The organism is Pseudomonas alloputida (genome assembly GCF_021283545.2).
GTDB lineage: Bacteria > Pseudomonadota > Gammaproteobacteria > Pseudomonadales > Pseudomonadaceae > Aquipseudomonas > Aquipseudomonas alloputida.
The window spans coordinates 4314151-4370392 of the sequence record NZ_CP128540.1 but is presented as its reverse complement, the minus strand read 5'-3'; the positions used below and the strand labels follow the sequence as shown (position 1 = coordinate 4370392).

The 56242-nt window shown below is 62.4% G+C and carries 53 protein-coding genes and 3 pseudogenes (2 of these 56 running past the window's edge); 35 read left to right on the top strand and 21 right to left on the bottom strand.

Annotated elements, in window-relative coordinates:
• The 6 genes from fadB to LU682_RS20245 form a co-directional block, all read left to right on the top strand.
• Positions 1-656, top strand: partial view of a fatty acid oxidation complex subunit alpha FadB gene (fadB, locus tag LU682_RS20270; protein WP_010953127.1) — the 3' end only. The gene continues 1492 nt to the left of window position 1, outside the view; only the last 656 of its 2148 coding nucleotides appear in the window; the start codon falls outside the window, past its left edge; it ends in the stop codon at positions 654-656.
• Between the two features lie 31 nt (positions 657-687).
• Positions 688-1863: an acetyl-CoA C-acyltransferase FadA gene (gene fadA, locus LU682_RS20265; protein WP_010953128.1), complete on the top strand. Its 1176-nt coding sequence runs from the start codon at positions 688-690 to the stop codon at positions 1861-1863.
• A gap of 75 nt (positions 1864-1938) precedes the next feature.
• The gene (locus tag LU682_RS20260; RefSeq protein WP_003248769.1) at positions 1939-2190 is read left to right on the top strand and encodes a DUF1653 domain-containing protein; all 252 of its coding nucleotides are present in this window, start codon (positions 1939-1941) and stop codon (positions 2188-2190) included.
• A 100-nt stretch (positions 2191-2290) separates the two neighbouring features.
• The gene (gene topA, locus LU682_RS20255) at positions 2291-4900 is read left to right on the top strand and encodes a type I DNA topoisomerase (protein ID WP_003248770.1); all 2610 of its coding nucleotides are present in this window, start codon (positions 2291-2293) and stop codon (positions 4898-4900) included.
• 90 nt (positions 4901-4990) lie between these two features.
• Positions 4991-5506, top strand: a complete 516-nt coding sequence (locus LU682_RS20250) for a DUF6586 family protein (RefSeq protein ID WP_003248773.1) — start codon at positions 4991-4993, stop codon at positions 5504-5506.
• A gap of 50 nt (positions 5507-5556) precedes the next feature.
• A complete protein-coding gene (locus tag LU682_RS20245; RefSeq protein WP_003248777.1) occupies positions 5557-5790 on the top strand; it encodes a hypothetical protein in 234 nt (77 codons plus the stop codon).
• A gap of 50 nt (positions 5791-5840) precedes the next feature.
• Here LU682_RS20245 and sulA read toward each other — a convergent pair whose 3' ends face one another.
• A complete protein-coding gene (sulA, locus tag LU682_RS20240) occupies positions 5841-6317 on the bottom strand; it encodes an SOS-induced cell division inhibitor SulA (protein WP_010953130.1) in 477 nt (158 codons plus the stop codon).
• A 13-nt stretch (positions 6318-6330) separates the two neighbouring features.
• Positions 6331-6939, bottom strand: a complete 609-nt coding sequence (gene lexA, locus LU682_RS20235; protein WP_010953131.1) for a transcriptional repressor LexA — start codon at positions 6937-6939, stop codon at positions 6331-6333.
• 215 nt (positions 6940-7154) lie between these two features.
• Here lexA and LU682_RS20230 point away from each other — a divergent pair, with 215 nt between their 5' ends.
• Positions 7155-7862: a TetR/AcrR family transcriptional regulator gene (locus LU682_RS20230; RefSeq protein WP_010953132.1), complete on the top strand. Its 708-nt coding sequence runs from the start codon at positions 7155-7157 to the stop codon at positions 7860-7862.
• A gap of 189 nt (positions 7863-8051) precedes the next feature.
• Entirely contained in the window at positions 8052-9050 is a 999-nt protein-coding gene (nagZ, locus tag LU682_RS20225; RefSeq protein WP_172835038.1) for a beta-N-acetylhexosaminidase, read from the top strand.
• A 142-nt stretch (positions 9051-9192) separates the two neighbouring features.
• On the opposite strand, the gene LU682_RS20220 is transcribed toward nagZ, so the two are convergent.
• From LU682_RS20220 to mfd, 3 genes are read right to left on the bottom strand one after another with little or no spacing between them, the layout of a single operon-like run.
• The gene (locus tag LU682_RS20220) at positions 9193-12510 is read right to left on the bottom strand and encodes a DEAD/DEAH box helicase (RefSeq protein WP_061405610.1); all 3318 of its coding nucleotides are present in this window, start codon (positions 12508-12510) and stop codon (positions 9193-9195) included.
• A 4-nt stretch (positions 12511-12514) separates the two neighbouring features.
• The gene (locus tag LU682_RS20215; RefSeq protein WP_010953135.1) at positions 12515-13087 is read right to left on the bottom strand and encodes a peptidoglycan binding protein CsiV; all 573 of its coding nucleotides are present in this window, start codon (positions 13085-13087) and stop codon (positions 12515-12517) included.
• 9 nt (positions 13088-13096) lie between these two features.
• Positions 13097-16546, bottom strand: a complete 3450-nt coding sequence (mfd, locus tag LU682_RS20210) for a transcription-repair coupling factor (RefSeq protein WP_010953136.1) — start codon at positions 16544-16546, stop codon at positions 13097-13099.
• Positions 16547-16713: 167 nt separating this feature from the next.
• Between mfd and LU682_RS20205 the strand changes: the two genes are divergently transcribed.
• The 3 genes from LU682_RS20205 to sthA all read left to right on the top strand — a co-directional run bounded on the left by LU682_RS20205 (position 16714) and on the right by sthA (position 20955).
• The gene (locus tag LU682_RS20205; RefSeq protein WP_010953137.1) at positions 16714-18177 is read left to right on the top strand and encodes a glyceraldehyde-3-phosphate dehydrogenase; all 1464 of its coding nucleotides are present in this window, start codon (positions 16714-16716) and stop codon (positions 18175-18177) included.
• A 180-nt stretch (positions 18178-18357) separates the two neighbouring features.
• Positions 18358-19356 carry an FAD:protein FMN transferase gene (locus LU682_RS20200; protein WP_010953138.1) on the top strand — a complete coding sequence of 333 codons (999 nt, stop codon included), beginning with the start codon at positions 18358-18360 and terminating at the stop codon, positions 19354-19356.
• A 204-nt stretch (positions 19357-19560) separates the two neighbouring features.
• Positions 19561-20955: a Si-specific NAD(P)(+) transhydrogenase gene (gene sthA, locus LU682_RS20195; RefSeq protein WP_010953139.1), complete on the top strand. Its 1395-nt coding sequence runs from the start codon at positions 19561-19563 to the stop codon at positions 20953-20955.
• A 48-nt stretch (positions 20956-21003) separates the two neighbouring features.
• On the opposite strand, the gene LU682_RS20190 is transcribed toward sthA, so the two are convergent.
• Both LU682_RS20190 and LU682_RS20185 read right to left on the bottom strand, forming a co-directional pair.
• Positions 21004-21720 (bottom strand): glycerophosphodiester phosphodiesterase, encoded by a 717-nt coding sequence (locus tag LU682_RS20190; protein WP_003248799.1) that lies wholly within the window; start codon positions 21718-21720, stop codon positions 21004-21006.
• A 31-nt stretch (positions 21721-21751) separates the two neighbouring features.
• Positions 21752-22336, bottom strand: coding sequence for a PilZ domain-containing protein (locus LU682_RS20185; RefSeq protein WP_010953140.1), 585 nt, complete (start codon positions 22334-22336; stop codon positions 21752-21754).
• 93 nt (positions 22337-22429) lie between these two features.
• On the opposite strand from LU682_RS20185, the gene LU682_RS20180 reads away from it, so the two are divergent.
• The 3 genes from LU682_RS20180 to LU682_RS20170 are packed head-to-tail and all read left to right on the top strand — an operon-like array spanning position 22430 to position 25673.
• Positions 22430-23680, top strand: a complete 1251-nt coding sequence (locus LU682_RS20180) for a lipoprotein-releasing ABC transporter permease subunit (protein WP_010953141.1) — start codon at positions 22430-22432, stop codon at positions 23678-23680.
• 7 nt (positions 23681-23687) lie between these two features.
• Positions 23688-24371: a lipoprotein-releasing ABC transporter ATP-binding protein LolD gene (gene lolD, locus LU682_RS20175; RefSeq protein WP_172830932.1), complete on the top strand. Its 684-nt coding sequence runs from the start codon at positions 23688-23690 to the stop codon at positions 24369-24371.
• 60 nt (positions 24372-24431) lie between these two features.
• Positions 24432-25673 (top strand): lipoprotein-releasing ABC transporter permease subunit, encoded by a 1242-nt coding sequence (locus LU682_RS20170; protein WP_010953143.1) that lies wholly within the window; start codon positions 24432-24434, stop codon positions 25671-25673.
• A 39-nt stretch (positions 25674-25712) separates the two neighbouring features.
• Here LU682_RS20170 and cinS read toward each other — a convergent pair whose 3' ends face one another.
• Positions 25713-27065 (bottom strand): two-component system sensor histidine kinase CinS, encoded by a 1353-nt coding sequence (gene cinS, locus LU682_RS20165; RefSeq protein ID WP_010953144.1) that lies wholly within the window; start codon positions 27063-27065, stop codon positions 25713-25715.
• The gene (gene cinR / locus LU682_RS20160) at positions 27062-27742 is read right to left on the bottom strand and encodes a two-component system response regulator CinR (RefSeq protein WP_010953145.1); all 681 of its coding nucleotides are present in this window, start codon (positions 27740-27742) and stop codon (positions 27062-27064) included. The genes cinS and cinR overlap by 4 nt, the downstream gene beginning before the upstream one ends.
• 200 nt (positions 27743-27942) lie before the next feature.
• Between cinR and LU682_RS20155 the strand changes: the two genes are divergently transcribed.
• Together LU682_RS20155 and queF are read left to right on the top strand one after the other, a co-directional pair.
• Entirely contained in the window at positions 27943-28470 is a 528-nt protein-coding gene (locus tag LU682_RS20155; RefSeq protein ID WP_232914909.1) for a cupredoxin domain-containing protein, read from the top strand.
• Between the two features lie 68 nt (positions 28471-28538).
• Entirely contained in the window at positions 28539-29369 is an 831-nt protein-coding gene (gene queF, locus LU682_RS20150) for an NADPH-dependent 7-cyano-7-deazaguanine reductase QueF (protein ID WP_010953147.1), read from the top strand.
• Positions 29370-29400: 31 nt separating this feature from the next.
• Here the strand turns inward: queF and LU682_RS20145 are convergent, their stop codons facing one another.
• Both LU682_RS20145 and pcrP read right to left on the bottom strand, forming a co-directional pair.
• The gene (locus LU682_RS20145) at positions 29401-29664 is read right to left on the bottom strand and encodes a DUF4404 family protein (protein WP_003248815.1); all 264 of its coding nucleotides are present in this window, start codon (positions 29662-29664) and stop codon (positions 29401-29403) included.
• A gap of 122 nt (positions 29665-29786) precedes the next feature.
• Positions 29787-30350: an HAD superfamily inactivated hydrolase PcrP gene (gene pcrP / locus LU682_RS20140; protein WP_010953148.1), complete on the bottom strand. Its 564-nt coding sequence runs from the start codon at positions 30348-30350 to the stop codon at positions 29787-29789.
• Positions 30351-30551: 201 nt separating this feature from the next.
• Between pcrP and LU682_RS20135 the strand changes: the two genes are divergently transcribed.
• Positions 30552-31259 (top strand): MlaA family lipoprotein, encoded by a 708-nt coding sequence (locus LU682_RS20135; protein WP_010953149.1) that lies wholly within the window; start codon positions 30552-30554, stop codon positions 31257-31259.
• Positions 31260-31293: 34 nt separating this feature from the next.
• On the opposite strand, the gene LU682_RS20130 is transcribed toward LU682_RS20135, so the two are convergent.
• Positions 31294-31593 (bottom strand): PilZ domain-containing protein, encoded by a 300-nt coding sequence (locus LU682_RS20130; RefSeq protein WP_010953150.1) that lies wholly within the window; start codon positions 31591-31593, stop codon positions 31294-31296.
• A 270-nt stretch (positions 31594-31863) separates the two neighbouring features.
• Between LU682_RS20130 and rssB the strand changes: the two genes are divergently transcribed.
• Both rssB and rssC read left to right on the top strand, forming a co-directional pair.
• Positions 31864-33045 carry a two-component system response regulator RssB gene (gene rssB, locus LU682_RS20125; RefSeq protein ID WP_010953151.1) on the top strand — a complete coding sequence of 394 codons (1182 nt, stop codon included), beginning with the start codon at positions 31864-31866 and terminating at the stop codon, positions 33043-33045.
• Positions 33042-33524, top strand: coding sequence for an anti-sigma factor antagonist RssC (gene rssC, locus LU682_RS20120; protein ID WP_010953152.1), 483 nt, complete (start codon positions 33042-33044; stop codon positions 33522-33524). The genes rssB and rssC overlap by 4 nt, the downstream gene beginning before the upstream one ends.
• 148 nt (positions 33525-33672) lie before the next feature.
• On the opposite strand, the gene LU682_RS20115 is transcribed toward rssC, so the two are convergent.
• The 3 genes from LU682_RS20115 to dusA all read right to left on the bottom strand — a co-directional run bounded on the left by LU682_RS20115 (position 33673) and on the right by dusA (position 37796).
• Positions 33673-35523 carry an alkaline phosphatase D family protein gene (locus tag LU682_RS20115; protein ID WP_010953153.1) on the bottom strand — a complete coding sequence of 617 codons (1851 nt, stop codon included), beginning with the start codon at positions 35521-35523 and terminating at the stop codon, positions 33673-33675.
• Positions 35524-35702: 179 nt separating this feature from the next.
• Entirely contained in the window at positions 35703-36629 is a 927-nt protein-coding gene (tal, locus tag LU682_RS20110) for a transaldolase (RefSeq protein ID WP_010953154.1), read from the bottom strand.
• 156 nt (positions 36630-36785) lie between these two features.
• Entirely contained in the window at positions 36786-37796 is a 1011-nt protein-coding gene (dusA, locus tag LU682_RS20105) for a tRNA dihydrouridine(20/20a) synthase DusA (protein WP_010953155.1), read from the bottom strand.
• A 97-nt stretch (positions 37797-37893) separates the two neighbouring features.
• Between dusA and LU682_RS20100 the strand changes: the two are divergent.
• The 3 genes and pseudogenes from LU682_RS20100 to LU682_RS20095 all read left to right on the top strand — a co-directional run.
• Positions 37894-38031 (top strand): annotated as a pseudogene (locus LU682_RS20100) (site-specific integrase); the annotation flags it as partial.
• A 13-nt stretch (positions 38032-38044) separates the two neighbouring features.
• A pseudogene (locus tag LU682_RS30050) lies at positions 38045-38172 on the top strand (site-specific integrase); the annotation flags it as partial.
• Between the two features lie 111 nt (positions 38173-38283).
• The gene (locus LU682_RS20095; RefSeq protein WP_049587501.1) at positions 38284-38592 is read left to right on the top strand and encodes a chorismate mutase; all 309 of its coding nucleotides are present in this window, start codon (positions 38284-38286) and stop codon (positions 38590-38592) included.
• A gap of 45 nt (positions 38593-38637) precedes the next feature.
• Here LU682_RS20095 and LU682_RS20090 read toward each other — a convergent pair whose 3' ends face one another.
• Complete coding sequence (locus LU682_RS20090) at positions 38638-39255, bottom strand: LysE family translocator (RefSeq protein WP_079732512.1); 618 nt, start codon at positions 39253-39255, stop codon at positions 38638-38640.
• Between the two features lie 174 nt (positions 39256-39429).
• On the opposite strand from LU682_RS20090, the pseudogene LU682_RS20085 reads away from it, so the two are divergent.
• Together LU682_RS20085 and LU682_RS20080 are read left to right on the top strand one after the other, a co-directional pair.
• Positions 39430-39546, top strand: a pseudogene (locus LU682_RS20085) (IS5/IS1182 family transposase); the annotation flags it as partial.
• 185 nt (positions 39547-39731) lie between these two features.
• The gene (locus LU682_RS20080) at positions 39732-40172 is read left to right on the top strand and encodes a hypothetical protein (protein WP_082412249.1); all 441 of its coding nucleotides are present in this window, start codon (positions 39732-39734) and stop codon (positions 40170-40172) included.
• 444 nt (positions 40173-40616) lie between these two features.
• On the opposite strand, the gene LU682_RS20075 is transcribed toward LU682_RS20080, so the two are convergent.
• The 4 genes from LU682_RS20075 to LU682_RS20060 form a co-directional block, all read right to left on the bottom strand.
• Positions 40617-41456 (bottom strand): AraC family transcriptional regulator, encoded by an 840-nt coding sequence (locus LU682_RS20075; protein ID WP_049587503.1) that lies wholly within the window; start codon positions 41454-41456, stop codon positions 40617-40619.
• 136 nt (positions 41457-41592) lie between these two features.
• Complete coding sequence (locus LU682_RS20070) at positions 41593-41985, bottom strand: GFA family protein (protein ID WP_010953160.1); 393 nt, start codon at positions 41983-41985, stop codon at positions 41593-41595.
• Positions 41986-42066: 81 nt separating this feature from the next.
• Complete coding sequence (locus LU682_RS20065; protein WP_010953161.1) at positions 42067-42771, bottom strand: SDR family oxidoreductase; 705 nt, start codon at positions 42769-42771, stop codon at positions 42067-42069.
• Positions 42772-42870: 99 nt separating this feature from the next.
• Positions 42871-43764, bottom strand: a complete 894-nt coding sequence (locus LU682_RS20060; protein ID WP_049587514.1) for a LysR substrate-binding domain-containing protein — start codon at positions 43762-43764, stop codon at positions 42871-42873.
• 213 nt (positions 43765-43977) lie between these two features.
• Between LU682_RS20060 and LU682_RS20055 the strand changes: the two genes are divergently transcribed.
• From LU682_RS20055 to LU682_RS20010, 10 genes are all read left to right on the top strand, one after another.
• Positions 43978-44532, top strand: a complete 555-nt coding sequence (locus tag LU682_RS20055; RefSeq protein ID WP_010953163.1) for a helix-turn-helix domain-containing protein — start codon at positions 43978-43980, stop codon at positions 44530-44532.
• A 27-nt stretch (positions 44533-44559) separates the two neighbouring features.
• Positions 44560-45906: a glutamine synthetase family protein gene (locus LU682_RS20050; protein WP_010953164.1), complete on the top strand. Its 1347-nt coding sequence runs from the start codon at positions 44560-44562 to the stop codon at positions 45904-45906.
• Between the two features lie 84 nt (positions 45907-45990).
• Positions 45991-46764, top strand: coding sequence for a gamma-glutamyl-gamma-aminobutyrate hydrolase family protein (locus tag LU682_RS20045; RefSeq protein WP_010953165.1), 774 nt, complete (start codon positions 45991-45993; stop codon positions 46762-46764).
• 69 nt (positions 46765-46833) lie between these two features.
• Positions 46834-48192, top strand: coding sequence for an aspartate aminotransferase family protein (locus tag LU682_RS20040; RefSeq protein WP_010953166.1), 1359 nt, complete (start codon positions 46834-46836; stop codon positions 48190-48192).
• Positions 48193-48375: 183 nt separating this feature from the next.
• Positions 48376-48930, top strand: coding sequence for a helix-turn-helix domain-containing protein (locus LU682_RS20035; RefSeq protein WP_010953167.1), 555 nt, complete (start codon positions 48376-48378; stop codon positions 48928-48930).
• Positions 48931-49053: 123 nt separating this feature from the next.
• Complete coding sequence (locus LU682_RS20030) at positions 49054-49569, top strand: ProQ/FinO family protein (protein WP_003248857.1); 516 nt, start codon at positions 49054-49056, stop codon at positions 49567-49569.
• Between the two features lie 401 nt (positions 49570-49970).
• The gene (locus tag LU682_RS20025) at positions 49971-50453 is read left to right on the top strand and encodes a formate dehydrogenase subunit gamma (protein ID WP_010953168.1); all 483 of its coding nucleotides are present in this window, start codon (positions 49971-49973) and stop codon (positions 50451-50453) included.
• Entirely contained in the window at positions 50447-52006 is a 1560-nt protein-coding gene (locus tag LU682_RS20020) for a formate dehydrogenase beta subunit (protein WP_232857315.1), read from the top strand. Before LU682_RS20025 ends, LU682_RS20020 begins: the two co-directional genes overlap by 7 nt.
• On the top strand, positions 52003-54885 hold the full coding sequence (gene fdhF, locus LU682_RS20015) for a formate dehydrogenase subunit alpha (protein WP_010953170.1): 2883 nt from the start codon (positions 52003-52005) through the stop codon (positions 54883-54885). Before LU682_RS20020 ends, fdhF begins: the two co-directional genes overlap by 4 nt.
• Positions 54882-55085 carry a formate dehydrogenase subunit delta gene (locus LU682_RS20010; protein WP_010953171.1) on the top strand — a complete coding sequence of 68 codons (204 nt, stop codon included), beginning with the start codon at positions 54882-54884 and terminating at the stop codon, positions 55083-55085. The genes fdhF and LU682_RS20010 overlap by 4 nt, the downstream gene beginning before the upstream one ends.
• A gap of 113 nt (positions 55086-55198) precedes the next feature.
• Here the strand turns inward: LU682_RS20010 and LU682_RS20005 are convergent, their stop codons facing one another.
• The gene (locus LU682_RS20005) at positions 55199-56062 is read right to left on the bottom strand and encodes a universal stress protein (protein WP_010953172.1); all 864 of its coding nucleotides are present in this window, start codon (positions 56060-56062) and stop codon (positions 55199-55201) included.
• A gap of 154 nt (positions 56063-56216) precedes the next feature.
• On the opposite strand from LU682_RS20005, the gene LU682_RS20000 reads away from it, so the two are divergent.
• On the top strand, positions 56217-56242 hold the start of the coding sequence (locus LU682_RS20000) for a MiaE family protein (RefSeq protein ID WP_010953173.1). It continues 592 nt past the right edge of the window; the window shows 26 of its 618 coding nt (coding positions 1-26); it begins with the start codon at positions 56217-56219; the stop codon falls past the right edge of the window.

Genomic DNA, 56242 nt, shown 5'->3' with positions numbered 1-56242 from the left:
TTTTGGTCAACCGCGTGCTGTTCCCGTACTTTGGCGGTTTTGCCAAGCTGGTCAGCGCCGGTGTCGACTTCGTGCGCATCGACAAGGTCATGGAGAAGTTCGGCTGGCCGATGGGCCCAGCCTACTTGATGGACGTGGTCGGCATCGACACCGGCCACCACGGCCGTGACGTCATGGCCGAAGGCTTCCCGGATCGCATGAAGGACGAGCGCCGCTCGGCAGTCGACGCGTTGTACGAGGCCAACCGCCTGGGCCAGAAGAACGGTAAGGGCTTCTACGCCTACGAAACCGACAAGCGCGGCAAGCCGAAGAAGGTCTTCGATGCCACCGTGCTCGACGTGCTCAAACCGATCGTGTTCGAGCAGCGTGAAGTCACTGACGAAGACATCATCAACTGGATGATGGTCCCGCTGTGCCTTGAGACCGTGCGTTGCCTGGAAGACGGCATCGTCGAAACCGCTGCCGAAGCCGACATGGGCCTGGTCTACGGCATTGGTTTCCCTCCCTTCCGCGGTGGTGCGCTGCGTTACATCGACTCGATCGGTGTGGCCGAATTCGTCGCCCTGGCCGATCAGTATGCCGACCTGGGGCCGCTGTACCACCCGACCGCCAAGCTGCGTGAAATGGCCAAGAACGGCCAGCGCTTCTTCAACTGAGCGGTCAACGAGCTAGAGCGAGAGATTTGATATGAGCCTGAATCCAAGAGACGTGGTGATTGTCGACTTCGGTCGCACGCCAATGGGCCGCTCCAAGGGTGGCATGCACCGCAACACCCGCGCCGAAGACATGTCGGCGCACCTGATCAGCAAGCTGCTGGAACGCAACGGCAAGGTCGACCCGAAAGAAGTCGAGGACGTGATCTGGGGCTGCGTCAACCAGACCCTGGAGCAGGGCTGGAACATCGCCCGCATGGCTTCGCTGATGACCCCGATCCCGCACACCTCTGCGGCGCAGACCGTCAGCCGCCTGTGCGGCTCGTCCATGAGCGCGCTGCACACGGCCGCCCAGGCGATCATGACCGGTAACGGTGATGTGTTCGTGGTCGGTGGCGTGGAGCACATGGGCCACGTCAGCATGATGCATGGCGTAGACCCCAACCCGCACCTGTCCTTGCATGCCGCCAAGGCTTCCGGGATGATGGGCCTGACTGCAGAAATGCTCGGCAAGATGCACGGCATCACCCGTGAGCAGCAGGACCTGTTCGGCTTGCGTTCGCACCAGCTGGCCCACAAGGCCACGGTCGAAGGCAAGTTCAAGGACGAGATCATCCCGATGCAGGGCTACGACGAGAACGGCTTCCTGAAGGTGTTCGATTTCGACGAAACCATTCGCCCGGAAACCACCCTCGAAGGCCTGGCATCGCTCAAGCCTGCGTTCAACCCGAAAGGCGGTACGGTCACGGCCGGTACCTCGTCGCAGATCACCGACGGCGCCTCGTGCATGATCGTCATGTCCGGTCAGCGTGCCATGGACCTCGGTATCCAGCCATTGGCGGTGATCCGTTCGATGGCAGTGGCCGGTGTCGACCCGGCAATCATGGGCTACGGCCCGGTGCCATCGACCCAGAAAGCCCTCAAGCGTGCGGGCTTGACCATGGCCGATATCGACTTCATCGAGCTCAACGAAGCCTTCGCTGCGCAGGCCCTGCCCGTGCTGAAAGACTTGAAAGTGCTCGACAAGATGGATGAGAAGGTTAACCTGCACGGCGGCGCCATTGCTTTGGGCCACCCGTTCGGTTGCTCCGGGGCGCGGATTTCCGGCACCCTGCTCAACGTCATGAAGCAAAATGGCGGTACGCTGGGTGTTGCGACCATGTGCGTCGGCCTGGGCCAAGGTATCACCACTGTCTTCGAACGCGTCTGATCGCGTAGCGGGACAGCAGCCGGGGCCTAGTGCCCCGGTTTTGTTTTTTCAGGTTTTTTTCAGGAGGTGTGCAACATGCAGATACAACCAGGCGTATACCGGCATTACAAAGGGCCTGAGTACCGTGTCTTCAGTGTTGCGCGGCACTCCGAAACCGAAGAGTGGATGGTGTTCTACCAATGCCTGTATGGTGATTACAGCTTCTGGGTGCGTCCCCTTTCGATGTTCCAGGAGTCCGTCGAATTTGACGGCGAGCAGGTGCCACGCTTTGCTTTGGTCAAGGCCGAAGAGGGGCTGCCCGGGTTGCTGGGCAAGTCGCACGCGTGATCGTCCGAGCTTGACCTCACACTTTTGCCACTATATATAGCGGTGCCGCGTCTGGCACTTGGCGCGTTTTTTATCTTCAGATTCAGGAATACTCCGATCCATGGGCAAATCGCTGGTCATTGTGGAATCCCCGGCCAAGGCCAAGACCATCAACAAGTACCTGGGCAACCAGTACGTGGTGAAGTCGAGTATCGGCCATATCCGAGACCTCCCCACCAGCGGTTCGGCCAGCGCGAGCAAAGAGCCGGCCGCCAAGCGTGGCAAGGCTGCGGGTGAGGCGCCGGCGCTTTCGCCGAAAGAGAAGGCCCGCCGCCAGCTGGTGGCACGCATGGGCGTCGACCCCGACCATGGCTGGAAGGCCAAGTACGAGATCCTGCCTGGCAAGGAAAAGGTGATCGAAGAGCTGCGCCGCCTGGCCAAGGATGCCGACACCATCTACCTCGCAACCGACTTGGACCGCGAAGGGGAAGCCATTGCCTGGCACCTGCGCGAGGCCATCGGGGGTGACGACACCCGCTACAAGCGCGTGGTGTTCAACGAAATTACCAAGAAGGCCATTCAGGAAGCCTTCTCGCAGCCAGGCGAGCTGGACATCGACCGGGTCAATGCCCAGCAGGCGCGGCGTTTCCTCGACCGCGTGGTCGGTTACATGGTTTCGCCACTGCTGTGGGCCAAGATTGCCCGTGGTCTGTCCGCTGGCCGTGTACAGTCGGTGGCGGTGAAGCTGGTGGTTGAGCGTGAGCGTGAGATCCGCGCCTTCATCCCGGAAGAGTACTGGGAGATCCACGCCGACCTCGGCACCGCCAAGAACGCCAAGGTGCGTTTCGAGGTGGCGCGCGAGAAGGGCGAGGCCTTCAAGCCGCTGAACGAAGCTCAGGCCATGGCTGCACTGGAAAAGCTCAAGGCTTCCAGTTACAGCGTGGTCAAGCGCGAAGACCGTCCGACCAGCAGCAAGCCATCGGCACCGTTCATTACGTCCACCTTGCAGCAAGCGGCCAGTAACCGCCTGGGCTTCGGTGTGAAGAAAACCATGATGATGGCCCAGCGCTTGTACGAAGCCGGTTACATCACCTACATGCGTACCGACTCGACCAACCTGTCGGCTGACGCCCTGGATATGGCACGCAGCTACATCGAACGGGAGTTCGGCAAGCAGTACCTGCCGGAGGCGCCACTGGTTTACGGCAGCAAGGAGGGCGCCCAGGAGGCGCACGAAGCGATTCGGCCTTCTGACGTGAATACCCACCCGACCAAGCTCAGCGGCATGGAGCGTGACGCCGAGCGCCTGTACGAGCTGATCTGGCGCCAGTTCCTGGCGTGCCAGATGCCGCCAGCGCAGTACCTGTCCACCAGCGTTACCGTCGCTGCCGGCGATTTCGAGCTGCGCGCCAAGGGCCGCATCCTCAAGTTCGACGGTTACACCCGTGTGCTGCCGCAGCAGAGCAAGCCGGGCGAAGACGACGTGCTGCCAGAGATGGTGCAGGGTGAAGCACTCAAGCTGATCCAGATCGACCCGAGCCAGCACTTTACCAAGCCACCTGCACGCTTTACCGAAGCCAGCCTGGTCAAGGAAATGGAAAAGCGCGGTATTGGCCGCCCATCGACCTACGCGGCGATCATTTCCACCATCCAGGACCGTGGCTATGTGACGCTGCACAACCGTCGCTTCTACTCCGAGAAGATGGGCGACATCGTCACCGAGCGTTTGTCGGAGAGCTTCTCCAACCTGATGGACTACGGCTTTACCGCCGACATGGAAGAGAACCTCGACGACGTCGCCCAGGGCGAGCGTGACTGGAAGAACGTGCTCGACGAGTTCTACGGCGATTTCAGCAAAAAGCTGCAGACTGCCGAGTCCAGCGAAGACGGCATGCGTGCCAACCAGCCGACCATGACCAACATTCCGTGCAAGGAATGTGGTCGGCCGATGATGATTCGCACCGCTTCTACGGGTGTGTTCCTGGGTTGCTCTGGCTACAGCCTGCCGCCGAAAGAGCGCTGCAAGGCTACCGTCAACCTGGTGCCGGGCGACGAGATTGCCGCTGACGACGAGGGCGAGTCGGAATCGCGCGTGTTGCTGGGCAAGCACCGTTGCCCGATCTGCGCCACGGCGATGGACGCCTACCTGCTGGACGAGAAACACAAGCTGCACATCTGCGGTAACAACCCGGATTGTGTCGGTTACGAGATCGAAGAAGGCAACTACCGCATCAAGGGTTACGAAGGGCCGAGCCTGGAGTGCGACAAGTGCGGTAGCGAGATGCAATTGAAGACCGGCCGTTTCGGCAAGTTCTTCGGCTGCACCAACCCGGCGTGCAAGAACACCCGCAAGCTGCTCAAGAGCGGCGAGGCGGCGCCACCGAAGATGGACAAGGTGGACATGCCGGAGCTCAAGTGCGAGAAGGTCGACGATACCTACGTGCTGCGCGACGGTGCTTCCGGGTTGTTCCTGGCTGCCAGCCAGTTCCCCAAGAACCGCGAAACCCGTGCGCCGCTGGTGCTGGAGATTGTGCCGCACAAGCATGAGATCGACCCGAAGTACCACTTCCTGTGCGATGCGCCGCAGAAAGACCCGGATGGCCGCCCGGCGGTGATCCGCTACAGCCGCAAGACCAAGGAGCAGTATGTGCAGTCCGAGGTCGATGGCAAGCCGACCGGCTGGAAGGCGTTCTACGACGGCAATGCCTGGAAGGTTGAAGATAAGCGCTGATCCATTGGTGCTGTGATTTGGGGCCGCTTTGCGGCCCCAATCATTTATGATGCAGATATCCGCCTTGTAGCCTTATGGGAGGGCACTGAAATGGCCCAGGAACTCTACACCCGTACCAACCAGAAACTGTTCTTCGCCGGCCTCGCCCTCGAGTCCATGGCCAAGGCTGAACAAAGTCAGGCCATGAATGCCCAAGGTTTGGTCCAGGCTGAGCGCGAGTCGGCGCTGTTCCACCTGTATGGCGCTCTGTTGGGCCTGTGCCATGAAATCGGGGGCTTCTACCGCCTGCCGGTCGTCGCAACGGTGGAGCAAGCACTGGCCGACGATGCCCTGAACGGTATCGCCATCCCGGAAGTGGCCGAGTTGCTGGAGCTGGCCCGCCAGCGGGAAACCTGGCTGGCGCAAATGCTCGGTGCTTATGCCGATTTGTTCCGACCACCGGTCGCCAGAAAAGCGCCGAAAACCGACGTTACCCAGCCCCTGATTCAAGCTGTCAATCTTGATGAGCCTGAGCATCCAGCGCTGTCGCGTGCCGAGCTGGAAAGCTGGCGCAATGACCTTAAAAGTTTGGTGAGACGTTTCCGTGACGCGTTGAGTGAGTGCTGATAGCCGCAACGGCTGGTACAATAATCGCCTTTCGCGGAGAACTGCCATTTATGTCTACGTCTTTTCTGGAAATTGTCGAGTTGCCTGACGGCCGCATCGAACTTCGTCGCGCCGAGGATGAGGGCTCTCTGGTAACCCTGGATTTCTCGGAAGACGCCAAGGTGTTCCTGCAGGGTCAGCATGTGGAAGTGGCCAAGGCCATGCTCAGTGTGGGCGTGCAGATGGCCGGTCGCCTGATGGATGGCGAGCTCGAGCGTGATGAAGGGCCGCGTGTGCTGCACTGAGTGTGCAGCAGCGTATCAGGCTATTTGAAGTGACAGGCAAAGCCTGAACATCAGCCGAGGCGGATGTTCAGGCTTTGTGCATTTCCGGCACTGGCTGCACGTAGCAGTTGTTGGCGTGCAGCGGCATTGACGTTGCCCAGCCAGCTCACCACGGTGTGGCTGAGGCCCAGGTGCAAAGCCTCACAGGCCAGTTGCAGCGCGCTTTGATTGCTGCGGGGTTGCAGCAGCAGAATACGTTCACGGTTGAGCCCGGCATCGCGCAGCCAGGCCTGGGTCAGGCTTGGCGGTGGGGCGATCAGGGTCAGCCAGCGGGCCTCGTCCTCTTCGCTCAGTTCGCGCAGCACGGGGGCCAGCAGGCTTTGGCAGTGGCCAGGGGCGCCGCGCAGCGACAGTTCGCTGAACAGCTCGGGCTGGCTGCTCTTGCGCGCCGGTTCCCTGGCTTTCAGGCCTGGCAGCACGGGCTGGGCGAGGAATGCTTCGAACAGGGGCAACTGGGCTTGCTCGGGTGCGTGAATGAACTGCTGCATGACGCCTCCTGGATCAGCGGCGAATGACGCCGACGCTCAAGCCCTCGATCACCAGCTCCTGTTCTTTCAGGTCGACTTCGATGGGGGCGAATTCGGGGTTTTCGGCAAGCAGCCAGACTTTGCTGCCTTCGCGCTTGAAGCGCTTGACGGTGACTTCGTCACCGATGCGCGCCACAACGATCTGGCCGTTGCGGGCTTCACGGCAGGTGTGCACCGCCAGCAGGTCGCCGTCGAAGATGCCGACGTCCTTCATGCTCATGCCGTGTACGCGCAGCAAATAGTCGGCTTGGGGGTGGAAGAAGGCAGGGTTGATGTTGCAGGATTGCTCGATGTGCTGTTCGGCAAGAATCGGCGCACCGGCAGCGACCCGGCCGATGATGGGCAGGCCGGCTTCTTCAGCCTTGGCTTCCAGGCCAGGGATGCGGATGCCGCGGGAAGCGCCCGGCGTCATTTCGATCGCGCCCTTGCGGGCAAGGGCCTTGAGGTGCTCCTCGGCGGCATTGGGCGACTTGAAGCCCAGCTCCTGAGCAATCTCGGCGCGGGTAGGCGGGAAGCCGTTGTCTTCCAGGCAGCGCTTGATGAACGCGAGAATTTCGGCTTGGCGTGGCGTCAGTTTCAACATGGTAAGCGCTCTGTCTTTTTGTACAGTGACTGGAATTATATACAGTACTGGGTGCGCTGCAAGCCAAAAGGCGCAATAAACAGAAGAGGTGGCGCTTGCAGTGGGCCGGCTGGCGCTTTTAAATGGCGACCGCCCAGTCACCGAGCCTTGACAGAAGCAGGGCTGAAACGTATGTTTCAAACACCTGTTTGTCTGACGGAGTAGTCGGAGTAGTCATGGCCCAATCGGAAACCGTTGAACGCATTCTCGACGCTGCCGAGCAGCTGTTCGCGGAAAGGGGGTTCGCCGAAACCTCGTTGCGGCTGATTACCAGCAAGGCCGGGGTCAACCTGGCGGCAGTCAACTATCATTTCGGCTCCAAGAAGGCGCTGATCCAGGCCGTTTTCTCGCGTTTCCTTGGCCCATTCTGCGCCAGTCTGGAGCGTGAGCTGGAGCGCCGCCAGGCCAAGCCGGAGCACAAGCCCAGCCTCGAAGAACTGCTGGAAATGCTCGTAGAGCAGGCGCTGGCCGTGCAGCCGCGCAGCAACAACGACCTGTCGATCTTCATGCGCCTGCTGGGCCTGGCGTTCAGCCAGAGCCAGGGTCACCTGCGGCGCTATCTGGAAGACATGTACGGCAAGGTGTTCCGCCGCTACATGCTGCTGGTGAACGAGGCTGCGCCACGCATTCCGCCACTGGAACTGTTCTGGCGTGTGCACTTCATGCTGGGTGCCGCGGCCTTCAGCATGTCCGGTATCAAGGCCCTGCGGGCGATTGCCGAGACCGACTTCGGCATCAACACCTCGATCGAGCAGGTGATGCGCCTGATGGTGCCGTTCCTGGCGGCAGGCATGCGCGCTGACAGCGGTGTGACCGACGAGGCGATGGCCACTGCGCAGCTGCGCCCGCGCACAAAGACCGGTTCGGCTACCGCCAAGGCCTGAAGGCTGGGCGTGGCGGGGCGCTTCCGCTAAGCTAGCGCCCATGCCCGATTTCGATCTACTTCGCATCTCCCTTGCTGACCAGTGCCTGTATGGCTTTGCCTGTGGCCAACGGCGCGTGTCTGCCGGTGTCTGCTGCCCCTCGGTGGGCCTCTCTCTGTCTTCAATGAAGGATTACCCATGACTGTCAGCCTGCAAGGCTCCCTGATGGTGGATATCGCCGGTAAATGGCTGACCGCCGAAGACCGTCAACTGCTTCGCCAGCCGGAAGTGGCTGGCCTGATCATCTTCGCCCGCAATATCGACAACCCGCGCCAGGTTCGCGAACTGTGCGCGTCCATCCGCGCCATTCGCCCCGATCTGATCCTGGCAGTGGACCAGGAAGGCGGGCGCGTACAGCGTCTGCGCCAGGGCTTTGTGCGCCTGCCGGCCATGCGTGCGCTGGCCGATAACGACAATGCCGAGTATCTGGCTGAGCAGTGCGGCTGGCTGATGGCGACCGAGGTGCTGGCGGTTGGCCTGGACCTCAGCTTCGCTCCGGTGCTCGACCTGGACCACCAGCGTAGCGCCGTGGTGGGCAGCCGCGCGTTCGAGGGTGACCCGCTGCTTGCAACGCGCCTGGCCGGCGCGTTCATCCGTGGCATGAATGCGGCGGGTATGGCCGCCTGTGGCAAGCATTTCCCGGGGCATGGCTGGGCCGAAGCCGATTCGCACGTGGCCATCCCCACTGATGAACGCAGCCTGGAACAACTGCGCCAGTCCGACCTGGTGCCGTTTACCCGCCTGAGTGGGCAACTGGCGGCAGTGATGCCGGCGCATGTCATCTACCCGCAGGTTGACAACCAGCCCGCTGGCTTCTCGCGGCGTTGGTTGCAGGACATCCTGCGTGGCGAGCTGGGCTTTGATGGGGTGATTTTCAGTGATGACCTGTCGATGGCCGGTGCGCATGTGGTGGGCGACGCGGCCAGCCGTATCGAGGCGGCGCTGAGCGCCGGTTGTGATATGGGCCTGGTGTGCAATGACCGGGCGGCGGCGGAGCTGGCGCTGAGTGCGGCGCAGCGCATGAAGGTCAAGCCATCGCCGCGGATTGCGCGGATGCGTGGGCAAGGGTTTGCGCGAACCGATTATCGCCAGCAGCCGCGCTGGCTGGAGGCGTTGGGGGCGTTGAAGGAAGCTCAGCTGGTCGATTGACTGCGCTGGCCTGTTCGTTCCCACAAGTCGGGTTTACCTGCGAATACGGTAGCGGCGGAACGGTGAACGGCGGGTGGAGATTGGTCGGCAGGGCCGGCCCTTTCGCGGGTAAACCCGCTCCTACGCTCTATCCCCCTTTGGCCTACCGCCCGCGCTTCCCGGGCAATGGCGCGAACAGGGCCTCGATTTCTTCATCGCCAAGCCGCCATTGCCCAGCCTGCCCGCCGTCCAGCAGGCTGGCGGCCAATGCTGCCTTTTCCTGCTGCAACAACTGGATCTTCTCTTCCACCGTACCCCGGGTAATCAGCTTGAACACGAACACCGGTTTGTCCTGGCCGATGCGGTAGGCACGGTCGGTAGCCTGGTTTTCGCTCGCCGGGTTCCACCAGGGGTCGAAGTGGATCACGGTGTCCGCCGCCGTCAGGTTCAAGCCTACGCCCCCAGCCTTGAGGCTGATCAGGAACACTTCGCTTTCACCTTGCTGGAACTGCTGCACTGGCGTGCGACGGTCGCGAGTGTCGCCGGTCAGCAGGCTGTAGCGGATCTTGCGCTTCTCGAGCTCCTGCTCGATCAGCGCCAGCATCGAGGTGAACTGTGAGAACAACAACACCCGACGCCCTTCGCTGAGCAGTTCTTCGAGCATTTCCAGCAGCGCGCCCAGCTTGCCCTTGTCGGCCTGGTTGCCTTTGCTTTCTACCCCCTTGACCAGGCGAAGGTCACAGCACACCTGGCGCAGCTTGAGCAACGCATCGAGGATCACGATCTGGCTGCGTGCGGCGCCATTGCGGGCGATTTCGTCGCGGACTTTCTGGTCCATGGCCACTCGCACGGCTTCATACGTATCGCGCTGGGCATCACTGAGCTCGACCCAGTGCACCATTTCGGTCTTGGCCGGCAGCTCTGTGGCCACCTGCTCCTTGGTGCGTCGCAGCAGGAACGGCCGGATGCGGCTGGCCAGGTGGGCCATGCGCTCGCTGTCACCGTGGCGTTCGATCGGGTTGCGGTAATCCTGGTTGAAGCGCTTCAGGTCGCCCAGCCAGCCGGGCATCAGGAAGTGAAAGATCGACCACAGTTCGCCCAGGTTGTTTTCCATCGGCGTGCCGGTCAGGCACAAACGCTGCCCGGCCTGTAGCTCGCAGACGGCGAGGGCAGCCTTGCTGCTGCTGCTCTTGATGTTTTGCGCCTCGTCCAGTATCAGCACGTGCCAGGCCTGGGGGCGCAACTGTTCGAGGTCGCGTGGCATCAGGGCGTAAGTGGTCAGGACCAGATCGTACTCATGGAGTTTGGTGAAGTGCTTGCTGCGCCCCGGCCCATGCAGTGCCAGGACGCGCAGGTCGGGGGCGAAGCGCTGGGCTTCGTCCAGCCAGTTGGGAATGAGGCTGGTCGGCATGACTGCCAGGGCCGGTGCACTCAGGCGCCCGGACTGTTTCTCCAGCAGCAGATGGGCCAAGGCCTGCAGGGTCTTGCCCAGGCCCATGTCGTCGCCGAGGATACCGCCGGTACCCATCTCGCGCAGGGCCTGCAGCCAGTTCAAGCCTTGCTGCTGATAAGGGCGCAAGCTGGCCTGCAGCCCGGTGGGCGGTTCTACCTGCAGGTCCCGGGCATCGCGCAGGCGGCGGCCCAGATCGCGTACGTGCTCGCCACCTTCCCAGTGCAGTGGCAGGCCTTCTATTTCGTTCAGGCGCGCGGCGTCGGCACGCTCCATGCGCAGGGACGGGCCTGCAGTGTCTTCGTGCAAGTAGAGCTCGCCCAGGGTGCCCATGACTGCCTTGATGCGGCCGTAGGGCAGGGCGACGCGCAAAGCCGGGGCATCGAGACGGCCGCGGTTGAGGTCGATCAACAGGGGTTCATCGTCACTGCGCCGGGCCAGTTCGCTGGGGCGTAGCAGCTCCGGGCTGCTGCGCAGCAGGTGCAACACGATCGGCAGCAGGCTGTGGCGCTGGCCATCGACCACGATGCCTAATTCCAGGTCGAACCATTCATGGCCGGGCGCTTCGTCGATGGTTGCATACCAGTCGTCCACCTCCTGCAGGTTGAAGGCGAAATCGCGGTGAATGTCGATGTCCCAACCGGCTTCGCGCAGGCGCGGCAGGCCCTCGCGGGCAAAGCGCAGCCAGGCTTCGTCGTCAGGCAACTGGTACATTTCGCCGGCGCTGTCGGGTAGGGCCTTGCTCTGCCGTGTAGCGGGTTTGAAGCCGAAATCGCGCAGCATCTGGCGCAGCGTCTGCTCGGCTTGAGGCTGGCGGCGAATGCGCTGGCTGGTGCTGCCTGCCAGGCGGGTCAGCGGCTTTTCGTCGGTGCCGCTGGCCTGCAAGCCGTCATAATCGAACGCCAATGCGGCGCGGTGTTGCATCTGCCGTTGCATGCGACCGGTTTTCGGCATGTAGGCGGTGTATTCAAGGCTGCCGAGAGCAAGAAGGGGCTTTGGCTGGATGTTATCGAGCAACTGCTCCTGCACTTGCGTCGGGGTCGGCACCTTATGGCTGAGGGCATTGAGCTTGTGGCTCAGGGGTACGACCAGGTGTTCCGGCACGTCGGGTGCAATAGTCAGCTGTACGGCGACGTGGGGATCCAGGCTGTGCTCGACCTTGCCCACTTCACGGGTCGGCAGGTCCAGGTAGTAAAGCGGCAGCAGCGGGATGACGCAGCGCAGCATCGCTTCGCCGCTGTACCACCGCCCCCGGTAATTTCCGTTGTCCAGGCGTACCCAGCGAAACTCGGCGTGGCGCACCGGGCCTTCATGAAGCAGGGGGAGGTCGGTGTCGAAGAACATCCGCCCGGTTTCGAGGGCGCGCTGGAACAGCTCGCCACCTTCATGGCCCTTCAGTCGGTAGCCGCGATCCTGGCCGCCGCCCTGATTCAAGGCCGAGAGCAGGCGCAGAATGCGGATGTCTTCGTCTGTTACGAAGCGCGGTGGCTCGTAGAGGAAATCGTAAAGGGACTGGACGCGGCTGAAGCGGATACCGTCCTCCGTCCGCGTGCCCTTGCGCACAAGCAGGGCGCAGCCAGCATCGTCGGTAAGCTGCAGCTGATAGCACACCATGCGCCCGCGTTTGTCTTCGGTGGCGTCGGCTTTGGGCGGGGCTTGCTCCAGGCCGCTCAACCAGTGCTGCAATTCGGCAGACAAGGCGCCTGGGTTGGCTTGCGTTGCCTCCCTACGGGAAAAGCGGTCGCTCACGCAGAAAAGGACAGCGGCGCAATGCTTGCAATTGTGCCGAACCGGGCAATCGCAGTCACCGCGCACATGGCAGTGGCCGCCCGCTACGTGCAACTCGATGCGTTGCCGGTAGTGGTTGTTGCCGCTCCCTTGGCAACTGGCCGTTATGGTTGGCCCATGAATGCCTTCCAGTTCGGCCCTGCCTTCCTCGGCATAGCGCTCACCGCGCTGCAGGGCAGCTTTGCTGAACGATTGAATCCAGTTCGGATAGGCGTTCACCATTTCGGCGGCATCGTCCTTCATGGGCTTACTGCTCCATCATCTCCGGGTCCATCACCGGCATTTTCGGCGTGCCTGGTGGGGTCACCTTCAGCAGCACCGCCAGGTGCCCGCCGTCGAGAAAGGTCAGCTGGCCGCCCTTGACGTTGCTGTTGCTCTGCCTGAACTGCTCGCTTTGCAGCACGCTGCCGTTGCCATCCAGCTGGTTGACCCAGAAGTTGGCCTCGACGGTGATGAAGCGGCCTTCAGCGATGCTCAGGTTGCCTTCGATCGGGAAGTGCCCGAACTGTTCGGTGCCTTCGCCCAGGGCGATGCGGCTGGGTTCGCTGCCCACCTGCTGTTGCCAGGCCTTGTGCATCAGCACCGTGTAGTCGGCGGTTGCTTCCAGGCGGGTGGCTTCATCTTCCAGTGCTGGGGGGCGCTCGGCATCTTTCGCCAGGCGTGGGGCGCCAGCGCTCCAGTCTTCGGGGGCGAACGGGCTGGTGAAGGCGGGCACGCTGTTCTGCCGCACCAGAATCATTTCTACCTGATACAGGCCTTCGGCGAAGGCAGCTGGGGCGAACAGCGCCAGCAGCAGGGTCAGGCAACGGATGGCACGCATGAGTCTTCCTTAGGCAGGCTGTGGGGTCAGGCGCTCGAACAGCGCCTCCAGGGTATTGAAACGTTCGTCGGGGCGTTCCATCGGTACCAGGAAGCGGAACTGGGTGGCCCCTTCGAACTTGTAACGTTTGGGCTGACCCTGGATCAGCTTGATCAGGGTCAGTGGGTCGACCGGTGTTTCGGCTTCGAACTCGAGCTTGCCACCGTTGGGCCCCGCATCGACTTTCTTGATGCCGAGCTTTTCCGCGTGCAGCTTGAGTGACGTCAGGCGCATCAGGTTCTTGGTCGGCTCTGGCAACAAGCCGAAGCGGTCGATCATCTCGACCTGCAAGTCCTTGAGACCCTCTTCGTCGGCAGCCGAGGCAATGCGTTTGTACAGGATCAGGCGCGCATGCACGTCAGGCAGGTAGTCCTCTGGGATCAGTGCCGGCAGGCGCAGGTTGATCTCCGGGCCGCCACCCAGGGGTTGCTCAAGGTTCGGCTGGGTACCTTTTCGGATTGCCTTGACCGCACGTTCGAGCATTTCCATGTACAGGGTGAAGCCCACTGCCTGGATCTGCCCGCTCTGGCCTTCGCCCAGCAGCTCGCCGGCACCGCGGATTTCCAGGTCGTTGGTGGCCAGCACAAAGCCTGCGCCAAGGTCTTGCGTGTTGGCGATCGCCTCCAGGCGCTTTTCGGCGTCGGCGCTCACCTTCTGACGGGTAGGTGTGAGCAGGTAGGCGTAGGCCTGGTGGTGACTACGGCCAACCCGGCCACGCAGCTGGTGCAGCTGGGCCAGGCCGAACTTGTCGGCGCGCTCGATGACGATGGTGTTGGCGCTGGGCACGTCGATACCGGTTTCGATAATGGTCGAGGCCACCAGCACGTTGAAACGCTTGTGGTAGAAATCGCTCATCACCTGTTCCAGCTCGCGTTCGCGCATTTGCCCGTGGCCGATGCCGATGCGTGCCTCGGGCACCAGCTCGGCAAGGTCGGCGGCGCATTTTTCGATGGTTTTCACATCGTTGTGCAGGTAGTACACCTGGCCACCGCGCAACAGTTCGCGCAGCAGCGCCTCCTTGACCGTGCTCTTGTTCTGTTCCATGACGAAGGTGCGCACAGACAGGCGGCGTGCTGGCGGCGTGGCGATGATCGACAGGTCGCGCATGCCCGCCACCGCCATGTTCAGCGTGCGCGGAATCGGCGTGGCGGTCAGGGTGAGGATATCGACCTCGCTGCGCAGCGCCTTCAGCTGTTCTTTCTGGCGCACGCCAAAGCGGTGCTCTTCATCGATGATGGCCAGGCCCAGGTCCTTGAAGCGTACGTCGTCCTGCAGCAGCTTGTGGGTGCCGATGAGGATGTCGATCTTGCCTTCGGCAAGGTCCGCGGCGGCGGCGGCCACTTCTTTGGCCGACTTGAAGCGGCTCATCACTTCCACGGTCACGGGCCAGTCGGCAAAGCGGTCGCGGAAGCTGTTGTAATGCTGCTGGGCAAGCAGGGTGGTGGGCACCAGCACGGCCACCTGGCGGCCACTGTGCACGGCGATGAACGCCGCGCGCATGGCCACTTCGGTCTTGCCGAAGCCCACGTCGCCACAGACCAGGCGGTCCATTGGCTTGGGTGCCAGCATGTCGGCGCGCACGGCCTCGATGGCGGCCTGCTGGTCCGGGGTCTCCTCGAACGGGAAGCCGGCGCTGAAGGTGGCGTAGTCAGCCGACGGGTCGGCAAACGCGTAGCCCTTGCGCGCGGCGCGGCGAGCATAGATGTCGAGCAGTTCGGCGGCCACGTCGCGGACCTGTTCGGCGGCCTTGCGCTTGGCTTTCTGCCAGGCCTCCGAACCCAGCCGGTGCAGCGGTGCCAGGGCGTCGTCGCTGCCGGTGTAGCGGGCGATCAGGTGCAGGTTGGCCACCGGCACATACAGCTTGGCGTTCTCGGCGTATTCCAGCGTCAGGAATTCGGCGGCCTGGCCGTCGATTTCCAGCGTGGCCAGGCCCAGGTAGCGGCCGACGCCATGGTCGATGTGCACCACCGGCGCACCTTCGCGCAGCTCGGTGAGGTTCTTGATGACCGCGTCGTTGGCGGTTTCGCCGCGCTTGTCACGGCGCCGGCGCTGCATCACCCGCTGGCCGAACAGTGGGCTTTCGGCAATCAGCGCCAGCCCTGGATCGTCCAGCAGCAGGCCGTCGTCCAGTGGGGCGATGGTGATCGCCAGGCGCTCGGCACCGGTAATGAAGTCGTCCCAGCCTTCGACGGTATGCGGGCGCAGCTTCAGCCGTTCGAGCAGCTCCAGCAGCACTTCCCGGCGGCCCGCTGATTCGGCAGTGAAGAGCACGCGGCCGGGGAACTGGTCGAGGAAGTTGGCCAGCTCGGCCAGCGGCTGGTTGGCCTTGGCCTCGATGGCCAGGTTGGGCAGGGCGCGCGCCGGGAAGCGCTCGCGGCCCACGCCAGGCTCCAGCTCTTCGCTGCTGACCACCACCCGGGGCCACTGCTTGAGCCGGGCGAAGCAATCTTCCACCGGCAGGAACAGCTCGGCCGGCGGCAACAGCGGCCGGCTGAGGTCGCCGCGGCGGTCTTCATAACGCCCGCGCACGTCGTTCCAGAAGTGCTCGGCGGCCTGTTCCACACCGGGTAGCGAGAACACCTGGGTGTCGGTCGGCAGGTAGTCGAACAGGGTCGAGGTTTCTTCGAAGAACAGTGGCAGGTAGTACTCGATACCGGCGGGGATGATGCCGCTGGCCAGGTCCTGGAAGATTGCACTGCGGCGGAAGTCGACGTCGAAGCGCTCGCGAAAGCGTGCCTTGAAGCGGGTCACTTCTTCCTTCTGCATCGGGAATTCGCGTGCTGGCAGCAGGCGCACCGAATCCACCTTGTCGATCGAGCGCTGGGTCTCGGGGTCGAAGGTGCGCAGCGTCTCGATCTCGTTATCGAACAGGTCGATGCGGTAGGGCAGTTTGCTGCCCATCGGGAACAGGTCGATCAGCGCGCCGCGCACGGCGAACTCGCCATGCTCGTAGACGGTGTCGACACAACGATAACCGCTGGCCTCCAGGCGCAGGCGCATCTGTTCCACGTCGATGGTCTGGCCCACATCCAGCACCAGGCTGCTGCCCAGCAGAAAACGCGTGGGTGCCAGGCGGTGCAGGGCGGTGGTGATCGGCACCACGAGGATGCCGTGGCTCAGCTCCGGCAGACGGTACAGGCTGGCGATGCGCTGGGAGATGATGTCCTGGTGCGGCGAGAACAGGTCGTAGGGCAGGGTTTCCCAATCGGGGAACGGCAGCACGGGCAGGTCTGGGGCAAAGAAGCGCAGCTCCTGCTCCAGACGGTCGGCGGCCTGGCTGTCGGCCGTCAGCAGCAGGGTGAAGCGGCCAGCGCTGCTGGCGGCTTCGGCGATGGCAAGGCTGAGGGCGGCACCGGGCAGGTTGCCCCAGGTTTGTTTGCCGGCCGTGGCCGACATTTGCGGTAGGCGCAGAACTGACACGGGAGATTGCACTCCAAGCGTTGCGGCAAAGAGACCGATTGTACCGGTGACAGTGCCGGCTGTCAGGCTCGAAAGGGCATGAACACTGGCTTGCGTCACTGCGACAGGCACTCATTGCCGGTTCCGCGTTGGGGCGTCATAATGTAGCCCCTTTTTTCTGTCCCTACATGTGGAAGGTTCCCGTGACTCAGAAGCCCGACCAGTGTCTTGGTGAGTGGATTGATCGTGAAGCCCTGGCTGAAGCGATGATCCCGCTTATCGGTCAGCTCTACCGCAATAACAATGTGGTGAGCTCGATTTATGGCCGCAGCCTGATCAACCGTTCGGTTATCTCGATTCTCAAGGCGCACCGCTTTGCGCGCCACCGCCAAACCGACGAAACCGAACTGTCCGTCCACGAGACATTCCCCCTGCTCAAGGCCATGAGCGAGCTGAAACTGGGCGCCGCATCGGTCGACCTGGGCAAGCTGGCCAACAAGTTCAAGCAGGAAGGCAATGGCCGCACTGCCGAGCAGTTCGTCCGTGAAGAGCTGGCCGACGTGGTCGGTCAGCAGAACGCTTCGGCGCGCAAAGGCACCGACGTTGTCCTGTACGGCTTCGGTCGCATCGGCCGCCTGCTGGCGCGCATCCTGATCGAGAAGACCGGTGGTGGTGACGGCCTGCGTCTGCGTGCCATCGTCGTGCGCAAAGGCGCCGAAAACGACCTGGTCAAGCGTGCCAGCCTGCTGCGCCGTGACTCGGTGCATGGTCCGTTCGATGGCACCATCACCATCGACGAAGCCAACAACACCATCACTGCCAACGGCAACCTGATCCAGGTTATCTACGCCAAGAGCCCTAGCGAAGTCGACTACACCCAGTACGGCATCGACAATGCGCTCATCGTCGACAACACCGGCGTATGGCGTGACGCCGACGGCCTGGGCCAGCACCTGGCCTGCCCGGGTGCTGCCCGCGTGATCCTCACCGCACCTGGCAAGGGCGCGCTGAAGAACATCGTGCACGGTATCAACCACGGTGATATCACTGCCGATGACAAGATCATCTCGGCGGCCTCCTGCACCACCAACGCCATCGTGCCGGTGCTCAAGGCCATCAACGACCAGTACGGCATCGTCAACGGCCACGTCGAAACCGTTCACTCGTTCACCAACGACCAGAACCTGATCGACAACTTCCACAAGGGCAGCCGCCGTGGCCGTGCCGCGCCACTGAACATGGTAATCACCGAAACCGGCGCCGCCACCGCTGCTGCCAAGGCACTGCCAGTGCTGAAGGGCAAGCTGACCGGCAACGCCATTCGTGTCCCGACGCCGAACGTTTCGATGGCCATCCTGAACCTGAACCTGGAAAAGGCCACCACCCGCGACGAGATCAACGAGTACCTGCGCCAGACCGCCATGCACTCGGAGCTGCACAAGCAGATCGACTACGTGGCTTCCCAGGAAGTGGTTTCGACCGACTTCGTCGGCTCGCGCCACGCCGGTGTGGTTGACGCAGAGGCGACCATCGCCAACGACAACCGCGTTGTTCTGTACGTCTGGTACGACAACGAATTCGGTTATAGCTGCCAGGTGGTTCGTGTGATGGAAGACATGGCTGGTGTGAACCCGCCAGCGTTTCCACGCTGATTCGCTTGTAAGGCAATGAAAAAACGGGAACCTTCGGGTTCCCGTTTTTTTTTATTCTGAATGTGTGTTGTCAGTGCCGGCCCTTTCGCGGGTAAACCCGCTCCTACAGGATTATCGCTGCCCCTGTAGGAGCGGGTTTACCCGCGAAGAGGCCAGCACCGGCAACCGAGAAACCCTACTGTGCGCACAGCCCTACTGTTCATTCTGCTGCTACTCACCGCCTGCAACCAAGGCCCCACCCTGGAGCGCCTGGGTGGTCCGACCATGGGCAGCAGCTACAGCATCCAGTACGTCCGCGAGCCTGGTGGCCCGCTGCCGGCCCAGGTGCAGATGGCGGTGGAAACCATCCTGCACGACATCGACCACCACTACTCGACCTACCGCGGCGATTCCATCGTAAGCCAGTTCAACCGCTTGCCTGCGGGCCAGTGCCTGGCTCTGCCGCCTGACATGCTCGCGTTGGTCAGCCTGGGTCAGCACCTTGCCGAGCAGAGCGATGGCGCTTTCGATCTCACCGTAGAGCCATTGCTCGACTTGTGGGGCTTCGGCCCTCAGGCCCGTCACGAGCAAGTGCCCGAACCACAGGCACTGGCCCAGGTGCGCCAGCGTGTGGGTTACCAGCACTTGCGCGTCAAAGGTCGAGCCCTGTGCAAGGATGCCCCGGTGCAGCTCGACTTCAACAGCATCGTCGCCGGTCATGCTGTCGACTTGATCGCTGCGCGCCTGCAGGCCATGGGTGTCAGCAGTTTTGTCGCCGAGGCCACTGGCGAGCTGAAGGCGGTTGGTCGCAAGCCTGACGGCAGCCCTTGGCGTATTGCCCTGGAACTGCCCCGCGAAGACCGTCAGATCGCCCGCCAGATCATCCCGGTCAATAGCCTTTCAGTATCAACCTCGGGTGACTATCGGCACTATTTCGAGCAGAATGGCCGGCGCTATTCGCACACCTTCGATGCCCGCCTCGGGCGCCCGGTCGAACATGACCTGGCTGCCGTTACGGTGCTGGACGCCTCAGCACTGCTGGCCGATGGCTATTCGACGCTGCTGCTCATCCTGGGCCCACAGCGAGGCTGGGATTTTGCCGTGGCGCATGATCTGGCTGCGGTTTTGGTGACTCGAGCAGAGGGAGGCTTCGTCTCCCGAGCTACGCCCGCGTTCGAACGGGCAGTGAAAGGCCAGTGAAAGCACAAGCAGGGATGATTGCCGCCAGGGAATGGGTGAAGCATATGTAGTGCGGGCAAAATTGGCCTACGACGCGACCAAGGGTTAATGTGCGCGGCGTTCAGGGTTGATTAGACTGCACCCGAATTTTCTCATGGCGCCCCGGCGGCATGATCGTGCCCCGCGAGCGACCGTGGCTTGCGGGCCAGTTCTGAAGGAGTACGCATGGCTGTCTACAACTACGACGTAGTGGTGCTGGGTTCCGGCCCGGCCGGTGAAGGCGCGGCAATGAACGCCGCCAAAGCAGGGCGCAAGGTAGCGATGGTCGATGACCGTCGCCAGGTCGGTGGCAACTGCACCCACTTGGGTACCATTCCGTCCAAGGCACTGCGTCACTCGGTGCGGCAGATCATGCAGTTCAATACCAACCCGATGTTTCGTGCCATCGGCGAGCCGCGCTGGTTCTCGTTCCCGGACGTGCTGAAAAGCGCCGAGAAGGTCATCGCCAAGCAGGTCGCATCGCGCACCGGCTACTATGCCCGTAACCGCGTCGACGTGTTCGTCGGCACCGGCAGCTTTGCCGACGAGCAAACCGTGGAAGTGGTGTGCCCGAATGGCGTGGTCGAGAAGCTCAACGCCAAGCACATCATCATCGCGACCGGCTCGCGCCCCTACCGCCCGGCCGACATCGACTTCCACCACCCGCGCGTATACGACAGCGACACCATCCTCAGCCTCAGCCATACCCCGCGCAAGCTGATCGTGTACGGTGCCGGCGTGATCGGTTGCGAATACGCTTCGATCTTCAGTGGCCTGGGCGTATTGGTCGAGCTGGTCGACAACCGTGGCCAGCTGCTGAGCTTCCTCGATTCGGAAATTTCCCAGGCGCTGAGCTACCACTTCAGCAACAACAACATCACCGTGCGCCACAACGAAGAGTACGAGCGCGTCGAAGGCCTGGACAACGGGGTGATCCTGCACCTCAAGTCGGGCAAGAAGATCAAGGCCGACGCCTTGCTGTGGTGCAACGGCCGTACCGGCAACACTGACAAGCTGGGCCTGGAAAACATCGGCATCAAGGTGAACAGCCGTGGCCAGATCGAGGTCGACGAGGCCTACCGTACCACCGTGCCGAACATCTACGGTGCCGGCGACGTGATCGGCTGGCCAAGCCTGGCCAGTGCTGCCCATGACCAGGGCCGGTCGGCCGCTGGCAGCATTGTCGATAACGGCAGCTGGCGCTTCGTCAACGACGTGCCGACGGGTATCTACACCATTCCCGAGATCAGCTCGATCGGCAAGAACGAGCAGGAGCTGACCCAGGCCAAGGTGCCGTACGAAGTGGGCAAGGCCTTCTTCAAGAGCATGGCGCGTGCGCAGATCGCCGGCGAGCCGCAGGGCATGCTGAAGATCCTGTTCCACCGCGAAACCCTGGAAATCCTCGGCGTGCATTGCTTCGGCTACCAGGCTTCGGAAATCGTCCACATTGGCCAGGCGATCATGAACCAGCCAGGTGAGCAGAACAACCTGAAGTACTTCGTCAACACCACGTTCAACTACCCGACCATGGCCGAAGCCTATCGGGTAGCTGCCTATGACGGCCTGAACCGGCTTTTTTGAGCGGCTCCGACCGGTGGCCTGAGCCGGTCGGAGAGACCGATTTCAACCCTACCCGAGGGTGGTCTTGGCCAAACCGGGAAAGTCTGTAATCAGGCTGTCCACACCAAAGTCAGCCAGCCGGCGCATCAGTGCCGGCTCGTTGACCGTCCACACCGACACATGCAAACCCTGGCCCTGTGCTTTGAGCAGGCGCTCGGGGGTGCACAGCGTCCAGTTCAATGCCAGCAGTTCGCAGCCATAGTTTTGTGCCACCTTCAGCGGGTCGAGCCAGGCGTATTCGGCCACCAGCCCGCGCTTCACGTCTGGCACCAGTTCCAGGGCGGCGCCCAGTACTTCGCGTGAACTGGAGGTGATGGTCACCTTGTCCAGCAGGCCATATTGCTGAGCCAGTTCACGGATCGCCAGGACGGTGGTGGCCGCGCGGGTGCGAGAGGCGCTTTTCACCTCCAGTTGCCAGTGTTCGAACGGGCATTTTTCGAACAGCTCTTCCAGTTTCGGGATCGGGCAGGGCTGCACGTGGCCCGGGCCGCCTTTGCGGGCATCGATCTTGACCAGTTCGGCGGCCGGGTGCTCGACCACTTTGCCGCGCCGGCCCGTGGTGCGCTTGAGGGTGGGGTCGTGGATGACCATCAGTTCGTTGTCGGATGACAAGTGCAGGTCCAGCTCGCAGCGGGTCACGCCATGGGACAGGCATTGCTGAAAGCTCTTCAGGGTGTTCTCGGGTGCTTCGCCCTTGGCGCCGCGATGGCCGTAGATCAGGGTCACGTTCGTTCCTTCAAATCAGGGAAAAATTGGCTCAGGAGGCGGGGTCGTTCAGTTCCAGCTGCTGGCGCCGTTGTTGTTGCTGGCGCTGCAGGATGTATCGGGCCAGCAGTTGTCGTTGGGCGTCGGTCATGTCGATGAACTCGGTACCGACCTCGAAGCCGCCCTCCGGGCGAGGGTCGCAATGGGTGACCTTGCCGCGCAGCAGCAGGCCGTGGGCGCGCGGCATCAGCACCATTTTCACTTTCACCCGGGTACCGGGGGCAATCTGTGTGGCGTGGACGGATTCGATGCCGCCTTCGGAAATGACCACCGGCAGCGGCTCGCCGACTTCGCCAAGCAGGGTTTGCCCAACCACCGCGCTGAGCAAGTCGAGGCGCTTGTTCTGTGCCCGCAGGAAGGCGGCGAGGGTGCGGTCCTTGTCGCTTAACTGGCGCAACAGGTGTTGCGACTCGAAGTCGGCCAGGTGCAGCTCGCTGAGCAGGTTGAACAGCGGCGAATCATCTTGCAACACATCTGGTTCAAGGGCTTCGGCCGCGCTAAGGGGGCTTATTTGAAGTGCGATCCGATCTTCGATGCGGTAGTATTCGCGGCGATCTTCTTCGTCTAATGTCGTCATGGCGAACCCAAGGTAGCGGCGGTGGTCCGAGTGTAAAGCCGCCGTAGGCGCCTCGCCACAAGGACGTTCCCTTTCATCCGAACAAGCCCCGACATGTTCAGACCTCTTTTCGCATTCATCGGCACGCGTTATACCCGTGCCAAACGTCGCAATCACTTCGTCTCGTTCATTTCCCTGACCTCGATGATCGGCCTCGCCCTGGGCGTGGTGGTAATGATCGTGGTGCTGTCGGTGATGAACGGTTTCGACCATGAGATGCGCACCCGCGTGTTGGGGATGATTCCCCATGCCACGCTGGAGAGCGGCCAGCCCATTGCCGACTGGCAGGCCCTTGCCCAACAAGTAAAGCAGAATCCGCAGGTGGTAGCGGTTGCGCCGTTCACCCAGATGCAGGGCCTGCTGACCCATGATGGCAAGGTGCAGAAGGTGCTGCTCAATGGCATCGACCCCGCTCGCGAGCGCGAGGTGTCGATCATCGACAACTTCGTCCTGCAAGGCCGCCTGGACCAGTTGGCGCCGGGCGAGTGGGGCATCATGATCGGCGACAAGGCGGCGGCCAAGCTCGGCGTTGCCATCGGCGACAAGCTCACCTTCGTCGCCCCCGAGGTCAGCGTGACCCCCGCCGGCATGTTCCCGCGCATGAAGCGCTTCACCGTGGTTGGCACCTTCCACGTTGGCGCGGGGGAGATCGACGGCTACCTGGGCCTGACCAACATCAGCGACCTGTCCCGCCTGCACCGCTGGAAGCCCGACCAGGTCCAGGGCCTGCGCCTGAAGTTCGACGACCTGTTCCAGGCGCCGCGCGTAGCCTGGAGCATCGCCCAGCAGCTGGGCGACCAGGAATTCTATAGCCGTGACTGGACCCGTACCCACGGCAACCTGTACCAGGCGATCCGTATGGAAAAGGCCATGATCGGCCTGCTGTTGCTGCTGATCGTGGCGGTGGCGGCGTTCAACATCATTTCCACCCTGGTGATGGTGGTCAACGACAAGCGCGGCGACATCGCCATCCTGCGCACCCTGGGCGCCACGCCCGGGCAGATCATGCTCATCTTCATGGTCCAGGGCACGGTGATCGGGGTGATCGGTACGCTGATCGGCGCCGTGGTCGGGATCTTCGCGGCACTGAACGTGAGCGCGGCGATCGCCGGCATCGAGACACTGATCGGCCACAAGTTCCTCAACGCCGACGTGTACTTCATCGATTACCTGCCGTCGCAGATCCTGGCCCAGGACGTGTACATGGTCTGTGGAGCGGCACTGGTCCTGAGTTTCTTCGCCACCCTGTATCCGGCCTGGCGTGCGGCCCGCACCCAGCCTGCAGAGGCGCTACGTTATGAGTGAGTCGCGCATGAGTGATAAAGCCGTTCTGAGTTGCCGCAACCTGGGCAAGTCCTACGACGAGGGCCCGGAGTCGGTGCAGGTGCTGTCCGGGCTCAACCTGGAACTGCGGGCCGGTGAGCGGGTGGCCATCGTTGGCAGTTCCGGCTCGGGCAAGAGTACCTTGCTCAACCTGCTGGGCGGCCTCGACCGGCCGACCCAGGGCAGCGTGTGGCTGGCTGGCGAAGAGCTGTCGGCACTGGGCGAGCGTGCCCGTGGCCTGCTACGCAACCGTGAGTTGGGCTTTGTCTACCAGTTCCACCACCTGCTGCCGGAATTCACCGCCATCGAGAACGTGTGCATGCCGCTGCTGATCGGCCGAACGCCCATCCCCGAGGCCCGGGAGCGTGCCGAGGCGCTGCTCAAGCGGGTAGGCCTGGGCCACCGCTTGAACCACAAGCCGGCCGAGCTTTCCGGCGGCGAACGCCAGCGCGTGGCGATTGCCCGGGCGCTGGTCAACCGCCCCGGCCTGGTGATGCTCGACGAGCCAACCGGTAACCTCGACCACCATACCGCCCAAGGCATCCAGGAGCTGATGCAGGAGCTGTCCAGCGCTTCGCGCACGGCATTCCTGGTGGTCACCCACGACCTCAACCTGGCGCGGCAGATGGACCGTGTGCTGAAGCTCGACGATGGCCACCTGGTGGCCATCTGATCGACTGCCGGGGTGGCAGGTGCTGCCCCGTTTTCCTGTTTCCATTGGGTGATTTCGTACATGTTCAGACCCTTGCCCATCTTTATCGGCGCGCGCTACACCCGAGCCAAGCGTCGCAACCACTTCATCTCGTTCATTTCGATGACTTCGATGATCGGCCTGTCGCTGGGCGTGCTGGCAATGATCGTGGTGCTGTCGGTAATGAACGGCTTCCAGCGCGAAATGAGCTCGCGCATTCTCGGCCTGGTGCCGCATGCCGCCATCCTGGGCGTGCAGCCGGTGGACGACTGGCACAAGGTGGCCGACGCAGCCATGAAGAATCCGGCGGTGATGGCGGTGGCGCCGATTACCGAGATGGAAGGCATGCTGTCGTACAAGGGCGCCATGCAGCCGATCCAGGTGGGTGGTATCGACCCGGCCGAGGAGGGCAAGGTTTCCATCGTTGGCCAGCACATCGTCCAGGGCCGCCTGCAGGGCTTGCAGCCCGGTGAATTCGGCGTGGTCATCGGCGAGCTGACCGCACGCCGCTTCCGCCTGAATACCGGCGACAAGCTGACCTTGATCGTGCCGGAAATCAGCAAGGAACCGGGTGGTATCACCCCGCGCATGCAGCGCCTCACCGTGGTCGGCATCTTCAAGGTTGGCGCCGAGCTGGATGGGTCGCAGGCTTATATCCATGTTGCTGATGCAGCCGAGATGCAGCGCTGGGCGCCAGGCCAGGTGCAAGGTGTGCGCCTGAAGCTGCACGACCTGTATGCCGCTCCGCAGGTGTCCAAGGCGATTGCTGCCGGGCTTGGGGACGCCTACCGGGCCGATGACTGGTCGCATACCCAGGGCAGCCTGTTCAGCGCCATGAAGATGGAAAAGACCATGATCGGCCTGTTGCTGATGATGATCATCGCGGTAGCGGCGTTCAATATCATCGCCACCCTGGTGATGGTGGTGAACGACAAGGGGCCGGACATTGCCATCCTGCGTACCTTGGGCGCCACGCCGGCGCAGATCATGGGTACGTTCATGGTCCAGGGCAGCCTGATCGGCATTGTCGGCACGCTGATTGGTGGTGTACTGGGCGTGATTGCGGCGTTCAATGTCAGCCAGATCGTCGGCTGGCTGGAGCGGGTGAGCGGGCAACACATCTTTACGTCGGATGTGTACTTCGTCAGCAGCTTGCCGTCGCAGTTGCAGTGGGGGGATGTGGCGATCATCTGCACCGCCGGCCTGGTGATGAGTTTCCTGGCGACCATTTACCCGGCCTACCGGGCGTCGCAGGTGCAGCCGGCGATTGGCCTGGCGGTTTGATGTCTGCCTGAGATCCTGGGGGCGTAAAGCGCCCCAGGATTACCGGTCTTGAGTGAACTCGATCACGAATCGGGTCCACCCACCCTCGCACTCCGCCCGTATGCATCCGCCATGGGCCTGCACGATCGACCGGGTAATCGCCAGGCCCAGCCCCGCATGCTCGCTGCTGCCTTCCCGTCGAGCCGGGTCCACCCGGTAGAAGCGGTCGAAAAGCCGCGGTAGTGCGGCCGGGTCGATAGCCAGCCCGGTATTGGCCACGTTGATCGTCGGCCCCGGCCCCAGGGTTACCTTGATCTGTCCTCCTGCCGGGGTAAAACGCATGGCGTTGTCCAGCAGGTTGGACAGCGCCCGGCGCAGCATATGCTGGTCGCCGTGCAGCACCGCTTCACCCTCGCGCAGCATCTGCACGTCGCTGTCTTCTGCCAGAGGCGCGTAGTACTCCAGCAGCGCATCCACCTCGTCATGCAGCGCCAAAGGCGCGTCCCCCGGTACCAGCAGGCCGTGGTCGGCCTTGGCCAGAAACAGCATGTCGTTGATCATCTGCGCCATCCATTGCAGTTCTTCCAGGTTGCCATGCAGTGCCTCTCGGTATTCTTCGAGGCTGCGTGGGCGGGTGAGGGTGACCTGGGTGTGCGTCAGCAGGTTGGACAGCGGCGTACGTAACTCGTGGGCGATATCGGCCGAAAACGCTGACAGGCGCTGGAAGGCATCGTCCAGGCGCTGCAGCATCGCGTTCATGCTGCTGGCCAGCTCGGCCAACTCTTCGGGCATCTGCGCCACCGGCAGACGGGTGGTGAGGGAGCGCGCTGACACGCTGGCGGCCACCTGGCCCATCTGCCGCAATGGGCGCAGGCCGCTGCGGGCGGCCCAGGCACCCAATAGTGCGGTGATTAGCGCCGACAGGCCGACCGTCAGCCAGATCAGTCGTTGCATGCCCTGCAGGAAGTGCTGGTGGTGGGTGATGTCGAGGTACAGGGTCAGTCGCGGCGACTGCATGGCGCCCTGTGTCAGGGGCACGGACAGGCTGCGGTAGTCGATGCCTGGCGCATGCAGGGTGGCCAGCCCGGTGGCCTGCGCTGCATGAGGCAGCCCGCTGCGGCTTTCGAACCAGGTGGCGCCATTGCTGGCGCTGATGCGCAGGGCCAGGTCGGCCTGGTGACTCAGTTCATCGCGCAGGGCCGGCAGGCGGGCCTGGAGCTCATCAGCCGTGCTGACGCCAGCCAGTTGCGTCCGAAACAATGACAGGCGCGAGTCCAGCAGTTGTTGGTCGAGTTCGACGAAGTGCTGCTCGCTGGCCCGGCTGAACAGCAGACCGGCGCCCAGCGAGACGGTGGCGGTGCAGGCGGCGAACAGCAGGGCCAGGCGGCTGCCGAGGGAAACCCGGCGCATCACTCGGTGCGCTCTTCGAGTACGTAACCCATGCCGCGGACGGTGTGGATCAGCTTGTTGGGGTGCGGGTCGTCGATTTTCAGGCGCAGGCGGCGGATGGCCACTTCGATCACATTGGTGTCGCTGTCGAAGTTCATGTCCCACACCTGCGAGGCGATCAGCGATTTTGGCAGCACCTCACCCTGGCGGCGCAGCAGCAGCTCAAGGAGTGAGAACTCCTTGGCGGTCAGGTCGATGCGCAGCCCGGCACGCTCGGCGCGGCGGCGGATCAGGTCCAGGCGCAGGTCAGCCAGGCTCAGGATCGTGTCCTGGCTCGGGCTGGTGCCACGGCGCAGCAGGCTGCGTACCCGGGCCAGCAGCTCGGAAAAGGCGAACGGCTTGACCAGGTAGTCGTCGGCGCCCAGTTCCAGGCCATGCACGCGATCCTCGACGGCGTCGCGGGCGGTCAGGAACAGCACTGGCGTATCCAGGCCAGCCTGGCGCACGGCCTGAAGGATCTGCCAGCCGTCGCGGCCGGGCAGCATCACGTCGAGGATCAGCAGGTCGTGGTCGCCGGTCAGGGCGAGGAACTGGCCGGTCTCGCCATCGGTGGCCAATTCGGTGGCAAACCCGGCCTCGCTCAGGCCTTGGCTCAGGTACTGGCCGGTGCGGGCCTGGTCTTCGACGATCAGCAGTTTCATGCGCTGTCCATATTCTGAAAGATTGTGCGTAGCCTATGGCGCCGCCTTACCGCTAGCACAGGGGCAATGGGATGGCTGAAATGATACGTGACGATGTGCCCGCTCGCCCAAGCTGACAAAGTTGTAATGTGCCTGTCAGGTAGCTGCCAGTCGCCCCCGGCTAATGTGGCCTCATCCTGCTGTGTATTCCCGGAGTCATCATGAAACACCTGTTCATTACCGCCACCCTTGCCCTGGGCAGCCTGCCGGCTTTCGCTGGCCAGGCGCAGAGCTTCGCCTTTGGCGAGCCTGCCCCGGCGGCCAAGGCCACCCGTACGGTCAACGTGGTGCTCAAGGACATCGCCTTCGAGCCAAAAAGCCTGCAGGTAAAAGCCGGCGAGACGGTGCGCTTCTTGCTGGTCAACGAGGACAAGCTGCCGCACGAATTCAACCTGGGCGACAAGGCCATGCATGCCGAACACCAGAAGGAAATGGTCGCCATGCAAGGCAAGATGTTCACCGAGGCGATGAACCACGAAGGTATGGATCACGGCAAGATGATGAACCACGGCCAAATGATGGACCATGGTGACGGCCATGGTCACGGGGGTGGCAACACTGTGATGGTCATGCCCGGCCAGCGCGCCGAACTGACCTGGACCTTCCGCCAATCGGCGCCCATCGAGTTTGCATGCAACGTGCCGGGGCATTACCAGGCGGGTATGGTCGGGGCATTGACCATTGAGTGACTGGCTCTGCAAGGCGGGGTGCAAAACCGGTAGACTAGGGGCATTTTCGAACCTCTAGGTCAGTTTCCATGCATCCCGCTGCCGAACATTCCCCGCTGGGCAAGTCCAGCGAATACATCGCCACCTACTCCCCGGAGCAGCTGTTTCCGATCCCGCGCACTGCCAAGTGGGCCGAGCTGGGCGTCACTGCACAGACCTTGCCCTGGCAGGGGGTGGATTACTGGAACTGCTTCGAGCTGAGCTGGCTGCTGCCTTCGGGCAAGCCGGTGGTAGCGATCGGCGAGTTCGCCATCCCGGCTGATTCGCCAAACATCATCGAGTCCAAGTCATTCAAGCTGTACCTCAACTCGCTGAACCAGACGGTGTTCACCTCGCTGGGCGCGTTGCAGGTATGCCTGGAAAAAGACCTGTCCGCCGCTGCCGGCAAGCCGGTGGGGGTGAAGGTGCGCACTTTGGCCGAGGTTGAAGCCCAGGGTGTGGTGGCTTTACCGGGGCAGTGCATCGATGCACTGGACGTGGCCATCAGCAACTACGAGCAGCCGCAACCAGAGCTGTTGCGCTGCAACCCGGAGCGGGTGGTGGAAGAAACCCTGCACAGCCATCTGCTGAAGTCCAACTGCCCGGTCACCGGCCAGCCGGATTGGGGCAGCGTGGTGGTCCAGTACAAGGGCAGGGCGCTGGACCATGCCAGCCTGCTGACCTATCTGATCAGCTTCCGCCAGCATGCCGACTTCCATGAGCAGTGTGTGGAGCGGATTTACCTGGACTTGAAGAATCTGCTGCAGCCGGAGCACCTGACGGTCTATGCGCGCTATGTGCGCCGCGGTGGGCTGGACATCAACCCGTATCGCAGCACCGGGCCGATCAGCCCGGATAACAAACGGCTGGTCCGGCAGTAATACAGGGGGCCGCTTTGCGGCCCCCGCTATTTCAGATCCCCATGCTGTGCAGCGAGTTGGCAATGCTGCGCAGGGTGGCAGTGAGGTCGGGGTGGTCGGCCTCGAAGCGCTCGATTGCCAGGTTCACGCCGTCCACCAGGTTGTTGTCTGGCGTGGCTTCCTCAAGTTTCAGTTGCGCCTCGATCTGGCGCGCCTCTTCGTGCAGGGCGGCCAGCTCTTCTTCCGAAAGCGGTACGTTGCGGTCCAGTTGCTCGCGCAAGCTGTTCAGGCGCTCTTGCAATTCGCGGGCAGGCATTGGCTATTCTCCATCAATGGCTTGGCAAGCCATGGACCTCTGCGACGTGGCAAAGGTTCTGGCCTGTCTTCAGGGTAATCTACCTGCTGGCGATTTGCATGATCCGCGTCAAGACGGCTGTATCAGGGTTTTTCACCCTTGCGCCGGCGCTGGGCGATGTCCACCAGGCAGGTGTCCAGCGCTTCCAGATGGTCGATCACCGAGTGCACGCCCAGGCTGAACAGCGCCAGCGTCGCCTTGCTGCGCGCCAGATCCTGCTCTTGCGGGCTCATGGCTTGCCATTGCGCAGAAGTGCGGTCGCATAACGGGCTGCAGGCGGCCAGGCCTACCGTCCACAAGCCGGCGTTAAGGCCAGACTGCAGCAGGCGCGGGTCGCCGCTGACCAATACGCAGCCATCCAGGCGCTCGCTGTCCAGCGCCATCAGTGCCTGCCAGCAAGCGTTCGGCGCCGGCCAGCGCACGCCATTGACCGCATGCCCTGGCAGCCAGTCGGGCAGCACATGGGCCAGGCGTTCGCTTTGCGCGGTATTGAGGTCATCCAACCAAATGCACGGCACTTGGCGCTGACGCAGGCTGGCAAGGGTGCCCAGGGCGCCGGGGGCGGGTGATGGTGCGCCATGGGTAGCCTGCACCAGGCAGCCGCGCAAACCGAACAGTACAGCAGTGAAGGCGGGCGCAGTGTCCATGGCAACTTCCCCCAAATGGTTCGAAGGCTATGCGTTGATTGTTACCGTCCTGTGACATCGCCCGCTGCGCAACAGTTGTTCACAAAATATTGAGCAAAAATGTGTAAGGCTGTTTATCAGCCCGCAAGTCTCTATACTGCCGCCTTGATAGCAGCGCGATGTGTTGCGCTTGCGGCCAAGAAATTCGATGGAGAAACATCTATGCGTAGGATCGGTGCCAGTGTGATCGAACGAGTCACCCAGGCCTGTGTCTGCGCCAGCTTGCTGCTGGCGCCCGCGGCAGCCACCCAGGCCGCCACCGAGGAAGATCCCTGGGAAGCGGTCAACCGCCCGATCTTCCGCTTCAACGACACCCTCGACACCTATGCCCTCAAACCATTGGCCAAGGGCTACCAGGCGGTCACTCCACAGTTCCTCGAAGATGGCATCCACAACATCTTTCGCAACCTGGGGGACGTGACCAACCTGGCCAACAACGTGTTGCAGCTCAAGCCGCATGCGGCGGGCGTGGATACGGCGCGGTTGATCGTCAACACCACCTTCGGCCTGGGTGGCTTCTTCGATGTGGGTACCAAGATGGGCCTGCAGCGCAACGACGAGGACTTTGGCCAGACCTTGGGCTACTGGGGTGTGCCGAGCGGGCCGTATGTGGTCATCCCGCTGCTGGGCCCAAGCACTGTGCGTGATGGTGTGGCCAAGTACCCGGACACCTACACCAAACCCTATCGCTACATCGACCACGTGCCTACGCGCAATTCGATCTTCGCGCTGGACCTGATCGACACCCGCGCCAGCCTGCTCTCGGCCGAAAAGCTGATTCAGGGTGACAAGTACATCTTCATTCGCAATGCCTACCTGCAAAACCGCGAGTTCAAGGTGAAGGATGGCGAGGTCGAAGACGACTTCTGATCTGTGAACCTGGGGCCGCAAAGCGGCCTCGGGTTCAATGCATGGCCAGAATCCGCAGCCCGAACTTCTGCTGCCCGCCCGGCTGGTCGGCAATCCATACCACTTCGGTGCTGGCATGCAGCCCCTTCAGCGCCGGATGGACGGAGTCGATCCGTACCTCGATCTGATCACCCACCAGAAAGCGCTGTGGCGCCTGCACTTGCATGCCACCGCTGGACAGGTCCAGGCACACCGCCGCAATCACCTGGCCTTCGTGCAAAAGGCTGACCTCGGTGTCGATGCGCATGCGAATGAAGTCGCGTTTCTCGCTATGGCTGGAGGGCGTGTGGGGCATGCTGCATCCTTCCCGTCGGGTTGCGCTGGTCGACTTTCTTATAACTCCCGGTGATTTGCCCTGTAAAGAGCGGCGAGGTCGACCCCAGCATGCTTGAAACCCCTGCCGGATGGGAGTACCGTCTGCGCCTTACAAGGTACCTCTGACAGTTGCCGGGCAGGTGTTCTTGTCCTACAACTCAAGTAGAGTGTGACCATAAAGAATTCCCGTAGCTGGCCGTCTGCCTTGCCGACACCGCTGCACCAACCTAAATCGGCGCCGTTCGCCCACATGCAGAAAACCAGTGCAACGCTGCTGATCATCGATGACGACGACGTGGTCCGTGCCAGCCTCGCCGCCTATCTTGAAGACAGTGGTTTCAGCGTCCTCCAGGCCGGTAATGGCCAGCAGGGGCTTCAGGTCTTCGAAGAACACCAGCCCGACCTCGTGATCTGCGATCTGCGCATGCCGCAGATGGGCGGCCTCGAACTGATCCGTCAGGTCAGCGAGCGTGCGCCGCAGTTGCCGGTGATCGTGGTGTCCGGTGCCGGCGTCATGAGTGATGCGGTGGAAGCGTTGCGCCTGGGCGCCGCCGACTACCTCATCAAGCCGCTGGAAGACCTGGCCGTACTCGAGCATTCGGTGCGCCGCGCCCTCGACCGCTCGCGCCTTGTGCTGGAAAACCAGCGCTACCGCGACAAGCTCGAAGCCGCCAACCGCGAACTGGAGGCCAGCCTGCACCTGTTGCAGGAGGACCAGACCGCCGGTCGCCAGGTGCAGATGAACATGTTGCCGGAAAGCCCCTGGGTGGCCGGCGAGTTCGCCTTCGAGCACCAGATCATCCCGTCGTTGTACCTTTCGGGTGATTTTGTCGATTATTTCCGCGTGGACGAGCGGCGCATTGCTTTCTACCTCGCCGATGTATCCGGGCATGGGGCGTCATCGGCCTTTGTCACCGTGCTGTTGAAATTCATGACCACGCGCCTCATGTTCGAGCTCAAGCGCAGCAGAATGCGTGAGTTCAAGCCGTCTGAAGTGCTCAGCCACATCAACCGCGGCCTGATCAACAGCAAGCTGGGCAAGCACGTCACCATGGTCGGCGGGGTAATCGACGAAGAGTCCGGCCTGCTGACCTACGCTGTCGGCGGCCATTTGCCGTTGCCGGTACTGTACACCCCCGAGCATTGCCGCTACCTGGAAGGCCGCGGCCTGCCGGTGGGGTTGTTCGATGAGGCCACCTACCAGGACCTGGTGGTGGAGCTACCCCCGCAGTTCAGCCTCAGCCTGATGTCCGATGGCATTCTGGACCTTTTGCCGGGTGATACGCTCAAAGATAAAGAAGCCGCCTTGCCGGAGATCGTCAAGGCAGCAGGTGGCAGTCTGGATGGGCTGCGTCAACGATTTGGATTGGCTACGCTTGGGGAGATGCCGGATGATATCGCCCTATTGGTGTTGAGCAGGAACCTTCAATGAGTACCGGTAGAATTCAGTTCGCCGAGCAGAGCGGTACCTTCGTACTGAAATTCGTTGGTGAAGTGCGCCTGACCCTGTGTTCGGCGCTGGATGCGACGATCGAGAAGATTTTCACTGCGCTGAACTTCTCGGCGATTGTCATCGACCTGACTGAAACCGAGAGTATCGACAGCACCACGCTGGGCCTGCTGGCGAAGCTGTCGATCCTGTCGCGACAGAAGGTGGGCCTGCTGCCGACGGTGGTGACTACCAATCCGGACATTTCACGGTTATTGCAGTCGATGGGCTTCGATCAGGTGTTCAACATCGTCGATCGACCGATACCCTGCACCGATTGCCTGACCGACTTGCCGTCGCAGGACCAGAATGAAGATGTGGTGCGCTCCAAGGTGCTGGAGGCGCACAAGATCCTCATGGGCCTGAATGACTCCAACCGCGAAGCCTTCCATGATCTGGTCAATGCGCTGGAGCGGAGCTGATCTATAGCCTGTGCCGGCCTCTTCGCGGGTAAACCCGCTCCTACGACGGCCTGCGCCCAAACACCAATGTGTGTCCACCCCCAATCAGGTGTAGGAGCGGGTTTACCCGCGAAGAGGCCGGCACAGGCTGTAAAAACTCTGAATCTCACTACGCCCGGTTTTTAAACTCTGTAGCCTCACCCCCGCCAGCATCCAGCTGGTACACCCGCGCCGGCCGCCCCTGTTCATCAAAAAACACCTGTCCCAGCCCGGCACCATTCCACAGCCGTTCCCCGGCCTTGCTGTGGCTGGGCGTACGCGGCACCACCTCCATTTCTCGGCGCTTGGTAAACCAGTTGAGCGGCGAGCGCGGTGCATACAACCAGCGGTTGAGCCGGTCGAGCACATCCAGCAAGCGCCGGGGGAACTCGTTCTTGATTCCGCTGCTGGTCACCTGCCACAAGTGCGGGCTGCGTTGGCGGTGGCGAATCAGCACCTCATACACGAATGAATAATGCACATCCCCCGACAGCACCACGTAGTGCCCCGGCGTGCGCGAGTGGCGGAAGATATTGAGGATGACCTGCGCTGCACCGCGGTGGGCCATCCAGTTCTCGGCATCCACCAGCAGCGGGTAGCCCAGCCAGCTGAACACCTTCTGCACTGTCTCGATTAGCTTCACCCCGAAAATCGGCGCAGGTGACACGATGACCGCCGAAGGATGATCGAGCAGTGCTTGCTGCAATTCACTCAGCGCTTCCCAGTCCAGCAGGCCGGACGGCTTGGCCAGGTTGCTTTCGCTGCGCCAGCGGCGGGTGCGGGTGTCCAATACCAGCAGCGGTGGTTCTGTAGGCAGGCTGAACTGCCAGCCCTGGAAGCGCAACAGTTCGCCGATCAGCTCATCCTGGTTCTGGCGGGTCAGCACCTGGCACTGCTTGATCAGCGGATTGCAGTCGTCCGGGCTGTTGCCCCAGGCCTGGCAGAGCAGGTAGCCGAGCAAGGCGTTGCCGATGATCCTTCGCGAGAATGGGTGGCCGTAGGCCGTTTCCTCCCACTGCGCCGAGAGGTTCCAGTCGTCCGTGATGTCGTGGTCATCGAAGATCATCAGGCAGGGCAGGTGGGCCATCACCCGCGCCACCTGACCGAGATTGTCGGCAAACCCCTGGATCAGCGGCAGCTCTTGCTGGTATCGGGCTTGATGCTCGTCGCTGAGCCCGCTGGGGATTCCCAGGTCCACCAGCTGCCAGGGCACCGGCGACCACACCAACAGGTACATGGCCATGACTTCGGCGAAGGTCACCAGGTGGTTGTCGGCGTTGCTGGACGAGAAGATCGGCTTGCGCTTGCCGCCGAAAAAACGCTCGCGCAGGGTGTCGTTGCGTTCCAGCGCCGGCAGCAGGTCGGCGCGGTGGTAGTAGCTGGCCGGGTGCTGGTACAGCGCCTGGCTGTCGGCTACCACCGCACCTTCCAGTTGCTCGTCGAACAAGCCCAGGCGCGAGATCAGGCTATGGATGGCGCGCAGCATGGGGCCGGCGACATCGTCGGCGTAAACCTGGTCGCCCGTCATCACTAGCACGGCGGGGCGGTCTTCGGGCTTCTTGCACCCCTGCAGCAGCCGGTCGGCGCACAGCAGGCCGTCGGCAGCAGGGTGGTGCGGCTTGCGGCAGGAACCGTGCAGCAAATGGTCGAGGCGCTCACGCAGCACCAGGCTCGGGCGTGGGTTGCCGGGGTAGAGCAGGTGTGGGGCCCAGTCGGCGATACCCTGGCCGTTGATCAGTAGGTCGTAGTCGAGCAGCTGGTTGCAGGGCAGGGGGCTGGCGAATTGGATGTCCAGCAGGTGAACGTAGGCATGCCGGCCAATCGGCACCACTTGGCAATCGACTTGGGCCTCGCTTGCCAGGCAGGCGAACGCGGGCTGCAGCGGTTGGGTAGTGACGAGCCAGACGGCCAGACGCTGGGGTTCCAGGCGGCGCAGTACCGGGCCGGCGAGAACGAGGGGCAACGGGTTAGGGGAGGTCATCGACAGCTCGGGTGGCTATGGCGGCCTGTTCGCGGGCAAGCCCGCCCTTACATCGATCAGTGTAGGAGCGGGCTTGCCCGCGAACAGGCCCGAGAATTCAATACACAACTAAGGCGTGGCAAACAAAACGGGCGGAAAATACTGAACACTTCCCGCCCGTCAGGCAAACACGAACTGTATCAGGCCTTTTCAGCTATCAACTTCTCAAGCTTTTCCTGGTCCCGTGCAAACTGACGGATACCTTCGGCCAGTTTCTCGGTGCCCATGGCGTCTTCGTTCATCGCCCAGCGGAACTGGCTTTCGTTCAGGTGCTGCTTGGCTTCACCGGCGTTGCCCGGTTTCAGCACCTGCGGCAATTCACCCTGGTCATCACTCAACTGCTGCAGCAGTTCGGGGCTGATGGTCAGGCGGTCACAGCCGGCCAGTTGTTCGATCTGGCCGATATTGCGGAAGCTGGCGCCCATGACCACGGTGTTGTAACCATTGGCCTTGTAGTAGTTGTAGATGCGGGTGACCGACTGCACGCCTGGGTCCTCGGCGCCCACGTATTCCTGGCCGGTGCTCTTCTTGTACCAGTCGTAGATACGGCCCACGAACGGCGAAATCAAAAACACCCCGGCATCGGCACAAGCCTGGGCCTGGGCGAAGGAGAACAGCAGGGTCAGGTTGGTCTGGATACCTTCCTTCTCCAGCTGCTCGGCGGCGCGAATGCCTTCCCAGGTGGAGGCCAGCTTGATCAGTACACGCTCTTTTGCCACTCCGGCCGCCTCGTACAGGGCGATCAGCTGACGAGCCTTGTTCAGCAGGGCTGGCTCATCGAACGACAGGCGTGCATCCACCTCGGTGGAGATACGCCCCGGGATGACCTTGAGAATGCCCGAGCCTACCGCCACTGCAAACTTGTCGCAGGCCAGGTCGACATTACCCTTGGCGTCGGCCTTCACCTGTTTAAGCAGGTCGGCGTAGCCCGGGATGGCAGCAGCCTTGAGCAGCAGCGACGGGTTGGTGGTGGCATCGACCGGCTTCAGGCGGGTGATGGCGTCCAGGTCCCCGGTGTCGGCGACCACGGTGGTGAACTGCTTGAGTTGTTCCAGCTTGGAGGTCATGGGCGTGCTCTGTCCTGTGCATTTACTCGACATTACCCGAGCCCCGGCAGCCGCTCAAGGGCCGCCGAAACCCTGCGGACCCGCTGGCCCGCACAGGGCTGTACGAAAGGTGAAGATTCGAGTCGCAAGCAAGCCCGAGGTTCCCTCCCTCTGAGGTCACCGCCCCTGCAACAACTCCACGGCCTGGTCAAACACCGCCAAGGGTTCAGCCGCCTTGTGAATGTCTGCCGACAGCAACTGGCGGAAGCGCCGCGCCCCTTTGAATCCTTGGGCCAGCCCCAGAATATGCCGGGTAACGTGGTGCATCGCACCGCCACTTTCCATATGCGCCACGATGTAAGGCCGCAGTTGCGCCAATGCCTCGCTACGGCTGACCACCGGCGCATCGCTGCCAAACAGTTGCTGGTCCACCTCGGCCAGCAGATAAGGGTTGTGATACGCCTCGCGCCCCAGCATCACGCCATCGAAGGTTTCAAGGTGTGCCTGGCATTCGTCCAGGGTCTTGATCCCGCCGTTGAGCACGATCTCCAGGTCCGGGAAGTCCCTCTTCAACTGCGCTGCGATGTCATAGCGCAGCGGCGGAATCTCGCGGTTCTCTTTCGGCGACAGCCCTTCCAGAATCGCGATGCGTGCATGCACGGTAAAACTCCGGCAGCCGGCCTCACGCACCTGGCCGACGAAGTCACTCAGTTCGGCGTAGCTGTCACGGCCGTTGATACCAATGCGGTGCTTCACCGTGACAGGCGTCGATACGGCATCTCGCATGGCCTTCACGCAGTCGGCCACCAGCGCCGGGTGAGCCATCAGGCATGCGCCGATCATGTTGTTCTGCACCCGGTCGCTCGGGCAGCCAACGTTGAGGTTGACCTCATCGTAGCCCGCTTCTTCAGCCAGGCGCGCACAAGCGGCCAGGTCGGCCGGCACACTGCCACCCAGTTGCAGGGCCAGCGGGTGCTCAGAAGCATCGTGGCGCAGGAAACGGTGAGCGTCGTTGTGCAGCAGGGCGCCGGTGGTGACCATTTCGGTGTAGAGCAGGGTTTGCCGGGAGAGCAGGCGCAGGAAGAACCGGCAATGTCTGTCGGTCCAGTCCATCATCGGTGCAACGCTGAAGCGGCGTGAGGGCTCAGGGCGCGTGGTATGTGGCGTTGAAGCGGTTTCTAGGGACATTCTGGTCTACGCATTTATGTACCATTTTCGATGGGCGTGCTGGGTTAGACGGTGGTGAGATGTATCACCGCCATTCACGCTCGTACCACCGGAGATCATGGCAACGATCAGAGCAAGGAAAAAGGCCGATTCGACGGTTAGCTATACCGTCCAGATCCGCCTCAAGAAAAAGGGTGTCCTAGTCTACCAAAGGTCCCAGACATTCGCCCGCCAGCAGGCGGCCCAAGCCTGGGCGACAGATGGTTGGCGTGGCGGATCTGCATTTTCGCGATCTGCGCCACGAAGGTGTGAGCAGGTTATTCGAAATGGACTGGGTATCCTGCGTGTATCAAGGGTTTCAGGTCATCGTGACGGGCACTCGCTGCGGCGTTATACCCCCTCGGTAGAGCGTGAAGCGGACCTGGCACAGAAGCTACACTGCACGCCCCGATCACCCACGACAGCCTGCTCCAATCAATCGCAGGCTCATGAAAAGGAAGTCATGCAAATGGATGTACCTTGCACCTCTCTGGACGAAGTCCGTCAACGGATCGATGAAATCGACCGCAGCCTCGTTTCGCTTCTCGCCAAACGTGGAAGGCTCGTGACGCAAGCAGCGGGCTTCAAGAAAACCACCGATGATGTGCGTGCGCCTGCTCGGGTCGAGCAAGTGATCAAGAAGGCTCGTGAGATGGCTGACGAAACCGGTGCCTCGGCTGAGGTGGTGGAACAGGTCTATCGGGCCATGATTTCGGCCTTCATCGCCGAGGAGCTCAACACCCATGCGAAGCTGGCCGATGAGGCTTCAGCATCGTGATGAAACGCGGGGCTCATACACAGCCCCGCCGCTTTCTCCTGCTTGCTATCTCTGGCTCAACGTCGCAATCGAGACGCCAGAGGCAACGAAGGTGAGGCCTGCGCCCACGTTCAGCCCATTCACCAGCCGTGGCCGCCGGTACAGGTAGCGAGACAGTCCCGTGGCGAAAATGCCCATCAAGGCAAACCCCAATGCCGTGAGTACAGCGAACCACACGCCGTAAACCAACATCTGCACGCTGACCGACCCGCGTGCGGGGTCGACGAACTGGGGAATGAACGCCAGCACGAACAAACCGGGCTTGGGGTTGAGCGCAGCCGAAAGCAGACCGGTCAGAAAAATGCTGGGCAGCGATTGCCTGGAGGCCGGCTGAAAGCTTATGAGGTTACGAGCGCGCAGCACCTTGATCCCTAGCCAGAGCAGATAGCCGGCACCCATGAGCTTGATCACCCAAAATGCGAGCACCGAGGTTTGCATCAGTAGGGTCAAGCCTAACGAAGCGGCTGCAACGTGAAACAGAATGCCTGCGCCTGACGCCATGCCGGATACAGCCGCTGCGACTTTACCCTGGCTGAGACCGCGGCCAATGGCCAACACGTTGTCAGGGCCCGGTGCCAGCACCAACAGCACGCAGGCGGCGGTATAGGCGAACCACACGTTCATGGGAAACACGGCTCTCTCCTTAAGCCTGATGAAGCATCCATCCTGACGGTGGGGTACGCCAATAGCAAGGCGGAACCTCAAGGGCTGTTAGCACTGGCGGGCTCGGCCCTGCTTGGTTGGCCGAGGTTTCTCCGAACACTTCAGGACGGGCCAGACTACCTGTGCTGACACAGTCGTCCGCTCAAGCGCCAGTTCGGTTATGTGAAGGCTCGCTTTCGTGGCTTGGCCAAGAACACTGCACAACGGACCACGTTGTTTGCGCTGTCGAACCTGTGGATGGGACCCCGGTAGTTGTTGAACGCTGCGCTATCGGCCGAAAAATGGGCTGGCGCGGTCGAGATGTTGCTCATTACGCGCTCGGGAAAACGTGATCAGCGTTTCCATGGCAGTCTGTCGGAATGCGAGAACTTTGGTGTCTGTGTCAGGTCCAACCCGCACTTTAGCTACCCACTCGCGCCTCCGGAGCCGAACAAAAAATGAAAAAACCTTTGGTTGCTGTCTTTGCTTGTGCATTGGCACTCGGGATGACGGCATTCTTGCCCGCCGATATCTCCCCGATCAGTTCCGCCTATGCCAAGGGTGGTGGTGGTGGTGGTGGTGGTGGCGGTGGCGGTGGTCATGGCGGTGGAAACGGTGCCGGACATGGCGGTGGCATGGGAGGGCATAGTGGAAGCGGGAAGGGCCTTGGAAGTGATCACGCTGGAAAGGCGACACGCGATCATGGGGTAAGCGGCAATCATTACGGAAGCTCGCGCAACAGCGACAACGGTCATGGCACCACCACCTCGGGTGTCGCTCACTCCAAGGACACTCGCGGTTTGGCCAAGTCCACGGCCATCTCTGGAACGACGCCAGGCGATCATAATTCGAAAGGCCTCAGCAACGCTGTCGGGTCTTCTTCAAAAAATGATCGATGATTTGACCGCATCCATGCAGTACCGGCTGTAGCGTGCACGAGAGCTCCGCGTAGGCCGTGCTAATTGAACGGGTTACCCCCCACACCCTGCGAGCGCTGAGCTTTCGCAGGGTGTTTTGTTTTGGAGACCATCATCACGAGCGAGTCAGCACGTGGCGGGATCGATCTCGGTAACCACAGTTACCTCCGGCATGGCCAAGGTACGTTGGTCCAAGCGGTGTTTCGCAAGAAGGTAGACGGCACGATCAGCCACACAGAGTGGGCAATTGATCGCCAGCGGATCCATTTATGCAACTACGATGGGCCTGCTCATCAACCAACGCTGGCCGTCTCCTATGCAAGCGCATGGCGAGGCATCCAGGGTACGTATCTGATCCCCGGCCCGGTTGCCTGGCCATGCGCCTGGGCCGGCAAAGTTGGCTACGCCCGCTACCCATGGCCCAGCCTACTTCAGCGGCACGTAGATGTCCGTTTGCCATTGCTCCAGTGGTGTTTCCGGATAGACGCTCAGGTAATGAAAGAACAACGGATGATCACGCAGTTCTTCGTTGCTCGATGGCAGCCAGTCACGATAGAGCGGGTAGATAGTTTCGCCAATGTAGTCAGGCGAGCCGGTATGTCGAATCACGGCACAGCGCCCCGCCGGTATAACCCGTTCATGCACGCCGAAATCGTTGGGCTGCACTGCCTCGTCTATCTCGCCGCACACGGCAAAGCGAAAGGCGTGGGCCGGGGTGGTGTCGGGGTTGTCGTAGGGGATACCGAAGGTACGGCTGCTGGCCACAGGCGACTGGCCGCTGTGCATGCGCCATTGGCGAAAACGCGCGACGCTTTCGCTGACCAGGCCGGGCGGCCCTTGGTGTTCGAGCGCGGCCACGTGGGTTTCGGCGAAATTCACGATACGGATCTGCATGGTGATACTCCTGGATCGCTGAGGAACATTGAATACCGCACTCCAGGCCTGCCAGTTCGGCGCCTTGGCGAACACGCTCGGCGCCATGCCGAAGGCGCGCTTGAACGCTCTGGCAAAGGCTTCGGGGCTTTCGAAACCGGCGCCGAATGCGGCCTCCAGTATGGGCATCGCGGGCGAGGCGACCAGTTGATGCGCTGCGCGTCGAAGCCTCATCAGTTGCACATACCGTGAAACCGGAACGCCCATGTAGGCCGTGAACTGCCGATGGAAGTGAAATGCCGAGAAGTTGGCGATGCGGCTCAAGGCATTCACCGACAGGTCACCTTCGAGGTGGCTGTCGATGTAGGCAAGCACGGTTTCGAACCGTTTCATGTAGCTAGGGTTGTGCTGTGAGTCAGTCAACGAACGGAATCTCTGGAAGGTGCGGTAAGCGCTAGCATCCGTTGTTCAGGCACCGGGGTGCCTAGCCGTGATTGCTCTATCGGGTGGCTTGATGTGCTGCCAAGCGTTATGAGTCAGGGTTACAGGGTGAGTACCAAGGGGCAGCAGCGTCGACGTGAACATGTTTCTGCTTCCTGGGCAGAAAAGGAGTATCAAGCGTTCCCAGTGCTATCGAAATCCAGTCGGCAAACTCACCTTGGGCGCGTGACCAGAACAAGGTCGAGCCGCACTCCGTGCAGAACTCGCGCGTAACCGTCGGTGATGAAGAAAAGGCCTTGATGCTGGCAGCGCCGCGCAGTATTCGCAGCATGCTGCGCGGAATGCTGCCGTACGAAGCGAATGCGGCGCCGTGACTTTTGCGGCACTGGCTGCAGTGGCAGTGGCTCACTGCCTTGGGTGGGGTGAGTAGCAGGTAAGAGACGGCTGCGCACAAGCAGCTTCCTTGGTATGCCTCTGTCATTGGCGCTTCCGTGCAGTTGGAAAAGCGCCAGCGTAATCGCCTTGGCCCGATCAGTCGACTGGCCTGCGGGCCGACAGGCAATCAAACGCTGCGTGTCAAGCCGCCATCGACCTTGATGTTCTGCCCGGTGATGTAGGCAGCGCCTTCGCTGGCGAGAAACGCAATGGTGGCGGCGATTTCCTCGCAGGTGCCATAGCGTTTGAGCGGCACGCTGTCGCGGCGCTGTTCGGTGGCTGGCAGGCTGTCGATCCAGCCGGGGAGGACGTTGTTGATCCTCACGTTGTCCCCGGCGAATTGGTCGGCGAAGATTTTGGTGAATGCGGCCAGGCCCGAGCGGAACACTGCAGACGTCGGGAACAGTTCACTGGGCTCGAACGCCCAGGCGGTGGAAATGTTGATGATCACGCCCCCTTTCTGGCGCTGCATGTAGGGCGTCACCAGGCGAGTCGGGCGAATGACATTGAGCAGATAGGTGTCCATGCCCTTGTGCCAGTCCTCGTCGCTGATTTCCAGGATTGGCGCGCGCGGACCATGGCCGGCGCTATTGAGCAGCACGTCGATGCGCCCCCACTTTTCCACCACGGCATCGACCAGGCGTTTCAGGTCCTCAACCGACTGGTTGCTACCCGTTACGCCAATACCACCAAGCTCGGCAGCCAGTGCTTCGCCCTTGCCCGAGGAGGACAGGATGCCGACCTTGAACCCGTCAGCGGCCAGGCGCCGTGCCGCTGCCGCGCCCATACCACTGCCACCTGCTGTGATGATCGCAACCTTTTCTACTGACATGCTGCCTCCGGAACGTTAATCGCTGAATGCTTAGGCGCACTAAAATTAGCAGCAGTCGTGGCAGCGAGGGAGACAGCTAAACTTCACCAAGGCAGTAGATTAACTATTGCCTGCCTGTTGCTTGAACCAGCGCTGGACAATGCCTAGCGACTCCGGCTGCTGCAACTTTCGTGGCCACACCAGGTAGAACGACTTATCGAGCCTGAGTTGCTGAGCGAAGACCTGGGTCAGCCTGCCCGCGACGATGTCATCACTGACGAACGCCAGGCTTGCCAACGCAATACCCTGACCACTGATGGCGGCATCAATGGCCAATGAAGTCTGGTTGAACCGCAGGTTTCTGGCAGTCGCTTGCCCGTGTTGCGGGAACACTTGTGCCAGGAACCGAGGCCAGAAATCATGGGCATCATGGAGCAGGGTGAACGCTTGAAGCTGCTCGAAGCTGGTGGGGGTTTTGCTGGCTTCGAACAACGTTGGGCTGGCCACGGCGACGATACGCTGTTCCATCAACAGTTCGCTGTTCAAGCCCGCGCCGATGTCGGGCTTGCCATAGCGGACTGCGAGATTCACGCCGTCGGTATTGAAGTGGGACAGCCGATCTGTGGCCAGTACACGTAAATCGATGTCCGGATGGCTGTGCGCAAAGCTGCCCAACCGGGGAATGAGCCATTTGGAGGCAAAGGTTGGTGTCACGCTGACCGTCAGGTGAGACGCCTGTGGCCGCAGCAGGCGGGTTGCCTCATCGATCATCGCCAAGGCGTTGCGAATGCTGCCGCTGTAGCCCAGCCCCGCATCGGTCAGTGCCAGGCCCCGGGGCAGGCGCTCGAACAAACGAAGGTTCAGGCTCGCTTCCAGCCCGCGTATCTGTTGTGCCACTGCCGCCTGGGTAACCCCCAGCTCTTCGGCGGCCAGGCGGAAGTTGAGGTGGCGGGCAACCACTTCGAACACACGTAGCGCATTGAGCGAGGGCAAATCAGGGAAACCGTTTGGCATGGCGATGGACAGGGTCGGGCTGGAGGATTCAGCCACGAGGCTACTCGCCGAGCGCCTGTAAAGAAACCCGCGCCACCGCAGCCAATCCGCCACGTTGCGCAGCAAGCCCTCTGTGGGCGGCTGCACATTTCCATCGTTCGGCTTGACGCGTGAAATTTTTCATGTAAATTTTCATGAAAAATAAGTCTAAAAATTTCACGGCAGTCCGAAACGATGAAGATGCACGAAGAGGTTGAAGCCCTCGCGATCCTTATTCACGACCTGCGCAAATTCAAGAACCTGACCTTGGGTGAACTGGCCGAGCGCATCGACCGTTCGGTGGGTTTCCTCTCCCAGGTCGAACGCGGCGTTTCGCGCCCGACCGTGGCAGACCTCACCGCTATCAGCGAAGCGCTCGGCGTATCAACCGCGTACTTCTACAACCTGAGCAAGCCCCGCAGCATTGGCTGGGTCACGCGCCCCCACGAGCGGCGCACGTTGTACCTGGAGTCGGGCATCACCGACGTGCTGGCTTCGCCGACCATCGCAGGCGCCTTCTCCATGCTCGACAGCCTTCTCGAGCCGGGCGCAACCAGTGGGGAGGCGTACTTGAGCGACCGTTCCGAGCAGGGCTGTTTCGTGCTCGAGGGCGAACTCACGGTGTGGCTGGACCAGGGCGATGCCGTGACCCTGCAAGCCAACGACTGCTTCCAGCTGCAACCCCATGCGCCGTTCCGTTACGCCAACCTGACGGATAAAACCACCCGCGTGCTCTGGGTCTTCAATTGAATTCGTTCACCTCACAAGGATAAGAAGATGAGTGTCATCTTTCCGGATCTGCTGGCTGAAGTGCGCTCGTTCCGAGCAGAGCACCCGGCAATTCGCTATGTCGACCTGATTGCGCTGGACATCCCCGGGCACTTCTACGGCAAGCGCTACCCCATGGACATGCTGGAAAAAGTCGCAGCCGGTGCGCCTCTGAAGCTGCCGCAGAACTGCGTGCTGCTGGGTACCCAGGGCGGCCTTTACCCGATTGGTGACTATTGCTTCGCCGACGGCGACCCGGATGCTGCCCGGCGCCTGGTGCCGGGTACGCTGAAGCCGGTGCGCTGGGAAAAGGAAGTGATCGCCCAGATGCTGATCACGTCCGACGGCACTGCAAAGCCGATCGAATTCGAGCCTCGTGAAGTGCTGGCGCGTGTTCTTCAGCGTCTGGCCAAGCGTGGCATTCGCCCGGTGGTGGCGTTTGAACTGGAGTTCTACCTGTTCGACCGCAAGCTTGATAACGGCCTGCCCCAGTATCCACGTGACACGGCGACCGAGGATGAAGACGATCAGCCGAACATGCACATCGAGCGGTTGTCGCGCTTTTCGTCGGTCCTGCACGAGATGGTCGATGGCGCCAACGAGCAGGGCGTGCCGGCGAACGTCATCACCGCAGAGCTGGGCCCAGGCCAGTTCGAGATCAACTTCTCGCACAGCGACGATGCCCTCAGTGCGGCGGACTGGTCGGCACTGTTCTGCCGCAGTACCCGCGGTATCGCGATGAAGCACGGCTACCGTGCCAGCTTCATGAGCAAACCCTACCTGGACGCGCCAGGCAGCGGCATGCATGTGCACGTCAGCCTGTACGACGCCGCCGGCAATAACATCCTGGCGGGAAGCGAACAGCGCAAGCTGCGCCATGCGGTGGCAGGCTGCCTGGAACTGCTGCCGCACTGCATGCCGATCTTTGCCCCCAACCACAATGCCTACCGACGTTATGGCGCCATGGTCAACGCGGCGAGCAAGGCCAGCTGGGGTTTCGAAGACCGTGACGCGTGCATCCGCATCCCCGAGTCCGACCCGCGCAACCTGCGCATCGAGCACCGCCTCGCTGGCGCCGACGCCAACCCGTATCTGGTACTGGCGGCCATTTTGACCGGGATGGAGCATGGCCTGGATCGCGGCGTGGAGCCCATCGCCCCGCTGAACGAAAACCGCCAGAGCGGCATCGACTTCCCCAAGGATGCCCTCAGCGCCTTGGCCGCCATGCGTCATCACCCGGTGGTCAACCAAGGCCTGGGCAGCGAGTTCGTGATGGTCTATTGCGAAAACAAATACCAGGAGCAACTGGACTTCATGCACCACATCGATGCCCGCGAATACCGCTGGTTCCTGTAGGTACCGAGGTTGGAACAGCGACGCTGCACCCTCCCTTTTTACCGTTTCAATACAACGCGCAATATGGATTTGCCGGAGGAAGATATGCCACGTGTGCCCGTGATCGGCATTACCGCATGCACCAGCATGATTGAGCTGCATGCAACCCAGACCATCAGCGAGAAGTACGCGCGCGCGGCAGCCAAGGCAGCGTGTGGGCTGCCCATCGTCATTCCCAGCCTCGGTGAGTTGATGGACAGCGCCGATATTCTCGACGTGGTGGATGGGCTGATCTTCACCGGTTCGCCGTCCAACATCGAGCCGTACCATTACAACGGCCCGGCCAGTGCTGCGGGTACCCATCACGACCAACTGCGCGATGCCACCACGTTGCCGCTGATGCGCGCCGCCATCGCCGCCGGCGTACCGGTACTCGGCATTTGCCGTGGCTTCCAGGAAATGAACGTGGCGTTGGGTGGCACCCTGCACCAGAAGGTCCACGAGACCGGCGTGTTCATGGACCACCGCGAAGGCAAGGATGAGCCCCTCGACAAGCAATACGGGCCGCGCCACACCCTGCATGTAGAGCCTGGCGGCATGCTCGACCGCATGGGCTTGCCGGCGATATTCGACGTCAATTCCATCCACGGCCAAGGCATCGACGTACTGGCCCCCGGGCTGAGGGTGGAGGCGCTGGCACCCGATGGCCTGGTGGAAGCGATTTCGGTCGAGAGCAGCAAGGGCTTTGCCCTGGGCGTGCAATGGCACCCCGAGTTCCAGGTCATGGATAACCCCCATTACCTGGCCATCTTCCAGTCCTTTGGCAAGGCCTGTCGGCACCGCTCGGTATTGCGCCAGAGGCTGTTGCTGTCTGCCTGAGCAGCGGCCTTTCCCACCTGTAAAAAATACCCTCGCAGCGCGGCTGCGCAACTTGATGGAGTGAAGTCAATGAGTGAACAGAATTCGCAGACCCTTGCCTGGCAAACCATGAGCCGCGACCATCACCTGGCCCCGTTCAGCGATGTCAGGCAACTGGCCGAGAAAGGCCCACGCATCATCACCTCGGCCAAGGGTGTGTACCTGTGGGACAGCGAGGGCAACAAGATTCTCGATGGCATGGCCGGCCTGTGGTGCGTGGCGGTCGGCTATGGTCGCGAAGAGCTGGCCGAGGTCGCCAGCCAGCAGATGAAGCAGCTGCCTTACTACAACCTGTTCTTCCAGACCGCGCACCCACCCGCGCTGGAGCTGGCCAAGGCGATCGCCGAGGTGGCCCCGCAAGGCATGAACCACGTGTTCTTCACCGGTTCCGGCTCCGAAGGCAACGACACCGTGCTGCGCATGGTCCGCCATTACTGGGCTCTGAAGGGCCAGAAGAACAAGAAGGTCATCATTGGCCGCATCAACGGCTACCACGGCTCTACCGTGGCGGGCGCCGCCTTGGGCGGCATGAGTGGCATGCACCAGCAGGGCGGGGTGATCCCGGATGTCGTGCACATCCCGCAGCCGTACTGGTTTGGCGAAGGCGGCGACATGACCGAGGCCGACTTCGGTGTGTGGGCGGCCGAGCAACTGGAGAAGAAGATCCTCGAAGTCGGCGTGGACAACGTTGCCGCCTTCATCGCCGAGCCGATCCAGGGCGCCGGTGGCGTGATCATTCCGCCGCAGACCTATTGGCCGAAGATCAAGGAAATCCTGGCCAGGTACGACATCCTCTTCGTCGCCGACGAAGTGATCTGCGGGTTCGGCCGTACCGGTGAGTGGTTCGGTACCGATTATTACGACCTCAAGCCTGACCTGATGACCATCGCCAAGGGCCTGACCTCCGGTTACATCCCCATGGGCGGGGTGATCGTGCGTGACGAGGTGGCCAAGGTGATCAGCGAAGGCGGCGACTTCAACCACGGCTTCACCTATTCCGGCCACCCGGTGGCGGCAGCCGTGGGCCTGGAGAACCTGCGGATCCTGCGTGACGAGCAGATCATCCAGCAGGTGCACGATAAAACCGCGCCTTATCTGCAACAACGCCTGCGCGAACTGGCCGACCACCCGCTGGTAGGCGAAGTGCGCGGCCTGGGCATGCTCGGTGCGATCGAGTTGGTGAAAGACAAGGCCACCCGTGCCCGTCATGAAGGCAAAGGTGTCGGCATGATCTGTCGCCAGCACTGCTTCGACAACGGCCTGATCATGCGCGCTGTAGGCGACACCATGATCATCGCGCCACCGCTGGTGATCAGTATCGAAGAGATCGACGAACTGGTGGAGAAAGCCCGCAAGTGCCTGGACCTGACCTATGAGGCTGTTCGGTAACAGCAGAGGGCCTGGTTAGCTGTTCTCAGCACCTGTGAGATCAAGCACCGCCTGCGCGGTGCTCGATCGGTGCCGCCATCGTACATTTCACGTCAGGCACCTTCCGCAAAGCATTTTGCTTTGTGAAATGAATCCTGTACTTTTCTGGGCATCCATTTCCCGTCTGAAAGTCGCGATTCAACCATGAAAGTGCACGAAGAAATCGAAGGCCTGGCAGTACTGATTCGCGACCTGCGCAAGTTCAAGGGCCTGACACTGGGCGAGCTGGCACAGCGCATCGGCCGTTCGGTGGGCTTTCTGTCCCAGGTCGAACGCGGCGTGTCACGCCCGACCGTGGCCGATCTCACAGCCATCAGCGAAGAGCTCGGTGTATCCACAGCCTACTTCTACAAGCTGGACAAACCCCGCGAGCTCGACTGGGTGACCCGCCCGCACGAGCGTCGCACGCTGCACCTGGCCGGTGGCATCACCGATGTGCTGGCATCGCCCTCCATAACGGGCGCGTTTTCCATGCTCGACAGCCATTTGCAGCCGGGAGCCAGCAGTGGCGAGGAGTACCTGGACGACAGCTCGGAGCAGGGTTGCTTCGTGCTCGAAGGCGAACTGACGGTGTGGTTGGGCGATGCTGAGCCGGTCACGCTGCACGCCAATGACAGTTTTCAGTTGCAACCCCACGCCCGTTTCCGTTACGCCAACCTGACCGACAAGCCCACACGCGTGCTTTGGGTGTTCAGCTGAGGGCCGTCGCACGGGCATGCGCGTTGTGCTTCGGCTAGCCGGGAAAGTTGGCCTGCAAGCAATGTGCAGGCTGCATGGGGTATCCTTGCACCACGCAATCAACTTCGAAGCAGTGAATGAACAATGGGTTTTGAACAACTAGCTGAGCTACGAGACCGCCTGCGGGCGGAAAAAGGGCAGGTAAAGGCCGAGAGCGCGAAACCGCCCAAGCGCAAGTCGCCCCCGCAGGCGAAGCCGCGTGAGATGGACCCGGCGGTGGCAGCGATCTGGCCACTGCAGAAGCATTTTCCCTTGGCTTTCCCGGTCAACCCGGCCCCCAAGGTGCCGCTCAAGGAGGGCATTTTCAAGGATGCCGAGCAACACCTGGAGCTGCTTGGGTTGACCCGCGAACAGCTCAAGCTGGGCATTTCCACGTGGTGCCGGGGCGCTCGATACTGGGCGAGCATGGTGGAGAATGCACCGCGCCTTGACCTGAATGGGCAGGCCGCAGGTACTGTGACCGCCGCTCAGGCGCTGCATGCCAAGCAGCAGGCTGCGCGGCAACGCAGCCAGGACCGACGCAATCGTGCGAAGTCAAAGGCCCAGGCCCAGGCTCCGGCCCCCGCCGCCGACACCGCAACGGTGCAGTCTACCGACTGAGCTCAGTCGCGTTCTGCCCCGTAGCCATGCTGGATGGCAGCCCATTGCCGGGGCTGCCGTCTGGCAGGCCCGGCAATGGACTAGGTTCGGTTTCGAGAGCCTGGTGCATGCAACGATGGTTTCAAGACCCACCTGATCGGCAAGCCGTGGCAGATGATGCCGGGGCGTAATCACGTGCGTCGGTTTCAGAATGCGCCTGGTCGCTCGCATACAACCCCTCGGCGCTACAAGTGCCATGCTAGCAGGATGCCCAAGGGTCAGTGCGCGCAGACGTGCGGCCGTGGGCGAGGAGGCCACCCGTACCACGCAACTGTGACGTGGACGGTGCGCCGCAGCAGAACACGCCGGAAACCTGCCCCTTAAAACAATCAGGCAGGGTCCGTGATGCCGAGGTCCGCTGTATGCCTGATGAATTGCTCCACCTGCCTGTAATCCAGCGCATTCTGGCCCGCGACAAGGACACCCCCGGTGCCCTGTTGCCGATCCTGCATGCCGTCCAGCACGAGATAGGTTACATCCCCGATGCCTCGGTCCCCGAAATCGCCCATGCCCTGAACCTCAGCCTGGCTGAAGTACGTGGGGTAATCAGCTTTTATCACGACTTCCGCACCGCGCCGCCCGCGCGCCACACCCTGCGCCTGTGCCGTGCCGAGTCGTGCCAGAGCCGTGGCGCCGAAGCCCTGGCCGCGCAATTGCGTGAACAGTTGGCACTGGACGACCACGGCACCAGCGCCGACGGGTCCATCAGCCTGCGCCCTGTTTACTGCCTGGGGGCCTGTGCCTGCTCGCCAGCGCTGGAGCTGGACGGCCAGGTGCACGCGCGCCTCACCCCTGAGCGCCTGCGGGACTTGGTCAACGGTTGCCGGGAGGACTCAGCATGCTGAAGCTGTATATTCCCTGTGATTCGGTAGCCCGTGCCGTGGGTGCCGACCAGGTTGCCGAGGCCCTGCTGCGCGAGGCCGAGCGCCGCCAGTTGCCGCTGGACATCCAGCGCACCAGCTCGCGTGGGCTTTACTGGCTGGAGCCGCTGATCGAGTGCGACAGTGCGCAAGGGCGCCTGGGTTTCGGCCCGATTACGCCACACGATGTGCCATCACTGCTTGATGCCCTGGCGGGCGAACCCGGTGGCCACTCGCTGGCACTGGGGCCGGTCGAAGAAATACCCTATCTCAAGACCCAGCAACGCTTGCTGTTCGCTCGCGCTGGCATTACCCGCCCATTGTCGCTGGACGACTATCGCGCCAACGGCGGTTTCGCAGGCCTGGAGGCCGCTGTGGCGCTGGACGGTGCCGAAGTGGTTGCCGCAGTACTCGACTCCGGCCTGCGTGGCCGTGGTGGTGCGGCGTTCCCGGCCGGCATCAAGTGGCGTACCGTGCGTGATGCTGGCGCCGGGCAGAAGTACGTGGTGTGCAACGCCGACGAGGGTGACTCGGGCACGTTCGCTGATCGCATGCTGATGGAAGGCGACCCCTTCCTGCTGATCGAGGGCATGATCATTGCCGGCCTCGCCGTGGGTGCCGACAAGGGCTATATCTATGTGCGCTCGGAGTATCCCGATGCCATCCGGGTACTCGACCAGGCCTTCGCCATCGCACGTGACGCTGGCTACCTGGGTGCTGACGTAGCCGGCAGCGGCCAGGCGTTCGACCTGGAGGTGCGGGTGGGCGCCGGTGCCTATATTTGCGGCGAAGAAACCGCGCTGCTCGAATCCATCGAAGGCAAGCGTGGCATCGTCCGCGCCAAGCCACCGCTGCCTGCGCTGCAAGGGCTTTTCGGCCTGCCGACGCTGGTGCACAACGTGCTTACCCTGGCTTCGGTGCCCATCATTCTGGCCAAGGGTGCAGCGTTCTATCGCGATTTCGGGATGGGTCGCTCGCTGGGCACCATGCCGTTCCAGCTGGCCGGCAACATTCGCCAGGGTGGCCTTGTCGAGCGCGCGTTCGGCCTGACCCTGCGCGAGCTGGTGGAAGGCTATGGCGGTGGTACGGCCAATGGCCGCCCGCTGAAGGCCGCGCAGGTCGGTGGCCCGCTCGGTGCCTGGGTACCTCCCAGCCATTTCGACACCCCATTGGACTATGAAGCGTTTGCTGCCGTGGGCGCGATGCTCGGCCACGGCGGTGTGGTGGTGGCCGACGATACGTTGAACATGGCCAGCATGGCGCGTTTCGCCCTGCAGTTCTGTGCCGAGGAGTCCTGCGGCAAGTGCACCCCGTGCCGTATCGGTTCCACCCGGGGCATGGAAGTGGTCGACCGGCTGATCGCCAGCAGCGACATCACCGAGCGCCATGACCAGGCGCTGTTGCTGCGCGACCTGTGCGACACCCTGCAGTACGGTTCGCTGTGCGCCATGGGCGGTATGACTGCCTATCCGGTGGCCAGCGCGCTCAAGTACTTCCCCGCCGATTTCGGGCTGACCACCACGGAGGCCGCACAGTGATCAATTTCTTCGACCCCGCTTCTGATAAAAGCAGCGACCTCGGCACCCCGGCCCGCGAAAGCGACGTGCAGGTCAGCCTGAGCATCGACGGCCGCGCCATCAGCGTGCCTGCTGGCACCTCGGTCATGCGCGCCGCCGCCATGCTGGGCACCAGCATCCCCAAACTGTGCGCCACCGACAGCCTCGAAGCCTTCGGCTCCTGCCGCATGTGCATGGTGGAAATCGAAGGCATGCGCGGCTACCCGGCATCCTGCACCACGCCAGTCAGCGAAGGCATGGTGGTGCGCACCGAAACCCCGCGCCTGGCCGGCCTGCGCCGCAACGTGATGGAGCTGTACATTTCCGACCACCCGCTGGACTGCCTGACCTGTTCGGCCAACGGTAACTGCGAGCTGCAGACCGTCGCCGGCCAGGTGGGCCTGCGTGAGGTGCGCTACGGCTATGACGGTGCCAACCACCTGGACGAGAAAAAAGACGTTTCCAACCCGTATTTCGACTACGAGCCGAGCAAGTGCATCGTCTGCAGCCGCTGTGTGCGCGCCTGCGAGGACATCCAGGGTACGTTCGCCCTGACCATTACCGGGCGTGGTTTCGAATCGCGGGTGGCGGCAGCGGGTGGCGAAAACTTCCTTGCGTCCGAATGCGTGTCGTGCGGCGCCTGCGTGCAGACCTGTCCGACCGCGACCCTCACGGAAAAGAGCCTGGTGCAGCTTGGCCAGCCTGAGCGTTCGGTCATTACCACCTGCGCCTACTGCGGCGTTGGCTGCTCGTTCCGCGCTGAAATCAAGGGTGACCAGCTGGTGCGCATGGTCCCGGACAAGAACGGTGGCGCCAACCACGGCCACGCCTGCGTCAAGGGCCGCTTTGCCTGGGGCTATGCCACCCACCCGGACCGCATCACCAAACCGATGATCCGCAAGCGCCTGGAAGACCCGTGGCAGGAAGTCAGCTGGGACGAGGCCGTGACCTATGCCGCCAGCGAGTTCCGCCGCATCCAGCTCAAATACGGGCGCGACTCCATCGGCGGTATCACCTCCAGCCGCTGTACCAACGAAGAAGCCTATCTGGTGCAGAAACTGGTGCGCACGGCCTTCGGTAACAACAACGTCGACACCTGCGCACGGGTATGCCATTCGCCCACCGGTTATGGCCTGAAGCAGACCCTGGGTGAGTCGGCCGGCACGCAAAGCTTCGACTCGGTGATGCAGGCCGACGTTGTGCTGGTGATTGGCGCCAACCCCACCGATGCGCACCCGGTGTTCGGCTCGCAACTCAAGCGCCGCCTGCGCCAAGGGGCGCGGCTGATCGTGATCGACCCACGGCGTATCGACCTGGTCGACTCGCCGCACGCCCGCGCCGACCTGCACCTGCAACTGCGCCCGGGCACCAACGTGGCCATGCTCAACGCCCTGGCCCACGTGATCGTCACCGAGGGCCTGCTGGCCCAAAGCTTCATCGATGCCCGCTGCGAAACCGGAGACTTCGCCCGTTGGCGCGACTTCGTCAGCCTGCCAGACAACGCCCCCGAGGTGCTCGGCCCGGTTTGTGGCGTGCCCGCCGAGCAGATCCGCGCTGCGGCCCGGCTGTATGCCACCGGCGGCAACGCGGCCATCTACTACGGCCTGGGGGTGACCGAGCACAGCCAAGGCAGTACCGCAGTGATGGGCATCGCCAACCTGGCCATGGCCACTGGCAACATCGGCCGTGAAGGGGTAGGGGTGAACCCGCTGCGCGGGCAGAACAACGTGCAGGGCTCGTGCGACATGGGCTCGTTCCCCCACGAGCTGCCCGGCTACCGGCATGTCTCCAACGAGGGCGTGCGCGCCGAGTTCGAACAGGCGTGGGGCGTGACCTTGCAGCCCGACCCGGGTCTGCGCATTCCCAACATGTTCGAGGCGGCGCTGGATGGCAGCTTCAAGGCGCTGTACTGCCAGGGTGAGGACATCGCCCAGAGCGACCCCAACACCCAGCACGTCACCGCGGCCTTGCTGGCCATGGAGTGCGTGGTGGTGCAGGACATCTTCCTCAACGAAACTGCCAAGTTCGCCCATGTGTTCCTGCCGGGCAGTTCGTTCCTGGAAAAGGACGGCACCTTCACCAACGCCGAGCGGCGTATTTCGCGGGTGCGCAAGGTCATGGAGCCGCTGGCCGGCAAGGCCGACTGGGAAGCTACCGTGGCCCTGGCCAACGCCCTGGGCTACCCGATGAACTACCGCCATCCTTCCGAGATCATGGACGAGATCGCCCGCCTGACGCCGACCTTCCGTCGTATCAGCTACGCGGAACTCGACCGCCATGGCAGCCTGCAGTGGCCGTGCAACGACGCTGCCCCAGACGGCACGCCGACCATGCACATCGACCAGTTCGTGCGTGGCAAGGGGCGCTTCATGCTCACCGGCTACGTGCCCACCGACGAAAAGGTCAACAACCGCTACCCGTTGCTGCTGACCACCGGGCGCATTCTCAGCCAGTACAACGTCGGCGCCCAGACCCGGCGTACCGGCAACGTCGCCTGGCATGACGCCGACCGCCTGGAGATCCACCCGACCGACGCTGAAAGCCGTGGCATCCAAGACGGTGACTGGGTCGGCATCGGCAGCCGCGCCGGGCAGACTGTGCTGCGTGCCAAGGTCAGTACGCGGGTGGCGCCGGGAGTGGTGTACACCACCTTCCACTTCCCAGAGTCGGGGGCCAACGTGATCACCACCGACAACTCCGACTGGGCCACCAACTGCCCCGAGTACAAGGTGACGGCAGTGGAAGTGGTGAAAGTGTTCCAGCCATCGCAATGGCAGAAGCGCTATCAGGACTTCAGTGATGAACAGCAGCGGCTACTGAAAGAGCGCCGCACTGCGGAGAAAGCCGAGGTTCGCCGATGAGCAGTGAAAACCTGGTCAAGATGGCCAACCAGATTGCCCATTACTTCGACAGCGAGCCCGACCGGGCGCTGGCGGTGCAAGGGGTGCGGCAGCATTTGCAGAGCTTCTGGACGCCGGCGATGCGCCGGCAGCTGGCGGAATGGAGCGAGGCCCATGCGGGGGAGGGGCTTGATCCGAAGGTGCGGGAGGCGTTGGTCTAGACTCCCGGGCGGCAACGGAACCTTGGGGCGGGTTTGCCGGCGAATGTGGCGTTGAAATCAATGACGCATTCGCGGGTGAACCCGCTCCTACAAGGGGCCTGCATATTGCCTACTCAGCCGCGGGCCAGCTCCGCCAGGTGGGCGATGGCTTCCTCACTCTTGAGCACCAGCACATCACCCTGCAGCGCATCCAGTACCACTTCCGAGGTATTACCAATCAACGCCCCGGAAATGCCCGTGCGGCACACCGTGCCCATCACCGTCACCACGGCATCGAGCTTCTGTTCGGTATGTGGAATCAACACATCCGCTGGCCCTTCGGCCACATGCAGGCATTCTTCCCTGATGCCGTATTCAGCCTGGAACGCGCTGCACGCTTCACGGTAGCGCTTTTCGATCGTATCGCTCAGCTGGAACGCCGGGTCCGACGCTGACAGCATCGGCGACGGGTGGGCACTGATGACGTGCAGTTCTCCCTTGGCCAGTTTGGCAATCTCGAAGCCGTGGTCGATGATGCTGGCATGCAGGCGGCGGTGGTCTTCGTCCTGGTTGCCCACGTCCACCGCCGCCAGGATCTTGCCCCCGGTCCATGGCCGCTCGCTCTTGACCATCAGCACCGCACACGGACATTGGCGCAGCAGCTTCCAGTCGCTGGGGGTGAGCAGGGCCTTTTTCAGCGGATTGTCCGGGCGGTGGTCCTTGATCACCAGTTCGCAGCCTTCGGCCTGCTGTACATGGATGATGGTGTCGTGCAGGTTGTCGCGCCAGCCCTCTTCATGGGTGACATTGTCGAAGCCGTCATCATGCAACTGGCTGCTCAGCAGGCTCAGCAGCGCACTGTGATCATGCCGTTTGTCGCACATCAGCAGGTGCAGGCGCGCGCCGGTGATGCCGGCAATCAGCTTGGCCCGAGTAAGCGCCCGGCTGTGGGCGTGCGCGGGGTCGAGGACGACGAGGATGCTGCGGACGGCTTGCATGGGCGTAAACTCCCTTCGATGATGGCGACCAGTGCCTGACTATAGTCGGCGCTTTCACCTCCAGCGCTTGATGTACATCAAGCATAGTCACTGGCGTCGCCAGCCGCCGCCGGTATAATCGCCGACCCTGCCTGTTCTGTGTGGTTGCACGCTTATGTCCCTGATCCCCGAAATCGACGC

Bases quoted from the DNA above. Each gene is read 5' to 3' on its own strand.
- LU682_RS20090 (WP_079732512.1), bottom strand. From the start codon at position 39,255: ATGAACGTGTGGTTCGCCTATACCGCCGCCTGCGTGCTGTTGGTGCTG.
- LU682_RS20260 (WP_003248769.1), top strand. From the start codon at position 1,939: ATGCAGATACAACCAGGCGTATACCGGCATTACAAAGGGCCTGAGTAC.
- LU682_RS20020 (WP_232857315.1), top strand. From the start codon at position 50,447: ATGCTGAAGCTGTATATTCCCTGTGATTCGGTAGCCCGTGCCGTGGGT.
- LU682_RS20215 (WP_010953135.1), bottom strand. From the start codon at position 13,087: ATGCGTGCCATCCGTTGCCTGACCCTGCTGCTGGCGCTGTTCGCCCCA.
- LU682_RS20050 (WP_010953164.1), top strand. From the start codon at position 44,560: ATGAGTGTCATCTTTCCGGATCTGCTGGCTGAAGTGCGCTCGTTCCGA.
- LU682_RS20025 (WP_010953168.1), top strand. From the start codon at position 49,971: ATGCCTGATGAATTGCTCCACCTGCCTGTAATCCAGCGCATTCTGGCC.
- LU682_RS20220 (WP_061405610.1), bottom strand. From the start codon at position 12,510: ATGAAGGACGATGCCGCCGAAATGGTGAACGCCTATCCGAACTGGATT.
- LU682_RS20040 (WP_010953166.1), top strand. From the start codon at position 46,834: ATGAGTGAACAGAATTCGCAGACCCTTGCCTGGCAAACCATGAGCCGC.
- lexA (WP_010953131.1), bottom strand. From the start codon at position 6,939: ATGTTGAAACTGACGCCACGCCAAGCCGAAATTCTCGCGTTCATCAAG.
- LU682_RS20170 (WP_010953143.1), top strand. From the start codon at position 24,432: ATGTTCAGACCCTTGCCCATCTTTATCGGCGCGCGCTACACCCGAGCC.
- LU682_RS20030 (WP_003248857.1), top strand. From the start codon at position 49,054: ATGGGTTTTGAACAACTAGCTGAGCTACGAGACCGCCTGCGGGCGGAA.
- pcrP (WP_010953148.1), bottom strand. From the start codon at position 30,350: ATGGACACTGCGCCCGCCTTCACTGCTGTACTGTTCGGTTTGCGCGGC.
- LU682_RS20010 (WP_010953171.1), top strand. From the start codon at position 54,882: ATGAGCAGTGAAAACCTGGTCAAGATGGCCAACCAGATTGCCCATTAC.
- LU682_RS20060 (WP_049587514.1), bottom strand. From the start codon at position 43,764: ATGCCAAACGGTTTCCCTGATTTGCCCTCGCTCAATGCGCTACGTGTG.
- LU682_RS20245 (WP_003248777.1), top strand. From the start codon at position 5,557: ATGTCTACGTCTTTTCTGGAAATTGTCGAGTTGCCTGACGGCCGCATC.
- LU682_RS20155 (WP_232914909.1), top strand. From the start codon at position 27,943: ATGAAACACCTGTTCATTACCGCCACCCTTGCCCTGGGCAGCCTGCCG.
- LU682_RS20065 (WP_010953161.1), bottom strand. From the start codon at position 42,771: ATGTCAGTAGAAAAGGTTGCGATCATCACAGCAGGTGGCAGTGGTATG.
- topA (WP_003248770.1), top strand. From the start codon at position 2,291: ATGGGCAAATCGCTGGTCATTGTGGAATCCCCGGCCAAGGCCAAGACC.
- LU682_RS20070 (WP_010953160.1), bottom strand. From the start codon at position 41,985: ATGACAGAGGCATACCAAGGAAGCTGCTTGTGCGCAGCCGTCTCTTAC.
- fadA (WP_010953128.1), top strand. From the start codon at position 688: ATGAGCCTGAATCCAAGAGACGTGGTGATTGTCGACTTCGGTCGCACG.
- LU682_RS20180 (WP_010953141.1), top strand. From the start codon at position 22,430: ATGTTCAGACCTCTTTTCGCATTCATCGGCACGCGTTATACCCGTGCC.
- cinR (WP_010953145.1), bottom strand. From the start codon at position 27,742: ATGAAACTGCTGATCGTCGAAGACCAGGCCCGCACCGGCCAGTACCTG.
- tal (WP_010953154.1), bottom strand. From the start codon at position 36,629: ATGACCTCCAAGCTGGAACAACTCAAGCAGTTCACCACCGTGGTCGCC.
- dusA (WP_010953155.1), bottom strand. From the start codon at position 37,796: ATGTCCCTAGAAACCGCTTCAACGCCACATACCACGCGCCCTGAGCCC.
- LU682_RS20135 (WP_010953149.1), top strand. From the start codon at position 30,552: ATGCGTAGGATCGGTGCCAGTGTGATCGAACGAGTCACCCAGGCCTGT.
- LU682_RS20055 (WP_010953163.1), top strand. From the start codon at position 43,978: ATGAAGATGCACGAAGAGGTTGAAGCCCTCGCGATCCTTATTCACGAC.
- LU682_RS20035 (WP_010953167.1), top strand. From the start codon at position 48,376: ATGAAAGTGCACGAAGAAATCGAAGGCCTGGCAGTACTGATTCGCGAC.
- LU682_RS20250 (WP_003248773.1), top strand. From the start codon at position 4,991: ATGGCCCAGGAACTCTACACCCGTACCAACCAGAAACTGTTCTTCGCC.
- LU682_RS20075 (WP_049587503.1), bottom strand. From the start codon at position 41,456: ATGAAACGGTTCGAAACCGTGCTTGCCTACATCGACAGCCACCTCGAA.
- rssB (WP_010953151.1), top strand. From the start codon at position 31,864: ATGCAGAAAACCAGTGCAACGCTGCTGATCATCGATGACGACGACGTG.
- LU682_RS20185 (WP_010953140.1), bottom strand. From the start codon at position 22,336: ATGACGACATTAGACGAAGAAGATCGCCGCGAATACTACCGCATCGAA.
- LU682_RS20145 (WP_003248815.1), bottom strand. From the start codon at position 29,664: ATGCCTGCCCGCGAATTGCAAGAGCGCCTGAACAGCTTGCGCGAGCAA.
- queF (WP_010953147.1), top strand. From the start codon at position 28,539: ATGCATCCCGCTGCCGAACATTCCCCGCTGGGCAAGTCCAGCGAATAC.
- LU682_RS20205 (WP_010953137.1), top strand. From the start codon at position 16,714: ATGTGGAAGGTTCCCGTGACTCAGAAGCCCGACCAGTGTCTTGGTGAG.
- LU682_RS20230 (WP_010953132.1), top strand. From the start codon at position 7,155: ATGGCCCAATCGGAAACCGTTGAACGCATTCTCGACGCTGCCGAGCAG.
- lolD (WP_172830932.1), top strand. From the start codon at position 23,688: ATGAGTGATAAAGCCGTTCTGAGTTGCCGCAACCTGGGCAAGTCCTAC.
- LU682_RS20005 (WP_010953172.1), bottom strand. From the start codon at position 56,062: ATGCAAGCCGTCCGCAGCATCCTCGTCGTCCTCGACCCCGCGCACGCC.
- LU682_RS20045 (WP_010953165.1), top strand. From the start codon at position 45,991: ATGCCACGTGTGCCCGTGATCGGCATTACCGCATGCACCAGCATGATT.
- sthA (WP_010953139.1), top strand. From the start codon at position 19,561: ATGGCTGTCTACAACTACGACGTAGTGGTGCTGGGTTCCGGCCCGGCC.
- sulA (WP_010953130.1), bottom strand. From the start codon at position 6,317: ATGCAGCAGTTCATTCACGCACCCGAGCAAGCCCAGTTGCCCCTGTTC.
- LU682_RS20095 (WP_049587501.1), top strand. From the start codon at position 38,284: ATGGATGTACCTTGCACCTCTCTGGACGAAGTCCGTCAACGGATCGAT.
- LU682_RS20115 (WP_010953153.1), bottom strand. From the start codon at position 35,523: ATGACCTCCCCTAACCCGTTGCCCCTCGTTCTCGCCGGCCCGGTACTG.
- rssC (WP_010953152.1), top strand. From the start codon at position 33,042: ATGAGTACCGGTAGAATTCAGTTCGCCGAGCAGAGCGGTACCTTCGTA.
- LU682_RS20080 (WP_082412249.1), top strand. From the start codon at position 39,732: ATGAAAAAACCTTTGGTTGCTGTCTTTGCTTGTGCATTGGCACTCGGG.
- LU682_RS20130 (WP_010953150.1), bottom strand. From the start codon at position 31,593: ATGCCCCACACGCCCTCCAGCCATAGCGAGAAACGCGACTTCATTCGC.